The following is a 57312-nucleotide window of genomic DNA, read 5'->3' as shown; positions in this document are numbered from 1 at the left end:
CGCGGACGAAGAGGAGTAATCGTCGCGTGATACGCAAGGGCCGGCCTGTATCCAATGCAGGACATGATGCGGACGGCCCGCGTGACGGTGATTCATTCGGTCCGCGCGGTCCACGTGGTTCGTTTAACCCGGCTGACCCGGCTGACGCTTTCGACCCGTTCGAGTCTTTCGACGCGCACGATCAGGCTTCCGGCCGCGCGCCTTCAGCGCAGCGCGGCTCGGTGCCTTCTGCACGAGGCGACGCCAATACTTCGCCCGCAGAAACCACCTACACCCGCTCGCGCCGAGCACCCGGAGAAGCGCGTTCGGACCAGGACCGGGCCGCCGAGAAATCCAAAGGCCCTGTCCGCTCGCTAAAAGGCCGTGCACTCGGCTACCTCTCCCGCCGCGAATACAGCCGCGCCGAACTCTCGCGCAAGCTGATGCCCTTCGTCGAAGAGACGGACTCTCTAGAAGCTTTGCTCGATTCGCTCGAAAGCGAAGGCTGGCTCTCAGATTCGCGCTTCGCGGAGAGCCTGATTCACCGCCGGGCGTCGCGCCTTGGCGCGAACCGTATCGTCGGCGAACTGAAGCGTCATGCGGTTGGCCAGACGCTGATCGAAGAGGCGAGCGCGCAACTGCGCGAAACCGAACTGGCGCGCGCCCAGGCTATCTGGCGCAAAAAGTACGGCCAGCTTCCGGAAACACCGGCCGAGCGTGCGCGGCAAGCGCGCTTCCTTGCGGCACGGGGTTTTTCCGGCGCAACCATCGGCAAGATCCTCAAGGGCATCGACGACGAGTGGGCCGGCGACTGACGCGACAGGCGTCAGACTGACGCCGCTCAATACCCCGCAACACCGTGCAACCCCACGCGACACTGGGCCGCTTCCGCCCGCACTGGATTGGTGCTATGCACAATCGGCGCTGTCCCAAATATCCAGTATGCTAAAATTCAATGGTTTTCCAATTCGGCCTTTTCCTTCCGCATGCCGCTTCCCCCGCCAGTTTCCCGTCAGTTGCGCCATCGTCGCGCAATTCGTGCGGAAGCCTATGAGCGTGAGGACGGCCTGTGGGACATAGAGGCGTGCCTAACCGACCAAAAGCCACGTGATGTGGTGCTTGCGTCGGGCGTCCGGCCCAACGGTCAGCCGATCCATGAACTCTGGCTCCGCATTACGATCGATCGCAAGCTCAACGTTGTCGACGCGCAAGCGTCGTCCGACTGGGTGCCCTATCCCGGTCAGTGCGAAGCCACCAATCCCGCCTATCGTGCCCTCATCGGGCTCAATCTGTTCAACAATTTCCGTCGCGAAACCGCCCGTTTGCTCAGCGGCACGGCAGGTTGCACGCATCTCACCGAGTTGTGCGCTTTCCTTCCTACGGCCGCCATTCAGGCGTTCGCCGGCGAAGTGTGGAATACCAATGGCGGCAAACCGCCGTACGAAGCGGATTCAGGGAACGCTTCACCTCAAGCCTCAGACGAGCACTCAAACGACAAGCCGCCATTCCAGCTGGGTCGCTGCCACGCGCTGCGATTCGACGGCGAGGCGGTGCGACAGTTTTATCCGCGCTGGTATGGCCGCGAGCCGCGTTCAGCGGAGCGCGCGGAAGCAGCAAGCGAACAAACCCGCCAGGCCGCCGGCAACGGCGCTGGCATGTCCCGTTTGAACGACAGCAGCGGAAACGAAGTTCAATCCAACTCTCAGACTGAAGGGAATCACGCATGAAGATTCACGAGTACCAGGGTAAGGAAATCCTGCGGAAATTCGGCGTCGCGGTACCGCGCGGCAAGCCGGTCTTCTCGGTGGATGATGCGGTCAAGGCCGCTGAAGAGCTGGGCGGCCCGGTATGGGTCGTGAAGGCTCAGATCCACGCGGGTGGCCGTGGCAAGGGTGGCGGCGTGAAGGTCGCAAAGTCGCTGGAACAGGTTCGTGAATACTCGAACCAGATCCTCGGCATGCAGCTCGTCACGCACCAGACCGGTCCGGAAGGCCAGAAGGTGAACCGCCTGCTGATCGAAGAAGGCGCTGACATCAAGAAGGAACTGTATGTCGGCCTCGTGATCGATCGCGTCTCGCAGAAGGTCGTCGTGATGGCTTCGAGCGAAGGCGGCATGGACGTCGAAGAAGTCGCGGAAAAGACGCCTGAGCTGATCCACAAGATCGCCGTCGACCCGTCGACCGGTCTGAAGGACGCCGAAGCGGACGAACTCGCCACGAAGATCGGCGTGCCCGCTGCTTCGCTGCCGCAAGCTCGCGCGATCCTGCAAGGCCTGTACAAGGCATTCTGGGAAACGGACGCATCGCTGGCCGAAATCAACCCGCTGATCCTGACGGGCGACGGCAAGGTGATCGCACTGGACGCCAAGTTCAACTTCGATTCGAACGCGCTGTTCCGTCATCCGGAAATCGTCGCTTACCGCGATCTGGACGAAGAAGATCCGGCTGAAGTCGAGGCGTCGAAGTTCGACCTCGCGTACATCTCGCTCGACGGCAACATCGGCTGCCTCGTGAACGGCGCAGGCCTCGCCATGGCAACGATGGACACCATCAAGCTGTTCGGCGGCGAACCGGCGAACTTCCTCGACGTGGGCGGTGGCGCCACGACCGAGAAGGTCACGGAAGCGTTCAAGATCATGCTGAAGAACCCGAATCTGACGGCCATTCTGGTCAACATTTTCGGCGGCATCATGCGCTGCGACGTGATCGCGGAAGGCGTGATCGCTGCGTCGAAGGCTGTCTCGCTGAAGGTGCCGCTCGTGGTCCGCATGAAGGGCACGAACGAAGACCTGGGCAAGAAGATGCTGGCGGAATCCGGCCTGCCGATCATTGCGGCAGACAGCATGGAAGAAGCTGCTCAGAAGGTCGTCGCGGCCGCTGCGGGCAAGGCGTAAGCCAGGCCGGGCGTTTGCCAGAGTTAACCAGGATTACGAATGGCGGCGCGTGAGCGACGCGGGCGGCGAACATCCCGCCCGTCGGCGCAACAGCGTGACGCCAAACGAACAGAGGTCAATACATGTCGATTCTGATCAACAAAGACACGAAGGTCATCACGCAGGGCATCACCGGCAAGACCGGTCAGTTCCACACGCGCGCCTGCCGTGAATATGCAAACGGCCGCGAAGCGTATGTCGCGGGCGTGAACCCGAAGAAGGCCGGCGAAGATTTCGAAGGCATTCCTATCTACGCAAGCGTCGCGGAAGCGAAGGCTGAAACGGGCGCAACCGTTTCGGTCATCTACGTTCCGCCCGCAGGCGCAGCAGCAGCAATCTGGGAAGCCGTCGAGGCGGACCTGGATCTCGCGATCTGTATCACGGAAGGCATTCCTGTCCGTGACATGATCGAGCTGAAGGCTCGCATGCGTGCGAAGAACAGCAAGACGCTGCTGCTCGGACCGAACTGCCCGGGCACGATCACGCCGGACGAACTGAAGATCGGCATCATGCCGGGTCACATCCACCGCAAGGGCCGCATCGGCGTCGTGTCGCGTTCGGGCACGCTGACGTATGAAGCAGTTGGCCAGTTGACGGCGATCGGCCTCGGCCAGTCGTCGGCAGTCGGCATTGGCGGCGACCCGATCAACGGTCTGAAGCACATCGACGTGATGAAGATGTTCAACGACGATCCGGATACGGACGCCGTCATCATGATCGGCGAAATCGGTGGTCCGGACGAAGCCAACGCGGCTCACTGGATCAAGGACAACATGAAGAAGCCGGTGGTTGGCTTCATCGCGGGTGTCACGGCTCCGGCCGGCAAGCGCATGGGTCACGCTGGCGCGCTGATCTCGGGCGGTGCCGATACGGCTGAAGCGAAGCTGGAAATCATGGATGCATGCGGTATCAAGGTCACGAAGAACCCGTCGGAAATGGCGCGTCTTCTGAAGGCGATGCTGTAAATCGAAATAAGCCGGCTAGCCCGGCTTATTTTTGATACTCTTACGAAACCCTTTCGTAAGAACGCAGTCCTAAAGCGAGGGAGCGAGCCATTGCTCCCTCGCTTTTTTGTTGCCTGTGCGATCCCGCTTCCATCTATTCTTCTGTCCATGCTCGAGTTTTTCGCCACGCTCCACTGGGGCGCCGTTATCCAGATTATCGTGATCGACATCCTGCTGGGTGGCGATAACGCGGTGGTGATCGCGCTCGCCTGCCGCAACCTGCCGCCCGCGCAGCGGGTCAAAGGCGTGATGTGGGGTACGGCCGGGGCGATCCTGCTGCGTGTCGCGTTGATTGCGTTCGCGGTGGTGCTGCTCGACGTGCCGTTGCTGAAATTCACCGGCGGCCTGCTGTTGCTGTGGATCGGTGTGCGCCTGATGGCGCCCGCGCATGACGTGCACGAAAACATCAAACCCGCCGACAAACTGATGGCTGCAATCAAGACCATCATCGTCGCCGACGCGGTGATGAGTCTCGACAACGTGATCGCCATTGCCGGCGCGGCCGAAGCGGCTGATCCGGAGCATCGCCTCGCGCTGGTGATCTTCGGCCTGGTGGTGAGCATCCCGCTGATCGTGTGGGGCAGCCAACTGGTGCTGAAGCTGCTGGACCGTTTCCCCATCGTGATCACGCTTGGCGCGGCGCTGCTTGGCTGGATTGCAGGCGGCCTCATCATCAACGACCCGGCGGGCGATCGTTGGCCGATCCTGGACGCACCGGCGGCCGAGTACGGCATGAGCATCGCGGGCGCGTTGTTCGTGGTGATCCTCGGTTATGTGCTCAAGCGCCGTAATGCCGGGCGGGCCGCGGCCCAGTTGCCACCCGGCTCGCATTAAGGGTGTACGCCTCTGCAAAGGGGCGGCGGGTGCGACGTTAGCCATCCGGCTGACTGTTTAGGACCCGCGCGGCTGGCTACGATCAAAGCGCCTGTCCCGATTCGCGGAGCAGGCGTTTTTCGTTTCAGGAGCCTGCCGATGACCGTTACTTTTCCCACTTCTGCTTTCCGTTGCGTGCTGTTGCGGCGCGACGACCCCGCTGCCGGCGCGCCGGTTTGCCAACCCGGCGGCCAATGGTCCGCACGAATTGAACGAATCGCGCGGGCGAGCCGCAGGCTCGGCTTCACGCTGATCGAACTGATGATCGTGCTCGCCATCGTCGGGGTGATCGCCGCCTATGCGATTCCCGCTTACCAGGACTATCTGGCGCGCAGCCGGGTGGGTGAGGGGCTTTCGCTGGCGGCGTCGGCGCGTCTCGCGGTGGCGGAAAACGCCGCCAGCGGCAGCGCGTTCGGCGGCGGCTATGCCCCGCCTACTGCCACCCGGAACATCGAGTCGGTACACGTGGACGACGATACCGGGCAGATTACCGTCGCCTTCACCACGCGGGTGGCGCCGGCCGGCTCCAACACGCTGGTGCTGGTACCCTCGGTGCCCGATAACGCCGATACGCCAACTGCGCGCATCGCCCTCGTCAAGGGCTCTGCACAACCGGGGACGGTGACATGGGAGTGCTTCGCCGGCGGCAAGAGCGCTTCGTCTTTGCCCGCCCCAGGCGCAGGACCGTTGCCTGCGGATGCGCCTACTTTGCCGTCCAATCTTGCACCGCCTGAATGCCGGACCTGAGGCTGAGGCGGATGGAAGGATGCAGCTTTGAGGAAACTTCGGGACAACATCGGAGCAATTTAGGGGCAACTTCGCGCTAACTTCAGGATATTTAAAGCCGTCCGGCGCACAGGGGGAGGATTTTTTTGTATAGTGCGCCGGTTGCTGACGCCCCTGGTTCCTCATGCCCACCCCATTCGCGCGCTATTTATCTCTCGTATTGCTGGCTTGTGCGTTGATTCTGCCTTACGCAGTAACCGCCCATACCTATCCGATTCCGACCTTTTACGCGGAATTCACCACGCTGGTCCTTTACGTGGTGACCAGCGCGGCCGTAGTTCTGCTGGTCTGGTCCGAGCGGCAGCAAATTACGTTCGCTTCGCCCACGGTAGCGCTCGTGCCGCTTCTGTTCGGGCTGCTGCTGATCTTGCAGACGCTTGTGCTCCCGGTTGCGCAGCCGTCGATGAACTGGCTCGGCGCCGGCTATCTGCTGGCGGCGTTCATGGCCACCCACACCGGCTATGCATTCAGCCGCGCCAAGATGGACGAGACGGTGCTGCGCTGGGCTGCGACGGCGTTGATCGTCGGCGGCCTGTTTGCGGTCTTTTGCCAGGTGATTCAGGTGTTTCATCTGGAGACCAAGGTCAGGCCGTTCGTCGTGGCGTACAACATCACGGTGGATCGTCGGCCGTTCGGCAATATGGCGCAGGCCAATCACCTCGCGACCTATATTGCCTTCGCCATGGCTGGGGCTCTGTTTCTCGTGCAGACGCGGCGTCTGCCGGTGATCGTGTGGGCGCTGCTGTCAGTGGTTTTCTCGACCGGGCTGGCGCTGACCGTCTCGCGCGGCCCGTGGCTGCAGATGGGCGTGATCGTGGTGGCCGGTTTCTGGATGGCGTTTGCCGAAATGCGGCGCAACCCGGTTCTGCGCCGCAGTAACCGCGAATGGCTGATCCCGGTGGCGCTGGGCGTGTTGTTCTTTGTGGTCAACGCGCTGGTCCGCTGGGCCAACGTGCACTATCAGCTCGATCTCGCCGAGTCCGCCGCGGACCGCTTCAAGGACGCCGGCCAGATCGCACCGCGTCTGGCGCTCTGGAAGTACGGCTGGACCATGTTCAAGACTCACCCGTTGCTAGGCGTGGGCTGGGGTGAGTTTCCGCGCTACCAGTTCGACTTCGTGCGGATGCTGGGCGGGGTCGAAATCGCCAACAATTCGCACGATATCTTCCTTGATCTATTGGGCAAGACGGGTCTGATCGGTCTTGCGATCGTGCTGCTCGGTCTGGTGGCGTGGCTCGTTCGCGTGGTCCGTGCGCCCCATACCGCGGCGCGCGTGTTTGGTATTGCGCTGATCGGCGTGCTGGCGATGCACGCGCTGGTCGAGTATCCGCAGCAGTACATGTTCTTTCTGCTGCCCGCGATGTTCGTGTTCGGCCTGCTGGAAACGCGCTCGCTGCGGGTGGTGTCGAGCCGTGCGTCGTTTAACGTGTATGTGTTTGTCGTGTTCGGCGGCCTCGCGGCGCTCTATCCGGTCTATCGCGACTACAACCGCTCCGAGGTGCTGTACTACGGCTCGAGTCCTGCCGAGCAGTACGGCAACGATCCGTCGTTCCTGTTCCAGGCGTGGGGCGAATACGGCATGGCTACGCTGTTGCCGATGAACGCCATGGATCTGGATCACAAGCTCGCCATGCACAAGCAGGCGCTCGCGCTGCTGCCGGGTGAAACGGTGTTGCGGCGTTATGCGGTGCTGCAGGCGCTGAGCGGCGACACCAACGCCGCGTTCGATACCGTCGCACGACTGAAGATTTTTGCGGAAGAGCTGAAGGACTGGCCGTCGCAACAGGGCTATCTGTACGAGCTGTGCGACGAGCAGAAGAGCCTCGCGGGCTTTAAGGCGGAGCTGGTGAAGAAGTACGGCATGCCGCCGAAAGACATCAATCAGGATGATGACGATAGCGACGACTGATTGAGGTCGTCGCCAGCAGGCGGACTAAGCGGGGATCAAGCGCTGATCAAGCGGGGATTAGCGGAGCAGAGGGGCGGTAAAGCGCAGCAGCAGCGCTTACGCCGCCACCCAATCCCCCGACTTTCCGCCGTGCTTCTCCAGCACCTTCACATCGGTGATCGTCATGCCGCGATCCACCGCCTTGCACATGTCGTACACGGTCAGCAGTCCCACCTGTACGGCGGTCAGCGCCTCCATCTCCACGCCTGTGCGCCCCAGCGTCTCCACCTGAACCGTGCAATGCACGCCCGGCAGCGTCTCGTCGAGCTCGAAATCCACTTTGACGCGGGTGAGCGCAAGCGGATGGCACAGCGGAATCAGATCGGCGGTACGCTTGGCGCCCTGAATCGCGGCAATCCGCGCGATTCCGATCACATCGCCTTTCTTGGCGTTGCCGTCGCGGATCAGCGCAAACGTCTGCGGCAGCATGCGGATCGAGCCGCGTGCGATGGCGATGCGTTTGGTTTCCTGCTTGGCGCCGACGTCAACCATATGCGCCTGGCCGGCGGCGTCGAAGTGAGTGAGTTCAGGCATGGCGGTGCTCCTTCCGAGGGCGCTTATCATAGCAGCGCTAAGCCGCCGCGCCGCCTTTTGCGGCCAGCGCGGGACTGGCTACAAAGCCAAAGCGTGCCGCCACCTCGGCATGCGACACCGGCTGCAACGGCAGTGTTACCCCGGCGCGCCAGTGGAATTGCCCGCTGCGGCCGTCGTCAGCCACGTCGGCATGGGCTGAAAACAGATCGAGATCATGGTCGTGCAGCACGGCGATACGCGCAGGCGTCGACGTGTCCGCGAACAGCACACCGCCTTCGTCGTCGAGATAAGCCGTGGATGGCTCGAACCTATTGCCCGCCTGATCGGTCAGCGCAAGCTCGTCGCCGTCAGCCGCCAGCCGCACCACCCAGGGCGTATAGCCCAGCTCCACATACACCCGCTGCGGCCCATTCTGGAAAAACCACTGCCCGCCGGCGTCCGCCTCGTAGTTCCGGTTGATAAAAGCGAGCAGCGCTGCATGGCGGATTGGTTCGCCCGGTGCGCCGCGCGCCTGGGCCTCGTCGTCGCGCATGCGCCAGTTGCCGCGCCGGTCGAGCAGCAGCCAGCCGGTGCAATGCGGCACGTTGGGCCACTTGGCGAGCGCCTGGCGGACGATCTCATCCATGGTCGACGAATGGGTTGAGGTAGTTGAAAACGCGTTGCGACAGCCAGTCGATGCGGCCCGGAAACGGCCCCGTCATGAAGCCGACATGGCCGCCATGCTGCGGCTGGTCCAGCTCGATTGCCGCCGATACTTCATGCCGCCCCGGCAGCACCGTGCCAGGCAGGAACGGATCGTTGCGTGCGTTGAGCACCAGCGTGGGCACCGTGATCTCCGGCAGCAGCGGCCGGGTGGTCGCGCGGGTCCAGTAGTCGTCGGTATCGCGAAAGCCGTGCAGCGGTGCGGTGACGACATTGTCAAATTCATACATGTTGCGGCTCGCCAGCATCGCGTTGACGTCGAACAGGCCCGGATACTGTTCGAGCTTTTGCGTCGCCTTGATTTTCAGCGTCTTCAGGAAGTTGCGCGTGTACACCTTGCCGAAGCCCTGCGAGAGCGCCCGGCCGCCGGCATGGACGTCGAGCGGAGCGGAGATTGCGGCGGCCGCGGCGATAATCGAGGCGTCTTCGCGCCGCTCGCCCAGCCAGCGCAGCAGCACATTGCCGCCCAGCGACACGCCTGCCGCAACAATCGGCCCGCGATGCGCGGCGTGCAGGCGCCGCAGCACCCAGTCCACTTCGGCGCTATCGGCCAGATGATAAAAGCGCGGCAGCAGGTTCAGCGGTCCGCTGCAGCTGCGAAAGTGCGGCACGACGCCGTGCCAGCCGAGCTCGCGCGCGCTCGCCATCAGCGTGCGGGCATAGTGGGAGGCGGAACTGCCTTCGAGGCCGTGAAACAGCACGAAGAGCGGCGCGTCGGCAGAGGGCTGTTCGCCGCCCGCCTCGTGCACCAGCCAGTCGAGTTCGATGAAATCGCCATCGGGTGTGTCCCAGCGCTCGCGCCGGTAACTCACCGCCGGCAGGCGGGCAAACAGCGCGGGAATGATGGTCTGGGCATGGCTGTTCGGCAGCCACAGCGGCGCGCGATAGAACATTTCGACGCTCGCCTCACCGGCCGCCGGGCGGGCGGTTGGGGGACGAAAGCTCTTGTTGTGCGTCGTGCTCATACCGGCAACCAAAAAAACGGAAAACGTGCTGCGTCAGTGCAAAGGCCCCTGACCATGACGCATTTTGGCAGCAAACTGGGTTGCCGCTTCGTTCGGCATCGCACTTGCGTGAATATGTGCGATCTTCCATTCGCCGCGCTCGTGGACCATCACATAAGTGGTGAAGACCATGGTGGGTGCGGCTTTTGGGTCGGCAGGCCGGTGCGCTTCCGCAATCGCGTACACCACCGTGCCAAGACTGTCGTACACGCGGATGTCCACCGGTTCGATCGAAACCGGTGCAAGTTCAAGCTGGATGGCGAGGCCCGCGCGAATGCTGTCGAGACCGTGCAGGTGCGAGCCGTCGGCACAGATGCAACTGGCGAACTCCTCGTCGATCCACAGGCTCATCAGGCTGTCGATATTGACCTCCGCCACCGCCTGGTAATAGGCGTTGAGGGTATCGGCAGCGGCTTCGAAGATGTGGGCAAAACGTGGCATGGCTCGTCAGTCTCTTGTGCGCTGTATGCGCGCAGTTGCAGGGCAGCAGTTAACGGGACAACGCGGGACAACGCGGGAAAACCCAAGGACAACGCACGACAACCCGGAGCAACCGCGAGAATGCCCGCGCTGCAAGGCGCGGGCGTGACGCCGCGTGGCGGGTTTGCAACGCGGCGTGCGGTTGCCGGGCGCTTCAGCGTTGCACGAGCAGCATGCCGCGCAGGTCGCCGAACACCTGTTCGGCGCTCAGTTGCCGCAAGCAGTTCAGGTGACCGAGCGGACACTCCCGCTCAAAACAGGGACTGCATTCGAGATGCAACCATTGTACCTTCGCAAGCTCGGACAATGGCGGCGTGTGGCGCGGATCGGTCGAGCCGTACACGGCCACGAGCGGCCGGCGCAGCGCGGCCGCCACGTGCATCAGGCCGGAATCGTTGGTGACCACGGCATTGGCGCGCGAGATCAGGGCGCAGGCTTCGCCCAATGCGGTCTGGCCGCACAGGTTGCGCACGTTCGGCGCACGTTCGGCAATCGCCTGGGCGAGCGGCGCGTCTTTCGGCGAACCGAGCGCGACAATCTGCGTATACGGGAACGACTGGCCGACGATTTGCGCCAGCGCCGCGAAATGCTCGGGCGGCCAGCGCTTGGCCGGGCCGTACTCGGCGCCGGGGCAGAACACCAGCAGCGGCACCCGCGTGTCCAGGTTAAAACGCGCCGACACGCGCGACGCTTCGTTCAGGTCCGTGTCGAGCCGCGGCATCGGCAGGTCGTCGGGCACTTTCGCGCCGGGCTTGTAGGCGAGCGCCGCGTAATGGCCGAGCATGGGCGGCCGGGCATCCTTGCGCGGATTCGCATGGCGTACGTTTAGCAGGCCGTAGCGGCTTTCGCCGGTATAGCCGATGCGCAGCGGAATACCCGCCATCCACGGAATCAGCGCTGATTTCAGCGAATTCGGCAGCACATAGGCCGCGTCGTAGCCGACCTCGCGAAGGTCGCTCGAAAGCTGCCAGCGGCGCAGCATCTGCAGCTTGCCGTGCGCGAGATCCGTCGCATAGACGTCGCGGATTTCGGGCATGCGCTCCAGCACGGGCGCGACCCACGTGGGCGCAACCGCGTCGATCGCGATGCGCGGATGCAGTTTGACGAGGCGCGAGAACAAAGGCTGCGCCATCAATGCGTCACCGATCCAGTTCGGTGCGATAACCAACGCGCGACGCATCAGGGTGGGTTTCCGGTGTCGAAAGAACGCGCCGCACGCATCGGCGTGCGGCGTTCAGGTTTTAAAAGGGAAGCGGCCACATGCCCGCGCGCGGCGCCGGTACAGATGGCGCCGCGCCCAGCATGCGGCCGGATGGTGGTGGGCGTGCCCAGCCGGAGAGCGGCTTTCAGTGGCCTCTGACCACTTCGCCGTCACGCAGCTTGTAGCGCGTGCCGCAGTACGGGCAGCGCGCTTCGCCGTGCGTGACGTCGATAAACACGCGCGGATGGGCGCTCCAGCGTGCCATCGACGGGTTCGGACAGTAGGCGGGCAGGTCTTTTGCCGACAGTTCGACCAGCGGCATTTCCTTGATTTCGCTCATGGGGCTTTCTCTGTGGAGACAGGGCGCGGGCGCGCCACGTGGGCGGCCCGCTTTAATTTCAGATTCAGATCTTGGTCAGCCAGTGCGCGTACTTCTCGCTCTTGCCGTTGACGATGTCGAAGAAGCCGCTTTGCAGCTTTTCCGTGATCGGACCGCGCGCGCCCGAGCCGATCGTGCGGTTATCGAGTTCGCGGATCGGCGTAACTTCGGCGGCGGTGCCGGTGAAGAACGCTTCGTCGCAGGTGTAGACCTCGTCGCGCGTGATGCGCTTCTCGATCACTTCAATGCCGGCGTCCTTGGCGAGCGTGATAACCGTGTCGCGCGTGATGCCGTCGAGGCACGACGACAGGTCCGGCGTGTACAGCTTGCCGTTGTTCACGAGGAAGAAGTTCTCGCCCGAGCCTTCCGACACATAGCCGTCCACGTCGAGCAGCAGTGCTTCGTCGTAGCCGTCGGCGGTGGCTTCCTGGTTGGCGAGAATCGAGTTCACGTACCAGCCCGAGGCCTTGGCGCGCACCATGGACACGTTCACATGGTGGCGGGTGAACGACGAGGTCTTCACGCGGATGCCCTTTTTCAGGCCGTCTTCGCCAAGATAGGCGCCCCACGGCCATGCGGCGATGGCCACGTGGATCGTGTTGCCCTTGGCCGACACGCCGAGCTTTTCCGAGCCGACCCAGATGATCGGGCGCAGATAGCAGGATTCGAGCTTGTTTTCACGCACCACTTCGCGCTGCGCGGCGGCGAGCGTTTCATGGTCGAACGGCACGTCCATCTGGAAAATCTTGGCCGAGTTCAAGAGGCGCTTGGTGTGTTCCTGCAGACGAAAAATGGCGGTGCCGCCGTCAGCCGTCTGGTAGGCCCGCACGCCTTCGAAAACGCCCATGCCGTAGTGCAGCGTATGAGTGAGGACGTGGATCTTGGCGTCGCGCCAGTCGATGAGCTTGCCATCCATCCAGATCTTGCCGTCGCGGTCGGCCATTGACATACGATTCTCCAGCGGTGCGTTATGAAGGGTTGCGCAAGGCCGTACAAAGATACCCGGCAAGCGGCGAAGACCATTATTTTAACGTCTTTTGCACAAGGAACGGGCATTTGGCCGCACCCCCGGGCGGCATGTTGCATTGCAGCATGCGCGATACATCTCCCAAATACGGGACATTCGCCTCGGCGCGAGGCATGGCGGGGTGGGGATCGGTTAAAATGGACGGCTTCCGGATCACTGCGCGACGCTGCGACAGATGCCGTCGGGCCTGTTCGCGGGGCCACCCCAGCGGGGCTCCTGAGCGGAGGCTGTTCGCGCGCTGTCCGTCACCGCCTTCCAATCAACTCGCAAATCGCTCATGAACCAGGTATTGCGTCTCTCCGATCTGATCTCCGAAGGCAAGCTGTCCGGCAAACGCGTGTTTATCCGCGCCGACCTGAACGTTCCGCAGGACGATCAAGGCAACATCACCGAAGACACCCGTATCCGCGCCTCCGTGCCGGCCATCAAGGCTGCGCTCGACGCCGGCGCCGCCGTGATGGTCACGTCGCACCTGGGCCGTCCCACGGAAGGCGAATTCAAGCCGGAAGACTCGCTCGCGCCGGTCGCGAAGCGGCTGGCTGAACTGCTCGGCCGTGACGTGCCGCTGGTGGCGAACTGGGTCGAAAACGGCGTGAACGTCGCGCCCGGCCAGGTCGTGCTGCTCGAAAACTGCCGCGTCAACAAGGGCGAAAAGAAGGATTCCGACGAGCTCGCGCAAAAGATGGCGAAGCTCTGCGACGTCTACGTGAACGACGCATTCGGCACCGCCCACCGCGCCGAAGCCACCACCCACGGCATTGCGAAGTACGCGCCCGTCGCTTGCGCAGGCCCGCTGCTCGCGGCTGAGCTCGACGCGCTCGGCAGCGCGCTCGGCGCGCCGAAGCGCCCGCTGGTGGCGATCGTCGCCGGCTCGAAGGTGTCCACCAAGCTGACCATCCTCAAGTCGCTGGCCGAGAAGGTCGATCAACTGATCGTGGGCGGCGGCATCGCCAACACGTTCATGCTGGCGGCCGGTCTGAAGATCGGCAAGTCGCTCGCCGAAGCTGATCTGGTGAACGAAGCGAAGGCCATCATCGACCAGGCGAAGGCACGCGGCGCCTCGGTGCCCATCCCGACCGACGTGGTCACGGCCAAGGAGTTCTCGCCGACCGCCAAGGCCGAAGTCAAGGCCGTGGCCGACGTAGAGGACGACGACCTGATCCTCGACATCGGACCTGAAACCGCCAAGGCATTGGCGGCGCAACTGGAAAAGGCCGGCACGATTGTCTGGAACGGCCCGGTCGGCGTGTTCGAATTCGACCAGTTCGGCAACGGCACGAAGACGCTGGCGGACGCCATCGCCAAGTCGCCGGCGTTCTCGATTGCAGGCGGCGGCGATACGCTCGCGGCCATCGCCAAGTACGGCATCCACGACAAGGTGAGCTATATCTCGACGGGCGGCGGCGCCTTCCTCGAATTCCTCGAGGGCAAGAAGCTGCCGGCAGTTGAAGTCCTGGAATCGCGGGCTTAATGTGACAACGCGCTCCCCCTCGGCCAAGACTGCAAAGACGCGCGTGAAGTCGCCGGCCGGCAAGACCGCAGCTACCGCGGCATCTGCCGCCAGGGCGGGCAAGGCCGCCTCAGCGGCCAACGCGGACAAGGCCGCCTCGGCGGCCAAAGCGGCCACTGAGCTTGCGGCACGCACCGCGGCGCAGGCAGTCAAGACGGAGGAGCGCGTAGCAGGCTCCAGCGGGACACCGCAGCAAGCGGTTCCCAAGGTTTCACCCGCCGGTCATGCCGGCGGCGCACTATCCCACGCATACGAAGCACACGAAGCATCCGGATCACCCGTGGCGCTCGCGGAGTTGACCACTGAGTCGGTTGCAGGCTTGCCCGCCGGGCATGCCGCCGCACCGCACGCAGAACCCCGCAGCGGTACGACCGTAGCACCCGCAGCACCGCTGGCGTCGCGTACGCCGGTGTCGAACACCGCTTCACCCCATAAAGCGACGCTGGTTTCAACCGGCGCGCAGCCCCTGGCAGCATCCTTCGGTGCGCAGCCTCCGCACCCGACTCGCAGCGCTCTTTCCAGCGATCCCATCCAGACGAGGAGACTCATGCATCGCGCCACCAAGATTGTCGCCACCATCGGCCCGGCTTCCAGCACGCCCGAAATCCTGCTGCAAATGATTAAGGCGGGGCTCGATGTGGTGCGCCTCAATTTCTCGCACGGCACGGCCGACGATCACCGCCAGCGCGCCGAATATGTGCGCGAAGCGGCCCGCCAGGCGGGCCGTGAAGTTGCCATCATGGCTGATCTGCAAGGCCCGAAGATCCGGGTCGGCAGGTTTGAAAACGGCAAGACCACGCTCGTTCCCGGCAACGCGTTCATCCTCGATGCCGAATGCGAACTCGGCAACGACGATCGCGTCGGTCTCGACTATAAAGACCTGCCGCGCGACCTGAAACCGGGCGACGTGCTGCTGCTCAACGACGGTCTGATCGTGCTCGACGTCGTGCGCGTGCTGGGCAGCGAGATTCACACCACCGTGAAGATCGGCGGCGACCTGTCGAACAACAAGGGTATCAACCGCCAGGGCGGCGGCCTGACGGCGCCGGCGCTCACAGCGAAGGACATGGAAGACATCCGCACGGCGATGTCGCTGGGCGTGGACTATGTCGCGGTGTCGTTCCCGAAAAACGCCACCGACATGGAAATGGCCCGCCAGCTCGCCAACATTGCCGGCGCGCCCTATGGCATCAAGCCGAAGATGATCGCCAAGATCGAGCGCGCCGAGGCGATTCCGGCGCTGCAAGGTATCCTCGACGCGTCCGACGGCATCATGGTTGCGCGCGGCGATCTGGCCGTGGAAGTGGGGAATGCCGCAGTTCCGGCGCTGCAAAAGCGCATGATTCGTATGGCACGCGAATCGAACAAGTTTGTGATTACCGCCACACAGATGATGGAGTCGATGATCTACGCGCCGGTGCCGACCCGCGCGGAAGTCTCGGACGTCGCCAATGCGGTGCTGGACGGCACGGACGCGGTGATGCTGTCGGCCGAGTCCGCCGCCGGCAAGTACCCGGTGCAGACCATCGAAACCATGGCGGCGATCTGCGTCGAAGCGGAAAAGTCGGAGCAGTCGGAGCTGGACAAGGATTTCCTCGACCGCACGTTCACCCGCATCGACCAGTCGATTGCGATGGGCGCGCTGTTCACGGCATTCCACCTCGGCGCCAAGGCGATTGTGGCGTTGACGGAGTCGGGTTCGACCGCGCTGTGGATGTCGCGTCACTGGACCCATGTGCCGATCTTCGCGCTCACGCCGCGGGTGGGCAGCGAGCGCGCCATGGCGATCTACCGCAACGTCACGTCGCTGCATCTCGATACCAGCAGCGACCGCGACACCGCGCTGCAGCAGGCGCTGGAGACGGTGGTGAGCAAGGGCTACGCGTCGCGCGGCGACATGGTTGTGCTGACCGTCGGCGAGCCGATGGGTCAGGCCGGCGGAACGAACACGCTGAAGATCGTACGGGTCGGCGAACCGTATTGATCGGCAACAGAACTGCTTAGGATCGGCACGGCGAAGCAACCGCACCACCCCGCGAGAGGCGGTGCGCAGGTTTATCGGGCAGCCTTCGGGCGGGCTTCGAGCCTGCTGCCTACGGGTATGCGGTTTGCTTCGCGATAAAATTGCAAAAATAGATGCCGACGGCACAGGATTCGTTTCAATCTAAGGAGTAAAGCATGCCTCTCGTATCAATGCGTCAATTGCTGGACCATGCCGCCGAAAACGGTTATGGCTTGCCGGCATTCAACGTGAACAATCTGGAGCAGGTGCAGGCCATCATGGCGGCGGCGGATCAGGTCGGCGCCCCGGTGATCATGCAGGCTTCGGCTGGCGCGCGGAAGTACGCGGGCGAACCGTTCCTGCGCCATCTGATCGAAGCGGCCATTGAGTCGTATCCGCACATTCCGGTCGTGATGCACCAGGATCACGGGCAGTCGCCGGCCGTGTGCATGGCGGCAATCCGCAGCGGCTTCACCAGCGTGATGATGGACGGCTCGCTCGAGGCTGACGGCAAGACGGTCGCTTCGTACGAGTACAACGTCGACGTGTCGCGCAAGGTCGTCGAAGCGGCGCACTCGATCGGCGTGACGGTGGAAGCGGAGCTCGGCGTGCTGGGTTCGCTGGAAACCATGAAGGGCGACAAGGAAGACGGCCACGGCGCGGAAGGCACCATGACGCGCGAGCAGCTGCTGACCGATCCGGAGCAGGCCGCCGACTTCGTCAAGCTGACGCAGTGCGACGCGCTGGCCATCGCCATCGGCACGTCACACGGTGCGTACAAATTCAGCAAGAAGCCCACGGGCGACATTCTGTCGATCCAGCGCATCAAGGAAATTCACCAGCGCATTCCGAACACCCACCTGGTGATGCACGGTTCGTCCTCGGTGCCGCAGGAATTGCTCGCGGAAATCCGCGAATTCGGCGGCGACATGAAGGAAACCTACGGCGTGCCGGTCGAGGAAATCCAGGAAGGGATCAAGCACGGCGTGCGCAAGGTTAATATCGACACTGACCTGCGTCTGGCGATCACCGGTGCGATCCGCCGCTACATGGCGGAAAATCCGGGCAAGTTCGACCCGCGCGATTATCTGAAGCCGGCGCGCGAAGCGGCCAGGAAGATCTGCGTGGACCGTTTCGTCGCTTTTGGCGCGGAAGGCCAGGCCGGCAAGATCAAGCCCGTTTCGCTTGATAAAATTGCGGAGAAGTACAAGTCGGGCAGCCTCGCACAGGTCGTCCGCTAAACAGGCAGTACCCGCGCGGCAGCCGCGCGCGGACCTGGCCATCCGGCCAGGTTGCAGCCAGTCTCGCCGTTCCCGCATCATAGGGGGAACGGCGTTTCCCTTTTGTTCCGGTCTTATTTTTTGCCCCACTTTTAGCGAACTACGACGATGTCTACCCTCTACGAATCCACGCTCCGCTCGCTGCCGCTGCTCGGCCGCGGCAAGGTCCGCGACAACTATGCGGTGGGCAACGACCAGTTGCTGATTGTCACCACCGACCGTCTGTCGGCGTTCGACGTCATCATGGGCGAGCCGATTCCGAACAAGGGTCGCGTGCTGAACCAGATGGCCAATTTCTGGTTCGACAAGCTCAAGCACATCGTGCCGAATCACCTCACCGGCGTGACGCCGGAATCGGTGGTGGCGGCTGACGAAGCCGAGCAGGTGAAGGGCCGCGCCGTGGTGGTGAAGCGCCTCGAGCCGATCCTCGTCGAAGCCGTGGTGCGCGGCTACCTGGCCGGCAGCGGCTGGAAAGACTACCAGGCCACCGGCGCCGTGTGTGGCGTCGAGCTGCCGCCGGGCCTGCAAAATGCGCAAAAGCTGCCCGAGCCGATCTTCACGCCGGCAGCCAAGGCCGAAATGGGCCACCACGACGAGAACATCACCTACAACGAGATGGAACGCCGCATCGGCACCGAACTGTCGGCCACGATCCGCGACATCTCGATCAAGCTGTACAAGGAAGCGGCGGACTACGCGGCAACCCGCGGCATCATCATTGCCGACACCAAGTTCGAATTCGGTCTGGACAATCACGGCAAGCTGTACCTGATGGACGAAGCGCTGACGGCGGATTCGTCGCGCTTCTGGCCGGCCGACGAGTACCAGGTGGGCACCAACCCGCCGTCGTTCGACAAGCAGTTCGTGCGCGACTGGCTGGAAACCCAGTCGTGGAAGAAAGAGCCGCCGGCGCCTAAGCTGCCGGACGAGGTCGTCACGAAGACGGCCGCGAAGTATCAGGAAGCGCTCGAGCGCCTGACCGGGCAGAAGCTCGCTTAAGGCCGCAAAAGCCGATTAGGAAGATGAGGAAGTCCGAGAGATGAGCCAAGTCCAGACTGCCCAGGCAGCACAGACAGCCCATACGCACGCTGCGCCGCTGGTCGGCGTGCTGATGGGGTCCAGTTCCGACTGGGAAGTCATGAAGCACGCCGTTGCGATCCTGCAGGAATTCGGCGTACCGTATGAAGCGAAGGTCGTGTCCGCACACCGGATGCCCGATGAGATGTTCGCGTATGCCGAGGCGGCGCGCGAGCGCGGCCTGCGCGCGATCATCGCGGGCGCAGGCGGCGCCGCGCACCTGCCTGGCATGCTGGCCGCCAAGACCACCGTGCCGGTGCTCGGCGTGCCGGTGGCGAGCAAGTATCTGAAGGGCGTCGATTCGCTGCATTCGATCGTGCAGATGCCCAAGGGCGTGCCGGTCGCGACGTTTGCGATCGGCGAAGCGGGCGCGGCCAATGCGGCGCTGTTCGCGGTGTCGATTCTGAGCGTGACCTCGACCGAGTATGCGAACCTGCTCGCAGCGTTCCGCGTTCGCCAGAACGAAGCCGCGCACGCGATGGTTTTGCCCGCGCTGTAAGCGCGTCCATGAAGGCCCGATAACGGCCCGAATGAACGTGATTGAGCGTGATTGGGCCTGATTGGCGTGATTCGCGATTGGGACTGCTGTCCATTGCCTGACCCCCGGCGCGGCGCGCAGCGATGTGCGCCAGCCGTGACCGACCACTGAGATGAACCCAGACAACACACCGGTTTCACCGATTATGCCCGGCGCATGGCTTGGCATGGTGGGTGGCGGCCAGCTCGGCCGCATGTTCTGCTTCGCCGCCCAGGCGATGGGCTATCGCGTCGCCGTGCTCGATCCGGACGAAACCAGTCCGGCCGGCGCCGTGGCGGACCGCCACCTGCGCGCCGCGTACGACGACGAAGCCTCGCTCACCGAACTCGCGCGCCTGTGCGCGGCGGTTTCGACGGAATTCGAGAACGTGCCGGCCGCGAGCCTCGATTTTCTCGCCCGCACCACCTTCGTGAGCCCGGCCGGCCGTTGTGTGGCCGTGGCGCAGGACCGCATCGCCGAAAAGCGCTTTATTGTCGAATCAGGCGTTCCGGTGGCGCCGCACGTGGTGATCGAATCGTCGGATGCGCTCGCCGCCATTGACGACGCCACCCTCGGTGCCGTGCTGCCCGGCATTCTGAAGACCGCACGCCTGGGCTATGACGGCAAGGGCCAGGTGAGCGTGCGTAACGCCGAGGAAGTGCGCGAGGCGCATGCCTCGCTCGGCGGCGTGCCGTGCGTGCTGGAAAAACGCCTGCCGCTGAAGTTCGAGGTGTCGGCGCTGGTTGCACGTGGCACGAACGGAACTTCGGTGGTCTATCCGCTTGCCCAGAATACTCACCGCGACGGCGTGCTTTCGCACACCATCGTGCCCGCGCCGGACGCGAGCCCGACCCTGGTCGGCCAGGCTCAGCAGGCCGCGCTGCGGATTGCCGACAAGCTCGGTTATATCGGCGTGTTGTGCGTCGAGTTCTTCATTCTGGAAGACGGCACGATGGTCGCCAACGAAATGGCGCCGCGGCCGCACAATTCCGGCCACTACACGGTCGATGCCTGCGCCACCAGCCAGTTTGAGCAGCAGGTCCGGGCGATGACCGGCATGCCGCTCGGCGATACGCGCCAGCACTCGCCGGCGGTGATGCTGAACATCCTCGGCGATATCTGGTTCCCGGACGGGGGCAAGCATGCGGCGGTTACGCCGCCATGGCATGAGGTAGCGGCGATGCCGGCCGCACGGCTGCATCTTTACGGCAAGGAAGAAGCACGGCCCGGCCGCAAGATGGGTCACGTGAACTTCACCGCCGCGACCCTCGATGAAGCCCGCACCGCCGCGCGCGACTGCGCTCGCCTCCTGCATATCCTGAAGGGCTGACGCGCCAGTCATCATGCCGGATCAAACCAAACCTGCTGACAGTGGCGCGCTGGATTCGCCGCGCTTGCCGGATGACGCGCCGGTGAACGCCGCGCAGATCGAGCACGCCGCCGCGCTGCTCGACGCAGGCGAACTGGTCGCGTTCCCGACTGAAACCGTCTACGGCCTGGGCGGCGACGCCCAGAGCCCGGATGCGGTGGCGCGCATTTACGCGGCCAAAGGGCGGCCGACGAATCATCCGGTGATCGTGCACCTCGCGCCGCACGGCGATCCGGGTTATTGGGCCGAACAGTTGCCGCCGGAAGCGCTGCGGCTGATCGATGCTTTCTGGCCCGGTCCGCTCACGCTGATTCTCAAGCGCGCCGCGCACATTCCCGCCGCGGTGAGCGGCGGACAGGACTCGGTGGGGTTGCGCTGCCCGTCGCACCCTGTGGCGCAGGCGCTGCTCGATGCATTCAGCGCCTTGCGTGGCGGACACGGCGGGGTGGCCGCGCCGTCGGCCAACCGTTTCGGCCATGTCAGCCCGACCACGGCGCAACATGTGCGCGACGAATTCGGCGGCACGATCCATGTGCTCGACGGCGGCTCGTCGGATGTCGGCATCGAATCGACCATTCTCGATCTGTCGCGCGGTTTTCCGGCGCTGCTGCGTCCGGGGCGCGTGACGCCGCAGGATATTGCCGAAGTGCTCGGCGAGGCGCCGCGTCTGCCGGACGGCTCGGATGCCACGGCGCCGCGGGCATCGGGCACGCTCAAGGCACACTACGCGCCGCGCACGCCGCTTGCGCTGCTGCCGTTCGAAGCGCTGGAGCCTTTGCTGGCGGCGCGCGAGCCGAACGAGCGCGTCGCACTGGTGGCCCGCGTGTCGCGCGCCGGCCGCTGGGCCGATGCCGATGGCGTGCACTTCGTGGCGGCGCCCGAAGATCCCCATGCATACGCGCGCGAACTCTACAGTTTGCTGCGTGCACTCGACCGGGCGAACGTGACACGCATCCTGATCGAGAAGCTGCCGGATACGATTGAATGGATCGCGGTAAACGACCGGCTCGGCCGGGCGGCCGCGGCGTTCGAAGCGCAGCGGTAGGATCGGGTTCGAACGCCCGCGCACCATCAATAAAAAGGCCCGGCTAACCCCAGCCGGGCCTTTCATCACCGCACAGGTAAAACGGCGGACCCTTCGATCCGCTGCGTCACCGTTAGTTACTTGCCCAGACCCGTCGCCGCGATTTGCTGCTCGACGTACTGCGCGAACAAGGCGTGCGTGTGCGTGCTCGGGTGGACCGAGTCCGCGAACATATAGGTCTGGTCGGCGCCGGCCACCGTGTAGGTCTGCGGCGAGCAGAACAGCGACGAGCCGAACTGGGCGCCATACTCCGCTGCCGTCAGGCCGTTCGTTGCACTCGGGTTGGCAGTCGCATAGGCGGTTGCGTTGGCCACCATCGCGCTCAGGTTACACGCCGTGCCGGTGTTCGACACGGTGAAGCCGAGCGACTGGTAGTTCGGCAATTGCTGATCCAGCCACGTGAACGCATCGGCCACGATCACCTTGCCGGATGCCAGCAGGCCGAGGCTTGTCAGTTGCTGGACCAGGATGCCGTTGTACGCTGCGGTCACTCCCGAGAGCAGGGCAGCCGAGCCAGCCGTGGACGCGTTGGCCGCGACGCCAAGCGGCGTATTGCCGATGTCCGGCACCGTCGACACGACCACGTGGGTTGCGCCCGAGCTGACGATGGTCTGGACTTGCGCGGCGAGCGCGGCGGCGGCCTGCGCGACCTGCGGGTTGGACAACTGCTGCAGGTAGCCGGCGATGAACTCGACCTGGCCTGCCTGCGTGTTCGGCAGCGTGCCGGCCAGCACTTCTTTCGGGTATACCGTCTGCAGCGCGGTGGCGAGCGCCGTCAGATTGGCGGTCGTCGCAAACTGGAAGATATCGTTCGCGCCGCCGTTCACCAGTACGAGCTGATTCGCGTTGAAGCTCGTATGCGCGCCCAGATAGTTCGCCACCTGGGTCACGACCGGCACCGTCGTGGCAGCCGCGTTGTTAGGCGCCCAGCCTTCACCTTGCGCGTTGACGACGTCCGAGCCGCCCTGTGCATAGCCGAGGCCGCCTGCTGCGGCGAGCGGCTGGCCGAAGCCGCCGAGGTACGCCGGCGTCAGCGTGCCGCCGTAGTATTCCGCGACCTTTTGCGTCCATATTTCACCCGGGTTGGTCGTGAAGCGGCCGCCACCGAAGTCCGCCGCGATGACCGGCGAATACGTGCCCACATCCGAGAGGCTGTCGCCGAACGAGACGACCTGCAGGTTCACACCGCCCGCCGGCGTGCTGCTGCTCGAGCTGCTGCTATTGCTGCTGCCGCCGCCGCAGGCTGCAAGCATGGCGAAGGCTGCGCTGGCGATCGCAACTTGCGTGAGGCGCACCACAGCGCGTTGTTTCATTCCCTGTTGTTTCATGTTGATTTCATCTCCTCGTATGTGTGGCCTTTTTTGCCATGTGATGCAGGCGGCGCCCGCCGCTTCGGCGGCGTGACGACAGCTTACAGAATCTTCCCCGATCTGCGCGGTGTTTCAAACGCCGCCGAGTGGTTTGCCGATGCACCTGCGGGTTCGTCTGGGCGCTCATCCGCGCATTTATGCAGGCTGAGGCCGCTAGCCTGCTCGGCGCACGCGGCATGATAGGCGGCGTGATACGCGGCGGCCCACGCCGGCGGCGCGAACAGCGCGCGCAGCTTGTTGCGCCATCCCGGCACGCGCAGGAAATCGGCGCCCATCGACGCCCATTCGTGAAACGTCGCCTTCACCGGGTTGTAGGTATGGAGCGGCTCGACGATGCCGTAGACCGGGGCATCGTGTGCATCCTCTTCCACGTAGCTGCCGAACAGGCGGTCCCAGATCACCAGCACGCCGGCGTAATTGCGGTCGATATAGCGGTCGTTACGGGCGTGATGAACGCGATGGATCGACGGCGTGTTCAAGACGTATTCGAGCCAGCCGAGCTTGCCGATGGCCTGGGTATGGACGAAAAACTGAAAGCCGAGATTGATCAGCACGATGGCGACGATCTGCTTCGGCGGAAAGCCGAGCACGGCGAGCGGAATCCAGAACACCCACATGCCGGCAATCGGGTACATCAGGCTCTGGCGAAACGCTGTCGAAAAATTCATCCGTTCCGACGAGTGGTGCACCACATGCGCCGCCCACAACCAGCGCACCCGGTGGCTGCAGCGGTGAAATACGTAGTAGAGCAGATCCTGCGCGACGAATAGCACGACGAACGACACCCATCCGGCGTGCCACGTGTAGACCCGGAAGTGGTCGAAGCAATATGCATAAACGGGGATGATGGCGAGCCACGCGAGCTTGTCGGCGGCCTGCTGCATCAGTGCGAGCGCGGCGTTGCAAAGCGTGTCGGGCCAGCTATACAGGCCTGCTTGCGGGCGCGTGCGACGCAGGTGCCACGCCTCCCAGCCAATACATGCGAGGAAGACGGGCGCCATGGCGAGCAGCAGCAATTCGGCATCGAATTGCATGGGCGTCTTCCTCCGTGGTCCCTGAGCGCTGCGAATGCCGCAGCGAGCGTTGTCTTTATTGTTTGAATGCGCAACGCCGTCGCCGGGGGGCGCGCGGCTTAGGCACGCCTCAGCGGATTTGACATGCGCTTCAAACACTGCCCGCAAGCGTACACGCTCTGCGGCTTGTCGCGCATGGCTTCGCTAGAAGGAATCCTCAATGCTCGCTGCGTTTGTGCGGGTTTTTCCTGGGCTTGGCGCGCGGTTGTTCGGCGACTTCCTGCATCGGTTGGGACGGACCCTGGTAGACCCATTCGAGCAGCGCATCATGCGCGGCGCGCGCCGCCTCCGAGTGCGGATCGTTGATGATGCTGACGACGATGTAACTGACGCCGTCGGCGGAGGCCACGTAGCCGGCGATCGCGCGCACGTCGCGCAGTGTGCCGGTCTTGATGTGCGCATTACCGCCGACCGGCTGCGAGGTGAGCCGGTTGCGCATGGTGCCGTCGACGCCCGCCACCGGCAGCGAATCGACAAACACCTGGGCGACCGGGCTCGCGTTGGCCGCCTGCAACAGATCGGCCAGCGAGAGCGCCGTGATGTGCTCGTCGCGCGACAGGCCCGAGCCGTTGTCGAGCGACAGGTACTCCATGTTCAGGCCGCTTCTCTGCAGAAACGCTTCGATTGCGCTGGCGGATTTCTCCGGCGTCGCCGGCGGCTTGCTGGTGACTGCGCCGATCGTCAGGAACAGGTTGCGCGCCATCGTGTTGTTGCTGAACTTGTTGATGTCGTGAACGATGTCCGACAACGGCGGCCCCTGGTGCGTGGCGATCAGGCGCGCTTCGACCGGCACCGGCCCTTCGCGGGTGGCGCCCGTAAAGGTGCCGCCGTTCTGCTGCCACAGCGCGAGGAAGCCGCCCGCGAAGAACGCCGAGTGATCGAGCACCGCGACGTTGAGTGTGCGCGGCCCGCAGCGTTCGGGGTCGTCGCCGGTAAACGAGGCGATCACCGTGCCGTTCGGCTGCGGCGTCACTGCCGGCGTGGGCAGCTCGCCACGGCAGGGGCCGCCGGTTGCGTGCAACTGGTTGTCGATCTGCAGTTGCGCGAGCGCAGGCAGCACATCCACGGCGACGCGGCCGTCAGTCGAGGGCGTCAACGTGAACGACAGCGACTTGAAAGCGTACAGCAGCGGATCGGGGCCGACGTTGTAGGGGGCGGTGGCATCGTCGTCGAACGGCGGCAGGTCGCGCGTGGACGGATCGAAATAGCGCTTGTCGAGCACCAGTGCGCCGTCAATGCCGTTGATGCCGGCCTTGCGGATTTTCTCCACGAGGTCGATCAGCTCTTCCGGCACCAGCTTCGGGTCGCCGGTGCCCTGAATGTACAGATTGCCGTGCAGGATGCCGTTGGCGTCGAGATTGCCGTCCGCGTAGGCGCTGGTGCGCCAGCGATAGTCGGGGCCGAGGATCGACAGCCCCGAGTAGGTGGTGACGAGCTTCATCGTCGAGGCCGGCATCATCGGCTTGCCGGCGTTGAGCGCGACGATCGGCGTGCGATCGCCGACTTTCTCCACCACCACGCTGATGTTGGACAGCGGCACATGGGCGCGCGCCAGTCCCGCCATGACCGCAGCCGGCAGCACCGTGCTGACGTTGACCGAAGGGTGCTTGGCCTTGATGCGGGCTTGTGCCGGCGCGGCGCAGGCGAGGGCGGCGCCGGCCAGCAGCACGGCCGCGGCGCCTAGCGGAGCGCGCTTCGCGGCGGTGCCCGGCGCGGTACGGCGCGGCATCGGGTCAGATGGTTTGGCGGGTACCGAAGATACAGATGGGGCAGCGGATGCAGCGACGGCAAATGGAGCGGACGAAGCAGCGCGCGGCGCGAGGCGGCGAATGAGTGAAGACAGAAAGACGGGCGTCATGAACGGGCCAGAAAACCAAAGAGTCACGTGCTGAAGCAAGGCGCGCGGCGCGCCATGCTCATGTAGGGCATCAAGCGGTGTAACGGCCGCGCGCAGCGAACCTTGATCGTCCTGCGCGAGTGCGCCGCCACCTCTTGTGCGAGTCGCGTCGCGGCGCCCCGGATCGGGGCCACATGAGCGCGCTACGCAAAAGCGCTCATTGTAGAGACATGCCGCGGCGATGCGGTGAAATTGCAGCGCACCTGCAGCAATTGGCGGGCACCCGGACGCACGCGCCCTGGACGGGCGCTAGAATGCGGCATCATGAATGTTTCGGAATCGTAGAGTCATGCGCATATTGCTAGTCGAAGACGACCGGATGATCGCCGAGGGCGTGCGCAAGGCGCTCCGTGGCGAAGGCTTCGCGGTGGACTGGGTGGAAGACGGCGAAGCGGCGCTCAGCGCGGCCGGCGGCGAGCCTTACGATCTGGTCCTGCTCGACCTGGGCCTGCCCAAGCGCGACGGCCTCGATGTGCTGCGCACGCTGCGCGCGCGTGGCCATACGCTGCCGGTGCTGATCGTCACGGCTCGTGATGCGGTCGCGGACCGCGTGAAGGGGCTCGACGCCGGGGCTGACGACTATCTTGTCAAACCTTTCGATCTCGACGAACTCGGCGCCCGCATGCGCGCGCTGATCCGCCGCCAGTCCGGCCGCAGCGATTCGACGATCCGCCACGGCGCGCTCACGCTCGACCCCGCCTCGCACCAGGTCACGCTTGCCGGCGCGCCGGTCGCGCTGTCCGCCCGCGAATTCGCCCTGCTCGAGGCGCTGATCGCGCGGCCGGGCGCCGTGTTGTCGAAGAGCCAGCTCGAAGAAAAAATGTATGGCTGGGGCGAGGAAATCGGCAGCAATACCGTCGAGGTCTATATTCACGCGCTGCGCAAGAAGCTCGGCGCCGACCTGATCCGCAACGTGCGAGGCCTCGGCTACATGATCGCGAAGGACGCCTGAGCCGATGCGTTCCATTCGCCGTCAATTGCTGTTCTGGCTGCTCGCCATCGTGTTGCTGGGTGTCGGCATCGCCGGCTGGCTGATTTACCGCCAGGCGCTCGCCGAAGCCAACGAACTGTTCGATTACCAGTTGCAGGAGATCGCCGAGGCGCTGCCGTCCGAGCCGTTCTCGCAGGTGCTCGGCTCGCGCGACACCGGCGACGAAGGCATCGTGCTGCAGATCTGGAACCGCAACGGCGTGCTGATGTACTACTCGCACCCGCGCGCACCGCTCGCGCCGCGCGCCGAGCTGGGTTTTTCGACCGAGAAGACCGACCGTGGCGACTGGCGCGTGTACGGCGCGATTGTCGGCGACAACGTCGTGCAGCTCGCGCAGCCGGTCTCCGTGCGCAACCGGCTTGCCGCCAACGTGGCGTTGCGCACCCTGTGGCCGTTGATCGTGCTGCTGCCGCTGCTCGGTCTGGCGGTCTGGATGGTGGTCGGACGCGGGCTCAGGCCGCTGCGCCGGGTCACCGGCGCGCTCGAAACACGCCATCCGGAAGCGCTCGACCCATTGCCCGACAGCCGTTTACCGCTCGAAGTGCAGCCGCTGGTGCGGGCGCTCAACGGCCTGCTGCAGCGTCTTGCCGCTGCGCTCGATACGCAGAAGGCCTTCGTCGCCGACGCCGCGCACGAACTGCGCACGCCGCTGGCTGCCGTGCAGATCCAGACGCAACTGGTCGCCCGCGCGGCAGACGACACGACACGCCGCGAAGCGCTGACCGATCTGCAGGCCGGCGTCACCCGCGCCACGCGTCTTGCCGAGCAGTTGCTGGCGCTGGCGCGCTCCGAACCGGACGGCCACACGCAGACCCAGGCGATCGATCTGCACGCGCTTCTGGAAGACTGCGTGATGACGTACGCGCCACTCGCGCAGCAGCGCGGTGTCGATCTGGGCGTGGAGAAGAGCGAGGCCGCCACCGTGATCGGCGACGCCGATGCACTACGCGTGATGTTCAACAATCTGGTGGACAACGCAACCAAATACACGCCGCCCGGCGGCCGCGTGGACGTGAGCCTGCTGGTCGAAGCAGGGCATCCGGTGGTGCGCATCGCCGACAGCGGGCCGGGCATTCCGCCAGCCGAGCGCGAGCGCGTGTTCGACCGCTTCTACCGCGTTGGCGCGGGCGCCGACCGTGCCCGCACGGACGTCTCCGGCAGCGGGCTGGGACTGGCCATCGTGCGCCGCATCGCACTTCAGCACGGCGCGAGTGTGATGCTGGGCGAGGCGCCGGCAGGCGGTCTGGAAGTCAGTGTGCGGTTTTGAGCATCCCCAGGCCTCGCGTTGCGCGCGAGCCCCGTGAGACGGGGAAAAGCAGGCAGTTTTGCCGGAGTTCCCTTGTTTAAGACTCTTTTAAGAGACAGGCCTTACGCTTCATCCCATCCCCAAAGCCTTTCTCCCCTGTCAGGAGTACACGATGAATGCGAAAACCCTGTCCCGCAGCGCCGTTGCCATCGCGGTTGCCGTCGCCTTGTCCGCTGGCTATGTGGCGGGTCATCGCGACGTGCCGGCGCCCCAGGTAATCTCGCCGGCGCAAGCCGCGATGATGCCTGCTGAGGCTGCCGCCAAAACCGGTATCCCCGATTTCTCCGGCCTCGTCGAAACCTATGGCCCGGCCGTGGTCAACATCAGCGCCAAGCATGTGGTCAAGCAAACGGCACTGCGCGGCGGCGGCGAGAACGGCGGCAACGCGCAGCAACTGCCGATCGATCCGAGCGATCCGTTCTATCAGTTCTACCGCCACTTCTTCGGCAACATGCCGGGCATGCAGGGCGGTGGCGGCGACGGCGGCGATCAAGGCGACCAGCCGAGCGCCAGCCTCGGTTCGGGCTTCATTGTCAGCAGCGACGGCTACATTCTGACCAACGCGCACGTCGTCGACGGCGCCAACGTGGTCACCGTCAAGCTTACCGACAAGCGCGAATTCCGCGCCAAGGTGGTCGGCGCGGACAAGCAGTCGGACGTGGCGGTGCTGAAGATCGACGCGACCAACCTGCCGACCGTCAAGATCGGCGATCCGAACCAGAGCAAGGTCGGTCAGTGGGTGGTCGCCATCGGTTCGCCGTACGGTTTCGACAACACCGTGACCTCGGGCATCATCAGCGCGAAGTCGCGCTCGCTGCCTAACGAGAACTACACGCCGTTCATCCAGACCGACGTGCCGGTCAACCCCGGCAACTCGGGCGGCCCGCTGTTCAACCTGCAGGGCGAAGTGATCGGCATCAACTCGATGATCTACTCGCAGACCGGCGGCTTCCAGGGCCTGTCGTTCGCGATTCCGATCAACGAAGCGATCAAGGTCAAGGACGATCTGGTCAAGACCGGCCACGTGAGCCGCGGGCGTCTCGGCGTCGCGGTGCAGGGCATGAACCAGACGCTCGCCAATTCGTTTGGCATGTCGACGCCTAACGGTGCGCTGGTGAGCTCGGTCGATCCGGGCGGCCCGGCTGCCAAGGCCGGTCTGCAACCGGGCGACGTGATCACTGCGGTGAATGGCTCGCCGGTCGCGGATTCGACCGATCTGCCGGCGCAGATCGCCAGCATCGCGCCCGGCAGCACGGCTACCGTAACGGTGTGGCGCGACAAGTCGAGCAAGGACATCAAGGTGACTATCGGCTCGATGTCGGATAGCAAGGTGGCGTCGAACGACAATGCGCCGGCTCAGGTCCAGGGGCGTCTGGGCGTCGCGGTGCGGCCGCTCACGCCGGAGGAAAAGAGCAACGCTTCCGTCTCGCACGGCTTGCTGGTGCAACAGTCGGGCGGCGCGGCCGAGAACGCCGGTATTCAGCCGGGTGACGTGATTCTGGCGGTCAACGGCCGCCCGGTGTCGAGCGTCGACCAGTTGAAGCAGATGATCTCGCAGGCGGGTAACAGCATCGCCCTGCTGATCCAGCGCGATAACGCACAGATTTTCGTGCCGGTCGATCTGGGTTGATCGGGGTTGACGTAAAACTTGCTGGTCCGTTGCATAAACTGCCGACGGACCGGCATCTTGCATTCGCATCGTGCCCGCTTTCTGGCAGCATTCCGGTTTCCGAAGCGGCCTCGCCCGTTGGGTAGCGCAGCAGTGGGCGGCAGCGGCGGCCGGAGACTTTCTGTGGAGCTCAGACCCAGCCAGTGGGCACGACAGTTGCAGGTGTTAGCCGGTACACCATCAGGACTCTAACAAGGAGCGATGCAATGAAAATCCAAGGCAATCAGCGCCGGCTCGTCGCTGCGGCGGTCGTCACCGCGTTGACGCTAGGCCTCGCGGGCGGCGCCTGGGCGCAGCAGCCGGGCGTGACCGGCGGCAGCACCAATGAGGACAGCAGCGCCGGCAACACCAACGGCGGCGGCATGCCGCAGATCCAGCATCAGGGTGAAGTGGCGTTTGTGTCGGGCGGCGTGGGCAGCGACGAGTCGCACGCACTGCAGGCCGCGCAAAATCACTGGCCGCTGGCGCTGCGCTTTACCGGTCCCGGTTCGGATTTCCTCGCTGACGTGCACGTGCAGATCGTCGACGCGCACGGCGCCGATGTCCTGCAGGCCACCTCGCGCGGCCCATACATGCTGGTGAGGCTGCGTCCCGGCCGCTACACGGTGCATGCGCGCTACAAGAGCGACGAGCAGCAGAAAGCGGTAACCGTGCCGGCCACGGGCAGCGCAAAGTCGGCGTTCTACTGGAATACGCAGTAATCAGCGTTATTTGCCGGTTGCGCGAAGGTCACGCGCTTGGCTGAAGATTGGCCGATAATGAAGCCACGGGTCTCCCGTGGCTTTTTTCTTGCCTGAGCCGTTTTCTGAACTGCTGCATCAACCGCCTGCTTTTATCGCACACGGAGCCGTGACATGAGCGCCGCCGCAACGCCCGACGAAAGTCCCGCCGCGTCCCCCGCCGCAGGCGCCGCCTCGCATGGCGGCACGGCGTCCGGCGGTCATCGCATCGGCGTCGCCCTCAACCGTCACCGTGTCAGGGTGATTCATCAGGGCGTCACGATGGCCGATACGCAGGCCGCGCTCACACTCACCGAGACCGGCCTTCCCGAGGTGTTTTATTTTCCGCGCAGCGATGTCAATATGGCGCGGCTCGAACGCTCCAACCATACGTCGCATTGCCCGTTCAAGGGCGATGCGTCGTACTTTCATCTGCGCACTGAAGATGGCATGGTCGAGAACGCCGTCTGGTGCTATGAAAACCCCCTCGACGGGGTCCGGCAGATCAAGGGGTATCTGGCGTTTTATGCGTCGCGCGTGGACCGTATCGATCAGACATCCTGATCTCGCGGGCTCGTGCGCTCATCGGGGAGGCAGCCATGGAACTGAACGACGCGTTACGGATTGCACTTGCACCGTCCGATGTCTGGGACGCGCTGCAGGACATCGCGTTGCTGCGCGCGAGTCTCGACAATTGCGAATCGTTTAACCGCCTTGCGCGTGGCGAGTACGCGCTGACGCTGACTGTGCCGCTCGGACCGTTGCGCGCCCGCTACGAAGTGCGCGCCCATGTCGCCACCAAAAATGCCGAGCAGCAGGACGCGACAACACACCGCGCGCTCAATTTCAAGGCGCGCGCCGATGGCGTGGGCTCACTGCGCGGGCAGATCGATGTGACGCTGCGCCCGGATGAGACGGGCCCGAATCAGGGCCCGAGCACACGGATCGATTATTCGGTGTGGGCCACCTTGACGGGACCGTTGGCCGAACTGCCGACGCGCCAGTTGGAGAACGCACTGCACGAACTGGCCGATGACTTCTTCACCGAATTCTGCGCCGTTGTGCAGGCCAAGCACGGCCAGGGGCCGAACCAGGTGCGCAGTGCGAACAGCCGCCGCCAGCATGTGTTCCTGCGGCCGATCAACCTGGGTGGGATGGCGCGCCGGGTTCGCCCCCACGACCACGGCTCCGCGCTGACCGGGCGTGCGACCAGCACGCTGTTCGGGGCACGCTCCCATAGCGTGTCGCATCGGGAACCGACGCCGCATGTCATGCCGAACTGGGTGTGGGCTGCGATGATCTTCCTGGTTGCGCTGGTGCTGTACGCGGCGCATTGGTTTACCCAGAGCTGAGCGCGGGCTGCGAGCCCGCGGCACACCGCGTCATGCTTCGCTGCCCTGCGCACCGCCGATCCGCAACGCAGGACTGAGCCGCAGCGCGTCGAAAATGCCCTGCACAATCTTGTGCGCGTGCACGCTGTAGTCGATGGACTCGGGCAGGAACAGCATGTCGCGCAGCGCCCCGCCGACGAACGCGTGCAGCATGGTGGCCGCCAGCTTGGTGTCGAGATCGGCGGGCATCTGGCCTTTGGAAATCGCGTTGCGCAAACCGGTTCCGATCTTCTCGAGCGCCTCGCGCATGTTGCTCTGATAGCGGAGCATCACCGGGCCCATCTCTTCGACGAACTCACACTTTAGAAAGATGATGTCGAACACGCGGCGCCGCCGCGGATCGAGCGCGGTGTCGCGCAGGCAAAGCGTACAGATATCGATCAGCCGCCCAAGCGGGTCGGCCTCTTCCGGGTTGACGGAGGCGGCTTTCAGTTCGTCGAGCGGCAGCAGCACGCGGTCGAACATCTCGGTGAAGAGATCGCCCTTGTTGGCGAAATGCCAGTAGATCGCGCCGCGCGTGACGCCTGCGGCCTGGGCGATATCGGCCAGCGAAGTGCGCGACACGCCCTTCTCGAAAAAGACCCTTTCTGCGGCATCCAGGATGCTGGCGCGCGTCTCCAGCGCCTCTTCTTTGGTCCTTCTGACCATATTCGTCTGACCTGCCTGATTGGGGGATTACCCGGACACTTTTAAACGTGGCCCATCACAATTGCTCTGATTGTTGCGCGTTTCGCAAACAATTATTGCTGCGTGAGGGCTGTAAGCGTAGTGAAACACACTTATACATCCATACGCGAATGTATATATAATAGCACCCCATCGATCGGATAGCCCAAGCCGTGACGACCGGTTAATATCCGTCACTGTTGTCTTTCAAAAAGCTTGGCGTTGCCTTAAAAAAAGCGGCGCCGTGCGGCATTGCCCGGGTTGGCGCATTGCTGTCGGAATGCTCTGCCCGTTCGCTTCATTGGGCACAGGGCTACCGGTCACGCGTCGCAAGACGCATGTGTGCGCTGTCGTCCCCGGGGTAGGGATGCGCGCACTTTTTCATTCTCTCAGCCTTGACAGAGGTCGCTCCATGCGCGTCGAACGGGTTCCATTTCGCTTAATCAGTGCCGCGACGGCCGCCGTATTCCTGGCCGCGTGCGGCCCAAAACAATCGGCCCCGCCGCAACAAACCCCCGAAGTCGGCATCGTCACTGTGCAGCCGACCTCCGTGCCCGTCGTCACCGAACTGCCGGGCCGCACCAATGCCTTCCTCGTGGCGCAAGTGCGCGCGCGGGTGGACGGCATCGTGCTGCGCCGCGAATTCACCGAAGGCAGCCAGGTGAAGGCCGGCCAGCGCCTGTACAAGATCGATCCGGCGCCGTATATCGCCCAGTTGAACAGCGCCAAGGCAACGCTCGCCAAGGCTCAGGCCAACCTCGTGTCGGTCACGGCCCAGGCCAACCGCTACAAGGTGCTGGTCGCGGCCAACGCCGTCAGCAAGCAGGACTACGACAACGCGGTGGCTTCGGAAGGGCAGGCCGCGGCGGATGTCGCCTCGGGCAAGGCTGCTGTGGATACCGCGCAGATCAACCTCGGCTATACGGACGTCGTTTCGCCGGTGAGCGGCCAGGTCGGCATCTCGCAGGTGACGCCGGGCGCCTATGTGCAGGCTAGCGCGGCCACGCTGATGTCGACGGTGCAGCAGTTGGACCCGATGTACGTCGACCTGACGCAGTCGAGCCTCGACGGCCTCAAGCTGCGCCGTGAAGTCCAGGAAGGGCGTTTGAAGACGTCGGGCCCGGACGCCGCCAAGGTCACGCTGATCCTCGAAGACGGCCGCACCTATTCGGAGAAGGGCAAGCTGCAGTTCAGCGACGTCACGGTCGACCAGAGCACCGGTTCAGTCACCGTGCGCGCGCTGTTCCAGAACAAGGACGGCGTGCTGCTGCCGGGTATGTTCGTGCGCGCGCGCATTGAAGAAGGCGTGAACGACAAGGCGATCGTCGTGCCGCAGATCGGCATTACGCATGACCAGAAGGGCACGCCGACCGCGCTCGTCGTGGGTGCGGACAACAAGGTTGCAGTGCGCCAGCTCGTGACTTCGAGCACGTACGGTACGAACTGGGTGGTCGACAGCGGCCTGAACCCGGGTGACCGCGTGATCGTGCAGGGTACCGATAAGGTACGTCCGGGCATGGAGGTCAAGACCGTCGAAGCCCAACTGCCTGCTACTCCCGCCTCCAGTGCCGCCGCTCAAGGCGCACCGGCTGCCAGCGGTGCTCAGACGGCACAAGCCTCTGCTGCATCGGGCGCGCAATAACAGGGAGCCCGTTTCATGGCAAAGTTTTTTATTGATCGCCCGATCTTTGCATGGGTGATCGCCATCATCCTGATGCTTGCGGGTGTCGCGTCGATCTTCACGCTGCCGATCGCGCAATACCCGACCATCGCTCCGCCGGCCGTGCAGATCAGCGCAACGTACCCGGGCGCATCGGCGAAGACGGTGGAAAACACCGTCACGCAGGTGATCGAGCAGCAGATGAGTGGTCTTGACCACTTGCTGTACATCTCGTCCACCTCGGACGATTCGGGTACGGCCACCATCACGCTGACGTTCGCAGCCGGCACCAATCCTGACATTGCGCAGGTGCAGGTGCAGAACAAGCTGCAGCTCGCTACGCCGCTGCTGCCGCAAGCCGTGCAGCAGCTCGGGACGAAGGTTACCAAATCGAGCAGCAGCTTCCTGCTCGTGCTGGCCTTCAACTCCGAAGACGGCAGCATGAACAAGTACGACCTGGCGAACTACGTCGCCTCGAACATCGAAGACCCGGTGAGCCGGATCGACGGTGTGGGTACGGTCACGCTGTTCGGCTCGCAGTACGCCATGCGGATCTGGCTCGACGCGAACAAGCTCACCAACTTCGGCCTCACGCCGGTTGATGTGCAGACGGCGCTTGAAGCGCAGAACGTGCAGGTGGCGGGCGGTTCGCTCGGCGGCACACCGGCCGTGCCTGGCCAGGCGCTGCAGGCCACCATCAGCGAAGCGACGCTGCTGCAGACGCCGCAGCAGTTCGGCAACATCCTGCTGAAGGTGAACCAGGACGGCTCGCGCGTGCTGCTGAAGGACGTGGCGCGCATCGAGCTGGGCGGCGAAAACTACAACTTCGACACCAAGTACAACGGCCAGCCGACTGCCGGTTTCGGTATTCAGCTCGCTACCGGTGCGAACGCGCTGTCGACGGCGAAGGCAGTGCGCGAGAAGGTGCAGGAACTGTCGAAGTACTTCCCGCACGGCCTCGTCGTGAAGTACCCGTATGACACGACGCCGTTCGTGCGCCTGTCGATCGAGGAAGTGGTCAAGACGCTGCTCGAAGGTATCGTGCTGGTGTTCCTGGTCATGTACCTGTTCCTGCAGAACCTGCGCGCAACGTTGATTCCGACGATCGCAGTGCCGGTGGTGCTGCTGGGCACGTTCGCGATCATGAGCGCGGTGGGCTTCTCGATCAACGTGCTGTCGATGTTCGGGCTGGTGCTCGCCATTGGTCTCCTGGTGGACGATGCGATCGTGGTGGTGGAGAACGTCGAGCGGGTGATGGCCGAAGAAGGGCTCTCGCCGCGCGACGCGACCCGCAAGGCCATGGATCAGATCACCGGCGCGCTGGTTGGCGTGGCGCTCGTGCTGTCGGCGGTGTTCGTGCCGGTGGCGTTCTCGGGCGGCTCGGTGGGTGCGATTTACCGGCAGTTCTCGCTGACCATCGTGTCGGCGATGGTGCTGTCCGTGCTGGTCGCGCTGGTTCTCACACCGGCACTGTGCGCGACGATTCTCAAGCCGATTCCGAAGGGCCATCACGAAGTGAAGAAGGGCTTCTTCGGCTGGTTCAACCGGACCTTCGAGAAGAGCCGCGACAAGTACCATAGCGGCGTGCACCACGTGATCAAGCGCTCGGGCCGCTGGCTCATCATCTATCTGGTGGTGATCGTGGCGGTGGGCATGCTGTTCATGCGCTTGCCGAAGTCGTTCCTGCCGGATGAAGACCAGGGCACGATGTTCGTGCTGGTGCAGACGCCGTCGGGTTCGACCCAGGAAACCACCGCGCGTGCGCTCAAGGATGTGTCCGACTACCTGCTCAACGACGAGAAGAGCATTGTCGAGTCCGCCTTTACCGTGAACGGCTTCAGCTTCGCCGGCCGCGGCCAGAATGCAGGTCTCGTGTTCGTGCGGATGAAGGACTACTCGGTGCGTCAGCACTCGGACCAGAAGGTCCAGGCGCTGGTGGGCCGGTTGTTCATGCGCTTTGCGGGCTACAAGAACGCGCTGGTGTATCCGGTGAACCCGCCGTCGATTCCTGAACTGGGTACTGCAGCCGGCTTCGACTTCGAACTCGAAGACCGCGCCGGTGTCGGTCACGCGGCGTTGATGGCCGCGCGTAACCAGTTGCTCGGCATGGCTGCGAAAGACCCGGTGCTCGCTCAGGTGCGTCCGAACGGCCTGAACGACACGCCGCAGTTCAACGTGTCGATCGACCACGAGAAGGCTTCGGCGCTGGGTGTATCGTTGGCCACCATCGACCAGACGTTCTCGATCGCATGGGCATCGGCCTATGTGAACAACTTCCTCGATACGGATAGCCGGATCAAGAAGGTGTATCTGCAGGCTGACGCACCGTTCCGGATGAACCCGGAAGACCTGAACCTCTGGTACGTGCGTAACGGCTCGGGCACGATGGTGCCGTTCTCGGCCTTCGCGAGCGGTTCGTGGGCTTACGGTTCGCCGAAGCTGGAACGCTACAACGGTATTTCGGCAGTCGAAATCCAGGGTGCGGCGGCGCCGGGCAAGAGTACGGGCCAGGCCATGCAGGCAATCGAGGCGATTGCAGCCAAGCTGCCGCCGGGGATCGGGTACGAATGGACGGGTCTGTCGTTCCAGGAAATCCAGTCGGGTTCGCAAGCGCCTATCCTGTACGGTATCTCGATCCTCGTCGTGTTCCTGTGTCTCGCGGCGCTGTATGAAAGCTGGTCGATCCCGTTCTCGGTGATCATGGTGGTGCCGCTCGGCGTGCTGGGCGCACTGCTGGCCGCCACGCTGCGTGGCCTCGAGAACGACGTGTTCTTCCAGGTGGGTCTGTTGACCACGGTGGGGCTGTCGGCGAAGAACGCGATTCTGATCGTGGAATTCGCCCGCGAGTTGCAGCAGGGTGAGGGCATGGGACCGATCGAGGCGGCGCTGGAAGCGGCACGTCTGCGCTTGCGGCCGATCCTGATGACTTCGCTCGCGTTCATTCTCGGCGTGATGCCGCTGGCTATCAGTAACGGCGCAGGCTCCGCGAGCCAGCATGCGATTGGTACCGGCGTGATCGGCGGGATGATCACGGCAACCTTCCTCGCCATTTTCATGATCCCGATGTTCTTCGTCGTGGTTCGTGCGAAGTTCGGCGGTGAGAAGGAAGACCCGGATGCGGCGCTCGAGCACTATAACCAGCACCATCCTCACGACCCGCAGGGCGGCAATGACTCGGGCAAGGAAGGACATTGAGATGCAAAAACACTCTTTGATAGCAGTGGCGGTCGCGCTTCTCGCTACGGCTTGCACGATGGAGCCGCACTACGACCGGCCGGCCGCTCCCGTCTCGGGCAGCTTCCCGACGGACGGCGTCTACTCGACGCAGCCGGGCGCGGCGAACGGCGGCGCGCGCAGCGCCAACGGCCAGGCCGCGGCGGATATCGGCTGGCGCAATTTCTTCGTCGATCCGCGCCTGCAGCGGCTGATCGAGATTGCGCTGAAGAACAACCGCGATCTGCGCGTGTCGGTGCTGAATATCCAGCAGGCGCAGGCGCAGTACCGGGTGGCGCGCTCGAGCCTGTTCCCGACCATCAATGCGGCGGGTTCGGAAGCCAAGACGCGTACTCCGGCTGACCTCTCGCTGCCAGGGCAAGAGCTCTCGACCCAGTATTCGGTCGGGCTCAACGCCTCGTGGGAACTGGACTTCTTCGGCCGGATTCGCAGCCTGAAGGACCAGGCGCTCGACCAGTATCTGGCCACGGCGCAAGCCCGCAAGGCGGCTGAGATCTCGCTGGTGTCGCAGGTGGCGGATCAGTATCTGACCGTGCTGTCGTACGACGATCTGTTGAAGGTGACTGAGGACACGCTGAAAACGGCTCAGGAATCCTATCGGATCAACAAGCTGCAGTTCGACAACGGCACGGGTTCGGAACTCGACCTGCGCCAGGCACAAACGGTGGTCGAGCAGGCCAACGCAAACTATCAGGCCGAGGCGCGCTTGCGTGCCCAGGCGGTCAACGCGCTGGTGCTGCTGGTGGGCGAGCCGTTGCCTGACGATTTGCCGCCGGGGCTGCCGCTCGGCGACCAGGATCTCCTCACGGATATTCCGGCTGGTCTGCCTTCGGATCTGCTGACGCGGCGTCCGGACATCATGGAAGCCGAAGAGAACCTGCTGGCGGCTAACGCGAATATCGGGGCGGCGCGCGCAGCGTTCTTCCCGAAGATCTCGCTGACCGGCAACTTCGGCACGCTGAGCCCGACGCTGGGCGGTTTGTTCAAGCCGGGTTCGGCGGCATGGGGCTTCACGCCGACGATCACCTTGCCGATCTTCGCGGGCGGCGAGAACAAGGCCAACCTCGATCTCGCGCATGTGCAGAAGAACATCCAGGTCGCGACGTACGAAAAGGCGATTCAGACGGCCTTCCGCGAAGTGGCGGACGGACTCGCGGCACGCGGTACGTACGACGAACAGATTGCGGCGCTCCAGCGCGATACGTTCGCGGAACAGCGCCGGCTCGATCTGTCGGATCTGCGCTATCGCAATGGTGTGGACAGCTACCTGTCGGTGCTGACTGCGCAGACCGATCTCTATTCGGCGCAGCAAGCGCTGATTTCGGCACGGGTGGCGCGGCTCACGAACCTGGTGGATCTGTATCAGGCGCTGGGTGGCGGGTGGATCGAGCACAACGGCGATCAACCGCGGCCGGCCGACGCGCCGGTGGATTACAGCGCGGCGAGTACGCCGGCAGCGGCTTCAGGGGCTTCGGCAAACTGAGAGAGAGTTGCTAGCGCTTAGCGATGGGTCTCAAGGCCTCGACGACTGTCGAGGCCTTTTTCATTCGTCTACGGCATTACTACATGTGCACAGCGTCGATGGCGGGGCATTTCTGTTATCGGTCCGGGCGGCTGGCGTTCGAAGTAAGCTGCCGCGCAAATGCTGGCTTATAGTGAAGCAATTTAGATGGATTTGATGCCCTATAGGTCGACAACCGCACATTCCCCATCGATGAGACTGCTGCGCGATTTCACCGCGAGCTGGTGTGGATCCATCCTTTTCCGAATGGCAATGGCCGACACTCCCGAATGATGGCTGATGCGCTCTTGCGCAGCGTGAAACAGGAACCGTTTTCGTGGGGCGGAGGCGGGACGTTGGTTAAAGCAGATAACGCCCGGTCGGATTACTTAGCCGCGTTGCGTGCGGCGGATAAGGGCGACTACAGCTTGCTCCTCGCCTTCGTGCGAAGTACTGCTTAGCCGTCGCACGGACAACGAGCACGCCAAGCCGTCTGTTGTGACACAGGCCAAAGAGCTTTGGGCCGCCGCTTCGTGCGCAGCGGCCCACATCCAGCTCAATGCCAATCCGCTGCCCGCAGCATTTCATCACCTGGGGACGCTTCCTCATTACCACTGCGTCCGTCGAAATCATGCCCGGCGCGGCGGATTTCGCACGTCGCTGCGCGCTCGCCCTTGATGCCGTTAAACACCAGGTTCAACACGACAGAAGACACCGAAGCCAGCAAGATCCCGCTGTGCAGCAGCGGCGAGAGCGCAGGCGGCAGCTTGGCGAAAAAGTGCGGCGACACCACCGGCACGAGACCCAGGCCGATACTGACCGCGACGATGAACAGGTTGTTGTGGTTCTTCACGAAGTCAACCTTGGAAAGCACCTTGATGCCGTTGGCCGCGACCATGCCGAACATCACGATACCGGCGCCGCCGAGCACGAACGCCGGCACCGACGCCACCACCTGAGCCATCTTCGGAAACAGTCCGAGCAGCACCAGGATCACTCCGCCCATCGCGCAGACGAAACGGCTCTTCACACCGGTCACGCCGATCAGCCCGACATTCTGCGAGAACGACGTATGCGGGAACGAGTTGAAGATGCCGCCGATCAGCGTGCCCAGACCGTCGACGCGCAGACCGCGCACCAGAGTCTTCTGATCCACCGGACGATCCACCATGTCGCCGACCGCGAGGAACATGCCGGTCGATTCGATAAACGTGACGAACATCACCGTGACCATCGTCGCGATGGCGAGCGGATCGAAGTGCGGCAGGCCGAAGTGGAACGGCATCACGATGCCGACCCACGGCGCGGCGGTCACACCGTCCATGTTGACGCGGCCGAGCAGCACGGCGATCACGAAGCCCGCGACTATGCCGAGCAGCACCGAGATATTGGCGATAAAGCCCTTGCCGAACTTGTTGATCAACAGGATCAGCGTGAGCACGACGAGCGAGAGGCCCAGATAGACCGGATTGCCGTAGTCGGGATTGCCGACTCCACCGGCCGCCCAGTTGATGCCGACTTCCATCAGCGACAAACCGATCACCGAGATCACCACGCCGATTACCACCGGCGGGAAAAACCGCAGCAGCTTGCCCACCGCCGGCGCGAGAAGAATGCCGATTACCCCCGCCGCGATAGTGGAGCCGAAGATGTCGAGAATGCCGAGATTCGGATTGGTGCCGATTGCCACCATCGGGCCGACTGCGGCGAATGTGCAGCCCATGATGACGGGCAGGCGGATGCCGAAGATCCACAGGCCGAGTGTCTGGATCAGCGTGGCGATGCCGCACGAGAAGAGGTCGGCGCTGATCAGGAATGCAATCTGATCTTTAGGCAGCTTGAGCGCGCTGCCGATAATGAGCGGCACGGCAACTGCGCCGGCATACATGACGAGAACGTGCTGAATGCCGAGCGTAAGCAACTGGCCCGCGGGCAGTCGCTCGTCGCACGGGTGAACCGTGTTCGATTGCATTTTGTCTCTCTCCACCATCTCGTTTTGGGATAGCTCCAAGGTATGCGGAGAGAAATAGCGCAACAAGACCGCTGGGGCCTATTCCGGGCTTCGCGACGATCATATGCGCGCGGGCGAGTTGAAAGCTGTTCGAAATACGCCTGCCGGGCGAACCGGCTGTGAGCCCCATGCTGCGGTGCGAGGCTTCATCAACGCGGGCGGGCTTTGCCAAACCGATATGTGTGAGAATCGATGAGGTGTATTCGACGCGACGCATAGTGCCGTTTTGATGCCGCTTCCAGCGTGGCGGGGTTAACCCGCGCTTGGCCTGCTTTGGGCCTGCTTCTGGTCAGTTTCGGGGCCGCGGCGGCGTGACGCGAAACTGGCGCTGCATGTGCTCCGTTTGGCGCTTACTTTGCCCCCACGCAAGGCGGTCGCACGCCTTCTTCGACTCGATATTTTTTCGCTCATGAACTTTCTCGGCATCGACCTCGGCACCGGTTCACTCAAAGTCGCAATCGTCGACGACAGCGGCCGCGAACTGGCCGCGGCCAGCGTCGCTTACGCGATCGAGACACCGCATCCAGGCTGGGCGGAGACCTCGGTTCAGACGTGGTGGAACGCGCTCTGCGAAGCCACTGCGCGGCTGCCTGCCGAGGCGCGGGCGGGTGTCGAGGGCATCGGCCTTTCGGGGCAAATGCATGGCGTGGTGTTGACGGATGCCGAGGGCCGCGCCGTGCGTCCGGCAATGCTATGGCCCGACACGCGCGCGCTGTCGCTGCTCGGACAATGGCCCCTGCCGCAGCCGAATCCGGTTGCGCCGGGGATGGCCGGACCGTTGCTGCGCTGGATCGTGCTGCATGAGCCGCAAACCGCGCAGGCCACGCGCTGGGCGCTGCAACCGAAGGACTGGCTGCGGGTGGCCTTGGGCGGCGCGGTGATGACCGATCCGTCAGACGCCTGCGCGACCGCGCTGGCCGATCCGGCCGGCGTGTGGGATCGTGCGCTGCTCGATCGGCTCGGCTTGCCGCAGGAGTGGTTTGCGCCGCTCGCGCCGTCATACGCGGCGGGCGGCGCGTTGTCGGCGCAGGCTGCAGCCGCGCTCGGTTTGCGCGCGGGCATCGTGCTCGCCATCGGTGCCGGTGATACCCCGTGCGCCGCGCTGGGCAGCGGCCTCGCGCAGGCGGGCGACGCGCTGCTCACCACCGGCACGGGTGGCCAGATCGTGGTGCTGGCGAGCGAGGCGCCGCAGCCTGCGCAAGGGCTGCATCGCTATCGCGCGGCGAGCGATCACTGGTACCGGATGGCAGCCATGCAGAACGTCGGCGTCGCGCTGGAAACCGTGCGTGGCTGGCTTTCGTACGAATGGGCCGATGCGTATCGCGAGGCGTTCGAAGCCGATTCCGCCGCGCTCGCTCAAGGTCTCACGTTCCTGCCTTACCTGACCGGCGAGCGCACCCCGTGGCTCAATCCGGCCGCGCGCGGCGGCTGGCTTGGACTCGCGCTCGGCCATACGCGCGGCACGATGATGCGGGCCGCCTTCGACGGCGTCGCTTTTTCGCTGCGTGCGGGGCTCGATGCGATCCGCGCGAGCGGCGCCACGGTCGCAGCGTTGCGGCTTGCCGGCGGCGGCTCGGTGGACGCGCGCTGGCGCCAGTTGCTCGCCGATGCGTTGAACGTCGAACTGTTCGCGCTCGATTGTCCAAATGCCGCGGGGCGCGGCGCGGCGATCCTCGGTGGACTGGCGCGCGGCCACTGGCACGCCGCCGACCTCGCAGCGCTGGCGCCCGCGACGACGCGTGTCGCGGGTCCGCGAAACGATACGGCATTGGCCGCGCGCTATGAGCGTTTCATCGATCTATATGGACGCGTCGAGGACTGGTTCGATGTACCGCCACCGACCCGCGACGCATGAGCCGATGTCGCTCAAGGGCAATGTGTTGACGAGTGTTCGCACACACGCCGCGCGAATTTCGGCGATCATAGGCGCCGGTCGCGGCGTAAGGCTGTCGAAGGCAGGCGCGCGATGCCGCGCCTCGCATCACCGGATTGATTCAAGGAACTACAGGAGCATTCACCATGAAGACGAAAGCAGCCATCGCATGGAAGGCGGGCGCACCGCTGACGATTGAGGAAGTCGATCTGGAAGGCCCGCGCGCCGGCGAAGTGCTGATCGAAGTGAAGGCCACAGGCATCTGCCACACCGACTACTACACCTTGTCGGGCGCAGACCCGGAAGGACTCTTCCCGGCGATTCTCGGCCACGAAGGCGCCGGCGTGATCGTCGACGTGGGTCCGGGCGTCGGCACGCTGAAGAAGGGCGATCACGTGATTCCGCTCTACACGCCGGAATGCCGCCAGTGCAAGTTCTGCCTGTCGCGCAAGACCAACCTGTGTCAGGCGATCCGCTCGACGCAAGGCAAAGGCCTGATGCCCGATGCCACGTCGCGTTTCTCTCTGGATGGCAAGCCGCTGTTCCACTACATGGGCACGTCGACATTCTCGAACTACATCGTCGTTCCCGAGATTGCGGTGGCGAAGGTGCGTGAAGATGCGCCCTTCGACAAGATCTGCTACATCGGCTGCGGTGTGACGACCGGCGTGGGCGCGGTGGTGTACTCGGCGAAGGTCGAGGCCGGTGCGAACGTGGTGGTGTTCGGGCTCGGCGGCATCGGGCTGAACGTGATCCAGGGCGCGAAGATGGTGGGCGCGGACAAGATCATCGGTGTCGATATCAACCCGGGCCGCATCGAACTGGCGAAGAAGTTCGGCATGACGCACTTCATCAACCCGAATGAAGTGGAGAACGTCGTCGACCATATCGTGCAACTGACCGATGGCGGCGCGGACTACTCGTTCGAATGCATCGGCAATACCAAGGTGATGCGTCAGGCGCTGGAGTGCACGCATAAGGGCTGGGGACAGTCGTTCATCATCGGCGTGGCGGCGGCGGGCGAGGAAATCAGCACGCGCCCGTTCCAGCTCGTGACGGGGCGCGAATGGAAGGGCTCGGCCTTCGGCGGCGCACGCGGCCGTACCGACGTGCCGAAGATCGTCGACTGGTATATGGAAGGCAAGATCAACATCGACGATCTGATCACCCACCGTCTGCCGCTCGAACGCATCAACGAAGGTTTCGACCTGATGAAGAAGGGCGAGTCGATCCGCTCGGTGGTCCTCTACTAATGCTGGATTCGCCTTGCAACCCGGGGAGCGTGCGATGCTCGAACTGCTAGCCTCTCACGCCTGCTACGGCGGCGTGCAACGTATCTACAGGCATGACTCGAAGGTGACCGGCCTGCCGATGCGCTTTGCGGTGTATTTGCCGCCGCAGGCCGGGCAGGCTGTTCACGGTGCGCAGGCCGGTGCGGCGAAGGTGCCGGCGCTGTTCTATCTGGCCGGGCTCACCTGCACCGAGGAGACCTTCCCGATCAAGGCGGGCGCGCAGCGCTTTGCCGCGCAGCACGGTCTTGCGCTGATCGCGCCGGACACCAGCCCGCGCGGTGCCGGCATTCCCGGTGAAAGCGCGGCGTGGGACTTCGGCGTGGGGGCGGGTTTCTATGTCGACGCAACCGAGGAGCCGTGGTCGAAGCACTTCCGCATGTACTCATATGTGCGCGACGAACTGCGTGAGACGGTGCTGGCCAACCTGCCGGTGGATGGTGAGCGCCTTGGCATCTTCGGCCACTCGATGGGCGGCCACGGCGCGCTGATGCTGGCGCTGCGCAATCCGCAGATCTACCGCTCGGTGTCGGCGTTCGCGCCGATCGCGGCGCCCTCACGCTGTCCGTGGGGCGAGAAGGCGTTCAGCGGCTATCTGGGTGCGGATCGTGCGGCCTGGAAAGCGTATGACTCCAGCGAACTGGTGGCGAGCGCGTCGCACACATTCGCCGAGGGGATTCTGATCGATCAGGGACTGTCGGATCAGTTTCTTGCCGAGCAGTTGCACCCGGAAGTGTTCGAAGCGGCTTGCCATGTGGCAGGGCAGCCGCTGATCCTGCGTCGCCATGAGGGCTACGATCATGGCTACTTCTTCATCTCGACCTTCATCGAGGATCACATCGCGCATCATGCCAAGGTGTTGCTGGCCTGATGCGTTGGCTTCCTGGGCGGCACGCGTGCAGGTCGGCGCGTGCCGCTTGCAGCGCAACGTGAGCGGAGCAGCGAGCGAGGAGGCTTACCGCGCCACTCAGGCCATTCTTACCGCCGCCCCAGCAGACTCCCGCCATACACCAGAGCCGCGAGCGCGGTGATCCAGAAGCTCGTCGGCCAATCCGTATAGAACGCGAGCGTGAGCCCGAGCCACGCTTGCGCCAGCGCGAGCAGCGCCGCAAGCACGAGCCCGGTGGAGAGTCGCGTGGTGAGGTTCTGGGCTGCTGCCGCCGGTCCCACCATCAACGTGAACACCAGCAGCACGCCGACGATCTGCGTGCACGCCGCCACCGCCAGCGCGGCGATGGCGAGGAACAGCATCGACACGAGCCGCAGCGACACGCCCTTGGCCTCGGCCAGCTCCGGCTGCAGCGAGGCGAACAGCAAGGGCCGCATGATGGCCGCCAGCGCCAGCAGGCTCAGCAGGCCGAGTCCGGCCAGCACACCGAGCGTGGACGCATTCACGCCGAGCACATTGCCGAACAGCAGCGCCGTCACCTGGGTCGCATAAGCGGTAAAGAAGTGCAGAAACAACAGCCCGAAGCCGAGCGCGAGCGAGAGAATCACGCCGATCGCCACATCGCGGCCGGCAAGCTTTTCGCCGAGCGCGCCCATACCGACACCGGCCGCGAGCGTAAAGCCGATCATCCCCCAGATCGGCGAGATGCCGATCAGCACAGCGCCGGTTGCCCCGGTAAAGCCCACGTGCGAGAGCGCGTGGCCCGCAAAGGTCTGCCCGCGCATCACCAGAAAGTAGCCGACAATCCCCGCCAGCACCGCGACGATCCCCGACGCCGCGAACGCGTTGACCATGAAATCGTATTCAAACATCGTTGGTGTGTCCGTCGCGTGAGGCGTGATGATGGCCAGGGGTGTGACCATGCGCATGGCCATGCGCGTGACCGTGCGTATGCCCGTGGCCCGACGCGCCGCCATGATCGTGGGCGTCGTCTTCGTGTTCGTGATCGTGCTTTTCGACTTCTACATCGCCCGACATCACGAAGATGCGGCCGTTCACCCGCATGACGTCGATAGCCGAACCGTAGAGCCGCGACAGCACCGGCTTCGTGATCACCTCGTCGACCGTGCCGAGTGCCGCCACGCCGCTGCCCAGATACAGCACGCGGTCGAGCGCATGCAGCAGCGGATTGAGTTCATGCGCGGAAAACAGCACCGCGATGTCAAGCTCCTGCTGCACGTTGCGCACCAGTTCGACCACGCCTTTCTGATGATGCGGATCGAGGCTGATCAGCGGTTCGTCGAGCAGCAGCAGTTTGGGATTGCCGAGCAGGCACTGCGCGAGCAGGAGGCGCTGGCGCTCGCCGCCGGAGAGTTCCGACAAGGGCCGCGCCGCGAGAGCCCGGCCGCCCACCAGATCCAGCACGCGTTCCACGTCGGCACGGGTTTTCGCATCGGCGTGCGGCAGGCCCCAGCGGTGGCCGTCGGCCGCCATCGCCACAAAATCGCGGCCGCGCACCCGGCGGCCGGCCAGCGCCGCACGCGTCTGCGGCATGTAGCCGATCGACGCGTTGCCGCGCATCACCGGCTGTCCGTGCACGCGGATCGTGCCTTGCGCGGCCGGCACGAGGCCGAGCACGGCACGCATCAGCGTGGTTTTGCCCGCGCCGTTCGGCCCGAGCACGCCGATAAATTCCCCTTGATTCACCTGCAGACTGGTGTCGCGCAGGATGGCACGACCGCCCAGTTCCAGCGTCACGTTCTCGAGTTCGAGAACGGGCGTGGCCTGGGAGGGCGTGCGGCCAGTCAGATTCATTACGTGGTTCCGTTAGTTGCTGCTCAGTTGCCGCTCAGTTGCCGCCTGATTGCCGCTTTACTTGCCGCTTTACTTGCCCGCCGCCGCACCCGTGTCGCCAGCAGCCAGCGCCGCGCTCAGCGCGTCCAGTTGCGAGAGCATCCACACCTGGTAGTTCTTGCCGGCCGGTTCCGTCTCGGTGACGCTCATGGTCGGCACGTGCGATTGCTGGGCGAGTTTCAACATGCGTTTGGTCAGGGCCTCGGTTGCCTGGCTGTTATAGATCAGAACGCGCACGCGCTTTTCGCGCAGATCGCGCTCGAACGCTGCGATATCCGACGGGCTCGCTTCCGTGTCGTTCATCGTCGCCATCTGGAAGCGCATATTGCGCATCGACAGGCCGATCGCGTCCGACATATAACCGAACACCGGTTCCGTGGCCGTCACCGGCAGGCCCGCATAGCGGCCGTGCAGTTCGGCGACCTTGGCGTCGATCGGCTTGAGCGAATCGAGAAACGTCGCGAGGTTCGCATCGTACGCCGACTTGTTCGCCGGGTCAGCCGCTTCGAGCGCGGCGGTCACGGCGCGCGCTACCGCGGGCATGGTGGCCGGGTTGTACCAGAGGTGCGGATTATCGCCGCTTTTCTTGCCGATCAGGTCGGCCGCGACAATGATCGTGCGCTTGGAGTTGTTCTTCGATGCGTTGAGCAGCTTCGCCATCCACGGATCGTAATCGGCGCCGTTGTAGACCACAAGGCTCGCATGCTGCAACGCGCGGGCGGTTTTCGGGCTGGCTTCGAACAGGTGCGGATCTTCATCCGGGTTGCTCAGGATGCTGGTGACGTCCACGTGCTCGCCGCCCAACTGATGCACTACGTCGCCATAGAAGTTTTCGGCGGCGACCACCTGGATCTTCGCGCTCTGCGCGAAAGCGGCCTGGCCGATGACCAGCATGGCGGCGCTGGCCACCAGATACTTCGACAGGCCGAGCGCACGGCGCGCTGCGTGCCACTTCAAGCTGAGTTTTTTCATTGGTATCCCTGCTACGTAAGCTAAGAGTTGGGTGCGAGGGGCTTTCCGGCCGAGCCGGGGAGCGTCGCGGTGTGGCGGGAATGCAATGATATAACGTATCTGCGAAATTTGTCAGTGGCTCAGGACAAGCGCGAACCTGCCGCGGAGCGCCGCCGCCGTGCGTCGCGGCCTTGCCGGGGACGCTACCGCGGGTACTGGGCAGGGCCGTGGCATGAGCACGCATGTCCTGCCGCGCTGCACCATCGAAATCTCGTTAACCGTCTTGACATGGCTGGATGCGTATCCGATCATTCGATCACTAACAGAGCAATTGATCGCGTGATGAGCGTTCGCTCACCGCGCGGTGGAACTCGAAACGAACCGGAGACACGCAGTGGCGGCGCGATTGCAAGGGAAAGTGGCGATCCTCACGGGTGCGGCAAGCGGTATTGGCGAAGCGGTGGCCCGGCGGTATCTCGACGAAGGCGCGCGCTGCGTGCTGGTCGACCTGAAGTCGGCCGACAGTTTTGCACAGTCGTTGCGCGAAACCGCGGGCGACCGGGTCCTGACGCTGAGCGCCGACGTCACGCGCCGCGAGGACATTCAACGCATCGTCGCGAGCACCCTGGAACGCTTCGGCCAGATCGACATCCTCTTCAACAATGCGGCGCTATTCGACATGCGGCCGCTTCTCGATGAATCCTGGGACGTGTTCGACCGGCTCTTCTCGGTCAATGTGAAGGGCATGTTCTTCCTGATGCAGGCGGTTGCACAGCGCATGGTCGAGCAGGGGCACGGCGGCAAGATCATCAATATGTCGTCGCAGGCCGGCCGGCGCGGCGAGGCGCTGGTTTCGCACTACTGCGCAACCAAGGCGGCCGTACTAAGCTATACGCAGTCGGCGGCGCTCGCACTGGCGCCGCATAAGATCAACGTCAACGGGATTGCCCCCGGGGTCGTGGATACGCCGATGTGGGACCAGGTGGACGCGCTGTTCGCGCGCTACGAGAACCGCCAGCCGGGCGAGAAGAAGCGTCTGGTCGGCGAGGCGGTGCCGCTTGGCCGCATGGGCCTGCCCGAAGACCTGACCGGCGCGGCGCTGTTCCTCGCCTCCGCCGATGCCGATTACATCACCGCGCAAACCCTGAACGTCGACGGCGGCAACTGGATGAGCTAACGGAAGCTGTCACCGCCCCGTTCGCCTGACAACGCAGTAAAACATAACGTACTAGAAAGGAGACATGTGATGAAAGCAGCCATGAAACCCGCGCTCAAGGCGATCAGCGCCGCTGCCGTTGCGTGCGCAGCGCTGAATGCGTCGGCCGCGACGGTGACGATTGCGACCTTGAACAACCCGGACATGATCGAGCTGAAGAAGCTGTCGCCGGCGTTCGAGCAGGCCAATCCTGACATCAAGCTCAACTGGGTGATTCTGGAAGAAAACGTGCTGCGCCAGCGCGCCACCACCGACATCACGACCGGCAGCGGCCAGTTCGACGTGATGACGATCGGCGCTTACGAGACGCCGCAATGGGGCAAGCGCGGCTGGCTCACGCCGCTCACGAACCTGCCCCCCAGCTACGACCTGAACGACGTCGTGAAGACGGCGCGCGACGGGCTCTCGTACAACGGCTCGCTGTACGCGCTGCCGTTCTACGTCGAAAGCTCGATGACCTACTACCGCAAGGACCTGTTTGCGGCGAAGGGTCTGACGATGCCGGACCAGCCGACCTATGACCAGATCCAGCAGTTCGCCGACAAGCTCACCGACAAGGCCAACGGCGTCTACGGCATCTGCCTGCGCGGCAAGGCGGGCTGGGGCGAAAACATGGCCTACGCGACCACGGTCGTGAACACCTTCGGCGGCCGCTGGTTCAACGAGAAGTGGGAACCGCAGCTCACCTCGCCGGAGTGGAAGAAGGCCATCACCTTCTACGTCAACCTGCTGCAGAAAGACGGCCCTCCGGGAGCGAGTTCGAACGGCTTCAACGAAAACCTGACGCTGATGTCGTCGGGCAAGTGCGCGATGTGGATCGACGCCACGGTGGCGGCCGGCATGCTGTACAACAAGCAGCAGTCGCAGATCGCCGACAAGGTCGGCTTCGCGGCGGCGCCGACCGAAGTCACGCCGCGCGGCGCGCACTGGCTGTGGGCCTGGGCGCTGGCGATTCCGAAGTCGTCGAAGCAGGCGGACGCGGCGAAGAAGTTCATCGCCTGGGCCACTTCGAAGGAATACATCGAGATGGTCGCGAAGGACGAAGGCTGGGCCTCGGCGCCTCCGGGAACCCGCCAGTCGACCTACGCGCGTCCTGAGTACAAGGCGGCTGCACCTTTTGCCGACTTTGTGCTGAAGGCGATTGAAACGGCTGACCCGAATCATCCGACCGCGCAGCCGGTGCCGTACACCGGTGTGCAGTTTGTCGGCATTCCTGAGTTCCAGTCGTTCGGCACGGTAGTGGGTCAGAGCATCTCGGGTGCGCTGGCCGGTCAGATGACGGTCGATCAGGCGCTGACAGCCGGGCAGGCCACCGCCGAACGCGCCGTGCGTCAGGCGGGTTATCTGAAGTGACGTGAAACACGCCGGCTGGCGCCAGCCAGCCGGCCCTTGCAGCAAAGCGGGCCATCACGGCTGAACCGTTACGCCTGGGTCACGCTCCGGCCGCACCTGCATCGCCGCGGCCGGCGGCGCCCCGGGTTGGGCCCCAGCCGCGCGTGTCCCGCGCATTACCGAACAGGTGGTCACATCATGCGTCCTCTGCGCCTTCCTCTCATGCATGCCCATCCCCAGACCGAAAAAGAGCGCGAATCGCGCAAGGCCGCGTCCGCACGCTGGCTGGTGACACCGTCTACCGCCGTACTGGTGTTGTGGATGGCCATCCCTCTGGCGATGACGATCTGGTATTCGTTCACGCATTACAACCTGCTCAACCCGGACGAAAAGGGTTTTGCCGGCATCGACAACTATAAGTACCTCGCCACCGACCCGTCGTTCGGGCCGTCGATCTTCCATACGCTGGAGCTGATCGTCGCCACTCTGGTGATCACGGTAGTGGGCGGCGTGCTGATGTCGGTGCTGTTCGACCGCAAGTTCTACGGCCAGGGCATTGCCCGGCTGCTGGCGATTGCGCCGTTCTTCGTGATGCCGACCGTCAGCGCGCTGATCTGGAAGAACATGATCCTGCATCCGGTCTACGGCCTGATTGCACAGGGCATGCGCGCCATTGGCCTGACCCCGATCGACTGGTTCGCCGACTATCCGCTCACCGCGATCATCATGATTGTCTCGTGGCAGTGGCTGCCGTTCGCCTTCCTGATCCTGTTCACCGCAATCCAGTCGCTCGACCAGGAACAGAAAGAAGCGGCCAAGATCGACGGCGCGGGCGCGTTCTCGATGTTCTTCTACATCACGCTGCCGCACCTGAGACGGGCGATTGCGGTGGTGGTGATGATGGAAACCATTTTCCTGCTGTCGATCTTCGCGGAAATCTACACGACGACCGGCGGTGGCCCCGGCACGGCGACCACCACGCTGTCTTACCTGATCTACGCGCTCGGCCTGCAACAGTTTGACGTCGGGCTGGCCTCGGCCGGCGGGATTCTCGCCGTGGTGCTGGCCAACATTGTGTCGTTCTTCCTCGTGCGGATGCTCGCGAAGAACCTCAAAGGGGAGTACGAAAAATGAGCCACGTTGCCGCTTCACCCGTCGCCTCGACGGCGACCTCTGCGAAGAACGCGCCGTGGGCCGTCTTCAAGCGCGCCATTCCCGGCGTGCTCGCCTGGCTGATCGCGCTGCTGCTGTTCTTCCCGATCTTCTGGATGACGATCACCGCGTTCAAGACCGAGCAGCAGGCTTATGCGTCGTCGCTGTTTTTCATTCCGACGCTCGACAGTTTTCGTGAGGTCTTCGCGCGCAGCAACTACTTCTCGTTCGCCGGCAATTCGATCCTGATTTCGGCCGGCGTGACGGTGGTGTGCCTGTTGCTCGCGGTGCCGTGCGCCTATGCGATGGCGTTCTTTCCGACGCGCCGCACGCAGAGTCTGCTGCTGTGGATGCTGTCGACCAAGATGATGCCGTCGGTCGGCGTGCTGGTGCCGATCTATCTGCTGTGGAAGAACACCGGGATGCTCGATACCGTCTCGGGGCTGATCATCATCTATACGCTGATCAACCTGCCGATTGCGGTGTGGATGACTTTCACGTACTTCGCCGAAATTCCGCGCGACATTCTCGAAGCCGGACGTATCGACGGCGCCGTGACCTGGCAGGAAATCGTCTATCTGCTGATGCCGATGTCGCTGCCGGGCCTCGCCTCGACGGCGCTGCTGCTGGTGATCCTGTCGTGGAACGAGGCGTTCTGGAGCATCAACCTGTCGAGCTCGAACGCGGCGCCGCTGACGGTGTTTATCGCGTCGTATTCGAGTCCTGAAGGATTGTTCTGGGCCAAGCTTTCGGCCGCTTCGCTGCTGGCGGTGGCGCCGATCCTGATTGTCGGCTGGCTGTCGCAGAAGCAACTGGTGCGCGGGCTTACGTTCGGGGCGGTTAAATGACGGTCAAACCCGTGACATTGAAACCCGTGGCAACCAATCCGGCGCATGAAGTCCGGCTGGCGCTGATCTGCGATTGCGACGGCGTACTGATCGACAGCGAGGCCGTGGCGGCACGCATGCTGGTGCACGAGTTGCAGGCGCGCTGGCCGGATACCGACGTCGAACCGGTGGTGCTGCCGCTGCTTGGGCTGCGCATCGAGCGGGTGCTCGAAAACGCCGCCGCGCAGCTCGGCCGGAGTCTGAGCGCGGCCGATGTGGACGCGATCCGTCATGCGGTCGAAGCCGCGGCGATGCAGGCGCCCGCCGTGCCCGGCATCGCCGAGGCGCTCGCGCAGATTCCGCTCATCAAGGCCTGTGCGAGCAACAGCTTCAAGGCTTATGTGCAAACGGTGCTGACGCGCACGGGTCTGGAGCCGTTCTTTGGCGGCCGGCTCTATTGCGCGGACTCGGTGGCGCTGCCGAAGCCGGCCCCGGACGTGTATCTGGCGGCGGCGCAGGGTTTCGGCATCGCGGCGGCGGCTTGCCTCGTGGTGGAGGACAGCGTCACCGGCGTGACGGCGGCAAGCGCGGCGGGCATGACCGTGCTCGCCTTTATCGGCGGCGGCCACGCGAGCGAAGCGCAGATCGGCGCGTTGCGCGCGGCGGGCGCAAGCCACGTGTTCGACGACATGAAGCAACTGCCCGCGCTGGCAGCGCAATGGACGCTGCGGGTAGCGGCGGAATCGCATTGAGGGAGGCGCTGCGATAGACGGAGCCAAGCGGCGCCGTCAGCAGACGCAGTCGGCTGGTTCAACGTAGTACGGCAATACACGAGCAACACACGGAGACACATCATGGCAAGCTTAACGCTGCGTAACATCAGAAAGGCCTACGACGACAACGAAGTGATGCGCGACGTCAATCTCGACATCGCGGACGGCGAGTTCGTGGTGTTCGTCGGCCCGAGCGGCTGCGGCAAATCTACGCTGATGCGCATGATCGCGGGCCTCGAAGACATCACCAGCGGCGACCTGAACATCGACGGCACGCGCGTGAACGATGTACCGCCGGCCAAGCGCGGCATCGCGATGGTGTTCCAGTCGTACGCGCTGTACCCGCACATGACGCTGTACGACAACATGGCGTTTGGCCTGAAGCTCGCCGGCACCAAGAAGCCGGAGATCGACGCGGCGGTGCGCAACGCCGCGAAGATCCTGCATATCGACCACCTGCTCGATCGCAAGCCCAAGCAGTTGTCGGGCGGCCAGCGGCAACGGGTGGCGATCGGCCGCGCGATTACGCGCAAGCCGAAGGTGTTCCTGTTCGACGAACCGCTGTCGAACCTCGACGCCGCGCTGCGGGTGAAGATGCGGCTGGAATTCGCCCGTCTGCACGACGAACTGAAGACCACCATGATCTACGTGACGCACGATCAGGTCGAAGCCATGACGCTGGCCGACAAGATCGTGGTGCTGTCGGCGGGCAACGTGGAGCAGGTCGGCAGTCCGACCATGCTGTATCACGCGCCGGCCAACCGCTTTGTGGCGGGCTTTATCGGCTCGCCGAAGATGAATTTCATGGAAGGCGTGGTGCAGTCGGTCACGCACGACGGCGTCACGGTGCGCTACGAAACCGGCGAGACCCAGCGCGTGGCCGTGGAGCCGGGCGCGGTGAAACAGGGCGACAAGGTGACGGTCGGGATTCGGCCGGAGCATCTGCACGTGGGCGTGTCGGAAGACGGCGTGTCGGCACGTACGATGGCGGTCGAGTCGCTCGGCGATGCGGCGTATCTGTATGCGGAGTCGAGCGTGTCGCCGGAAGGGCTGATTGCGCGGATTCCGCCGCTCGAACGGCATACGAAGGGTGAGACGCAGAAGCTCGGCGCGACGCCTGAGCATTGCCATCTGTTCGACGCCGATGGCAAGGCGTTCCAGCGCAAGATCGTCGAGGTGCTGGCGGCGTGATGTGATTGAAGCAAGATGGCGCGCACGCCTGCCTGAAGTGCGCGCGCCTTGCGAATGCCGGTTTCAGGCTTCCAGCGCCGCCCGTGCGCACAACTCGTCGGTCACGAGACCCGACAGCCAGCCGCCTTTGAGCACCGCGATCACCGCATCGTGTTTGCGCTCGCCGCCGGCGAAGCCGATCGTGGGCCGCCGCGGCGGCGAATCCAGCGCCACGCTGGTGACACGCTGCCCGGTCGGCGAGTCGACGTGGGCACCCGAGGCGTCGATCGGCAGGCCGAGCATCTCGGCCACCGCCTTGCGTTGCACCAGTTCCTTCACTTCGGCTGCCGTAATAAAGCCGTCCTCATGCAGCGGACAATGCGGTCCGACGTTGCCGATCCCGACGAACGCCACATCCGCCTCGCTCGTCAGCGATTCGACGATCCGGTACAGGCGGTGATTGCACCACTGCGCGCGCTCGGCTTCGCTATCGGCGAGCAGCGGCGCGGGCAGCAGAAAATGCTTGCCGCCCGTCTTCTCCGAAATGTGCAGCGCGACGTCATAGCGGTTCGAGGAGCCGTCCTGGGCGATCGCCCCGACCATGGATACCAACCGGTGCTGCGGACGCTCCAGCTGGGCGATCTGATCGACCGCCGCCTTGAGCGTGCGGCCGCTGCCCACCGCGATCACCATCGGCTTTTCTTCGTTCAGGTAACGCTCCATCACCTGCGCACCGGCGACGGCCAGCTTGCGGTCGATCTCTTCCGGCGTGTCGCTGTCGACCGGCACGACTTCGCACATCGACAAGCCATAGCGCTTCGACAACTGCCCGGCAAGCGAGAGGCAATCCGCGAGTTGATGATCGACGCGCACGCGGATCAGGTTCTTCTCGACCGCGAACGCGACCAGCCGCTGTGCGACCGGGCGCGAGACCTGCAGCTTCTCCGCGATCTCGTTCTGCGTATTGCCGGCCACGTAGTAGAGCCACGCGGCGCGCGTGGCGAGATCGAGCTTTTCGTTGGACTTGGGCACGATGGGCTTCTTGAGGTTGGCGTCGACGATAGCAGCGGTTCAGCCTGCTGATGCCGGCATGAACAATATCCCTAAGCCAGCCGCTCGCGCGACGGGTCGAACAGCGGCCGCACATGCCGGTATAGCGCGCGGAAACCATCGAGGCGCGAGCGCAATGCGGCGTGCCGCACCGGGTCCGGCGTGAACTCCAGTTCCACCGGCGGCTTGCTGAGCACCTGGGCCGGATCGCCGCCCGCCGCCAGCCAGCCGAGGCGGGCCGCGCCGAGCGCGGCGCCGGTCTCGCCGCCGCCGTGCTTGCGGGTGGTGGTGTTCAGCGCATCGGCCAGCAGTTGCGCCCAGTAGTTGCTGCGCGCGCCGCCGCCGAGCAGCGAGAGCGCGCTCGCCTCGGTGCCGGCCGCGCGCAGGGCGTCGAGCCCGTCGGTGAGCGCGAAGGTGACGCCTTCGAGCACCGCATAGCCGAGCAGCGCGCGATCGGTCGCGTGATTCATGCCGAAGAACACGCCCTGCGCATACGGGTCGTTATGCGGCGTGCGCTCGCCGGACAGATAAGGCAGGAAGAACGGCGCGCTGACCAATGCCTCGGGCGCGAGCGCTTCGACTTCGGCGAGCAGCGTGGGCTCGTCGGTGGAGGTGAGCTTGCAGACCCAGCGCAGGCAACTGGCCGCCGACAACACGACGCTCATCTGATGCCAGCGGTCCGGGATCGCGTGGCAGAAGGCGTGCACGGCGGAGGCCGGATTGGGCCGGAAACTGTCGCCGACCACGCACAGCACGCCCGAGGTGCCGAGCGAGACGAAACCGTCGCCTGGCTGGGTCGCGCCGATGCCGATAGCGCTCGTCGCATTGTCGCCGCCACCGGCTGCAACGACCACGCCCTCGCTCAGGCCAAATTCACGAGCCACGTCGGCGCGCAGGATGCCGGACGATTCACTGCCTTCGCATAGCCGCGGCATCTGCGCGCGGCGCATGTCGCAGGCGGCGAGCAGCGTGTCGGACCAGTCGCGCTTCGCCACATCGAGCCATAGCGTGCCGGCGGCATCCGATGGATCGGACACTTTGTCGCCGGTCAGCTGCAGCCGCAGATAGTCTTTCGGCAGCAGCACGCTTGCCGTCTGCCGGAAAATCTCCGGCTCGTGACGCGCGACCCACAGCAGCTTGGGCGCAGTGAAGCCGGGCATGGCGAGGTTGCCGGCAATCCGATGCAGCTCGGGTGCGCGCCCGGTCAGCTCCGCGCATTCCTCCACGCTGCGCATGTCGTTCCACAGGATCGCCGGACGCAGCACGCGGTCTTGCGCATCGAGCAGCACTGCGCCGTGCATCTGCCCGGACAGGCCGATGCCGCGCACCTGGGCGAACTCGTCGGGGTGCTTGGCGCGCAGCGCGAACAGGGCGGCCCGCGTGCCGTCCCACCAGTCGGAGGGATTCTGTTCGGCCCAGCGCTGATGCGGGCGCGAAACGGTGAACGGTGAACCTGCCGTGCCGATTACGCGGCCGTTGGACGCGAGCAGCAGGACTTTCACTTCGGACGTGCCGAGGTCGATGCCGAGATACATGGGCGCGGAACCTTCGTCGTTGAGGATGCGCTACTTTAGCCGCACATGGCGGGGGATGCCATGGGCGTTAGACCTGGCTATGGCGGCAGGTGCGTGACAACCGCGGGGCAACAGCAGGGTAACGGCCGGGCAACAGCAGGGCAACAGCAGGGCAACAGCAGGGCAACAGCAGGGCAACAGCAGGGCAACAGCAGGGCAACAGCAGGGCAACAGCAGGGCAACAGC

51 protein-coding genes (1 of these 51 only partly in view) are annotated in these 57312 nt (G+C 64.3%); 34 read left to right on the top strand and 17 right to left on the bottom strand.

Annotated features, from left to right (window positions below; translation table 11 throughout):
• The 8 genes from recA to FFS45_RS23410 all read left to right on the top strand — a co-directional run.
• A protein-coding gene (recA, locus tag FFS45_RS23445) for a recombinase RecA (protein WP_137957016.1) crosses the window boundary here: on the top strand, positions 1-19 show its final stretch. Its footprint begins 1052 nt before the window's first position; 19 of the gene's 1071 nt are visible here — the last part of the coding sequence; its start codon lies beyond the left edge, outside the window; the stop codon is at positions 17-19.
• Between the two features lie 7 nt (positions 20-26).
• Positions 27-794, top strand: coding sequence for a recombination regulator RecX (recX, locus tag FFS45_RS23440; protein WP_249362900.1), 768 nt, complete (start codon positions 27-29; stop codon positions 792-794).
• Positions 795-965: 171 nt separating this feature from the next.
• The gene (locus FFS45_RS23435) at positions 966-1706 is read left to right on the top strand and encodes a DUF2889 domain-containing protein (RefSeq protein ID WP_137957060.1); all 741 of its coding nucleotides are present in this window, start codon (positions 966-968) and stop codon (positions 1704-1706) included.
• The gene (gene sucC, locus FFS45_RS23430) at positions 1703-2872 is read left to right on the top strand and encodes an ADP-forming succinate--CoA ligase subunit beta (RefSeq protein WP_074263440.1); all 1170 of its coding nucleotides are present in this window, start codon (positions 1703-1705) and stop codon (positions 2870-2872) included. Before FFS45_RS23435 ends, sucC begins: the two co-directional genes overlap by 4 nt.
• 122 nt (positions 2873-2994) lie before the next feature.
• Positions 2995-3876, top strand: coding sequence for a succinate--CoA ligase subunit alpha (sucD, locus tag FFS45_RS23425; RefSeq protein WP_137957014.1), 882 nt, complete (start codon positions 2995-2997; stop codon positions 3874-3876).
• A gap of 147 nt (positions 3877-4023) precedes the next feature.
• The gene (locus FFS45_RS23420) at positions 4024-4749 is read left to right on the top strand and encodes a TerC family protein (protein WP_137957013.1); all 726 of its coding nucleotides are present in this window, start codon (positions 4024-4026) and stop codon (positions 4747-4749) included.
• Between the two features lie 138 nt (positions 4750-4887).
• Positions 4888-5535 carry a pilin gene (locus FFS45_RS23415; protein WP_137957012.1) on the top strand — a complete coding sequence of 216 codons (648 nt, stop codon included), beginning with the start codon at positions 4888-4890 and terminating at the stop codon, positions 5533-5535.
• A gap of 163 nt (positions 5536-5698) precedes the next feature.
• On the top strand, positions 5699-7483 hold the full coding sequence (locus FFS45_RS23410; protein ID WP_137957011.1) for a Wzy polymerase domain-containing protein: 1785 nt from the start codon (positions 5699-5701) through the stop codon (positions 7481-7483).
• Between the two features lie 96 nt (positions 7484-7579).
• On the opposite strand, the gene moaC is transcribed toward FFS45_RS23410, so the two are convergent.
• From moaC to FFS45_RS23375, 7 genes are all read right to left on the bottom strand, one after another.
• Positions 7580-8056 (bottom strand): cyclic pyranopterin monophosphate synthase MoaC, encoded by a 477-nt coding sequence (gene moaC / locus FFS45_RS23405; protein WP_137957010.1) that lies wholly within the window; start codon positions 8054-8056, stop codon positions 7580-7582.
• 37 nt (positions 8057-8093) lie between these two features.
• On the bottom strand, positions 8094-8681 hold the full coding sequence (locus FFS45_RS23400; RefSeq protein ID WP_137957009.1) for a DUF2946 family protein: 588 nt from the start codon (positions 8679-8681) through the stop codon (positions 8094-8096).
• The gene (locus FFS45_RS23395; protein ID WP_137957008.1) at positions 8674-9723 is read right to left on the bottom strand and encodes a hydrolase; all 1050 of its coding nucleotides are present in this window, start codon (positions 9721-9723) and stop codon (positions 8674-8676) included. Before FFS45_RS23395 ends, FFS45_RS23400 begins: the two co-directional genes overlap by 8 nt.
• A gap of 33 nt (positions 9724-9756) precedes the next feature.
• Positions 9757-10203: a nuclear transport factor 2 family protein gene (locus FFS45_RS23390; protein WP_137957007.1), complete on the bottom strand. Its 447-nt coding sequence runs from the start codon at positions 10201-10203 to the stop codon at positions 9757-9759.
• Positions 10204-10396: 193 nt separating this feature from the next.
• A complete protein-coding gene (gene waaF / locus FFS45_RS23385; RefSeq protein ID WP_137957006.1) occupies positions 10397-11422 on the bottom strand; it encodes a lipopolysaccharide heptosyltransferase II in 1026 nt (341 codons plus the stop codon).
• Between the two features lie 166 nt (positions 11423-11588).
• Positions 11589-11783 (bottom strand): zinc-finger domain-containing protein, encoded by a 195-nt coding sequence (locus tag FFS45_RS23380; protein ID WP_090685111.1) that lies wholly within the window; start codon positions 11781-11783, stop codon positions 11589-11591.
• Positions 11784-11847: 64 nt separating this feature from the next.
• A complete protein-coding gene (locus tag FFS45_RS23375; RefSeq protein ID WP_137957005.1) occupies positions 11848-12771 on the bottom strand; it encodes a branched-chain amino acid transaminase in 924 nt (307 codons plus the stop codon).
• Between the two features lie 355 nt (positions 12772-13126).
• Between FFS45_RS23375 and FFS45_RS23370 the strand changes: the two genes are divergently transcribed.
• From FFS45_RS23370 to FFS45_RS23340, 7 genes are all read left to right on the top strand, one after another.
• Complete coding sequence (locus FFS45_RS23370; protein WP_137957004.1) at positions 13127-14320, top strand: phosphoglycerate kinase; 1194 nt, start codon at positions 13127-13129, stop codon at positions 14318-14320.
• A gap of 586 nt (positions 14321-14906) precedes the next feature.
• On the top strand, positions 14907-16343 hold the full coding sequence (pyk, locus tag FFS45_RS23365; RefSeq protein WP_137957059.1) for a pyruvate kinase: 1437 nt from the start codon (positions 14907-14909) through the stop codon (positions 16341-16343).
• Positions 16344-16537: 194 nt separating this feature from the next.
• Positions 16538-17602: a class II fructose-bisphosphate aldolase gene (gene fba, locus FFS45_RS23360; RefSeq protein WP_137957003.1), complete on the top strand. Its 1065-nt coding sequence runs from the start codon at positions 16538-16540 to the stop codon at positions 17600-17602.
• 147 nt (positions 17603-17749) lie between these two features.
• On the top strand, positions 17750-18640 hold the full coding sequence (locus FFS45_RS23355; protein ID WP_137957002.1) for a phosphoribosylaminoimidazolesuccinocarboxamide synthase: 891 nt from the start codon (positions 17750-17752) through the stop codon (positions 18638-18640).
• A gap of 40 nt (positions 18641-18680) precedes the next feature.
• On the top strand, positions 18681-19217 hold the full coding sequence (gene purE, locus FFS45_RS23350; RefSeq protein ID WP_137957001.1) for a 5-(carboxyamino)imidazole ribonucleotide mutase: 537 nt from the start codon (positions 18681-18683) through the stop codon (positions 19215-19217).
• A 151-nt stretch (positions 19218-19368) separates the two neighbouring features.
• The gene (locus FFS45_RS23345; protein ID WP_137957000.1) at positions 19369-20565 is read left to right on the top strand and encodes a 5-(carboxyamino)imidazole ribonucleotide synthase; all 1197 of its coding nucleotides are present in this window, start codon (positions 19369-19371) and stop codon (positions 20563-20565) included.
• Between the two features lie 13 nt (positions 20566-20578).
• Positions 20579-21649 (top strand): L-threonylcarbamoyladenylate synthase, encoded by a 1071-nt coding sequence (locus tag FFS45_RS23340; protein WP_137956999.1) that lies wholly within the window; start codon positions 20579-20581, stop codon positions 21647-21649.
• A 116-nt stretch (positions 21650-21765) separates the two neighbouring features.
• Here the strand turns inward: FFS45_RS23340 and FFS45_RS23335 are convergent, their stop codons facing one another.
• The 3 genes from FFS45_RS23335 to dacB form a co-directional block, all read right to left on the bottom strand.
• A complete protein-coding gene (locus FFS45_RS23335) occupies positions 21766-23016 on the bottom strand; it encodes an SGNH/GDSL hydrolase family protein (protein WP_137956998.1) in 1251 nt (416 codons plus the stop codon).
• Between the two features lie 83 nt (positions 23017-23099).
• Complete coding sequence (locus FFS45_RS23330; protein WP_137956997.1) at positions 23100-24092, bottom strand: sterol desaturase family protein; 993 nt, start codon at positions 24090-24092, stop codon at positions 23100-23102.
• Between the two features lie 196 nt (positions 24093-24288).
• On the bottom strand, positions 24289-25989 hold the full coding sequence (gene dacB / locus FFS45_RS23325; RefSeq protein WP_137956996.1) for a D-alanyl-D-alanine carboxypeptidase/D-alanyl-D-alanine-endopeptidase: 1701 nt from the start codon (positions 25987-25989) through the stop codon (positions 24289-24291).
• 328 nt (positions 25990-26317) lie between these two features.
• On the opposite strand from dacB, the gene FFS45_RS23320 reads away from it, so the two are divergent.
• The 6 genes from FFS45_RS23320 to FFS45_RS23295 all read left to right on the top strand — a co-directional run bounded on the left by FFS45_RS23320 (position 26318) and on the right by FFS45_RS23295 (position 32065).
• Positions 26318-26980, top strand: a complete 663-nt coding sequence (locus tag FFS45_RS23320; protein ID WP_137956995.1) for a response regulator — start codon at positions 26318-26320, stop codon at positions 26978-26980.
• A gap of 4 nt (positions 26981-26984) precedes the next feature.
• Positions 26985-28286, top strand: coding sequence for an ATP-binding protein (locus FFS45_RS23315; RefSeq protein WP_137956994.1), 1302 nt, complete (start codon positions 26985-26987; stop codon positions 28284-28286).
• Between the two features lie 151 nt (positions 28287-28437).
• Positions 28438-29955, top strand: a complete 1518-nt coding sequence (locus FFS45_RS23310) for a DegQ family serine endoprotease (protein WP_137956993.1) — start codon at positions 28438-28440, stop codon at positions 29953-29955.
• Between the two features lie 245 nt (positions 29956-30200).
• Positions 30201-30695 (top strand): carboxypeptidase regulatory-like domain-containing protein, encoded by a 495-nt coding sequence (locus FFS45_RS23305; RefSeq protein WP_137956992.1) that lies wholly within the window; start codon positions 30201-30203, stop codon positions 30693-30695.
• Between the two features lie 153 nt (positions 30696-30848).
• Positions 30849-31277: a DUF427 domain-containing protein gene (locus FFS45_RS23300; protein WP_137956991.1), complete on the top strand. Its 429-nt coding sequence runs from the start codon at positions 30849-30851 to the stop codon at positions 31275-31277.
• A gap of 35 nt (positions 31278-31312) precedes the next feature.
• On the top strand, positions 31313-32065 hold the full coding sequence (locus tag FFS45_RS23295; protein WP_137956990.1) for an SRPBCC domain-containing protein: 753 nt from the start codon (positions 31313-31315) through the stop codon (positions 32063-32065).
• 30 nt (positions 32066-32095) lie between these two features.
• Here FFS45_RS23295 and FFS45_RS23290 read toward each other — a convergent pair whose 3' ends face one another.
• Positions 32096-32752 (bottom strand): TetR family transcriptional regulator, encoded by a 657-nt coding sequence (locus tag FFS45_RS23290; RefSeq protein WP_137956989.1) that lies wholly within the window; start codon positions 32750-32752, stop codon positions 32096-32098.
• A gap of 430 nt (positions 32753-33182) precedes the next feature.
• On the opposite strand from FFS45_RS23290, the gene FFS45_RS23285 reads away from it, so the two are divergent.
• The 4 genes from FFS45_RS23285 to FFS45_RS42780 all read left to right on the top strand — a co-directional run bounded on the left by FFS45_RS23285 (position 33183) and on the right by FFS45_RS42780 (position 39626).
• The gene (locus FFS45_RS23285; RefSeq protein ID WP_137956988.1) at positions 33183-34412 is read left to right on the top strand and encodes an efflux RND transporter periplasmic adaptor subunit; all 1230 of its coding nucleotides are present in this window, start codon (positions 33183-33185) and stop codon (positions 34410-34412) included.
• 15 nt (positions 34413-34427) lie between these two features.
• Positions 34428-37625, top strand: coding sequence for an efflux RND transporter permease subunit (locus tag FFS45_RS23280; protein ID WP_137956987.1), 3198 nt, complete (start codon positions 34428-34430; stop codon positions 37623-37625).
• A gap of 1 nt (position 37626) precedes the next feature.
• Positions 37627-39147 (top strand): efflux transporter outer membrane subunit, encoded by a 1521-nt coding sequence (locus FFS45_RS23275; RefSeq protein ID WP_137956986.1) that lies wholly within the window; start codon positions 37627-37629, stop codon positions 39145-39147.
• A 227-nt stretch (positions 39148-39374) separates the two neighbouring features.
• Complete coding sequence (locus tag FFS45_RS42780; RefSeq protein WP_137957058.1) at positions 39375-39626, top strand: Fic family protein; 252 nt, start codon at positions 39375-39377, stop codon at positions 39624-39626.
• A 95-nt stretch (positions 39627-39721) separates the two neighbouring features.
• Here the strand turns inward: FFS45_RS42780 and FFS45_RS23265 are convergent, their stop codons facing one another.
• Positions 39722-41137 (bottom strand): nucleobase:cation symporter-2 family protein, encoded by a 1416-nt coding sequence (locus tag FFS45_RS23265; RefSeq protein ID WP_137956985.1) that lies wholly within the window; start codon positions 41135-41137, stop codon positions 39722-39724.
• Between the two features lie 448 nt (positions 41138-41585).
• Here FFS45_RS23265 and FFS45_RS23260 point away from each other — a divergent pair, with 448 nt between their 5' ends.
• The 3 genes from FFS45_RS23260 to fghA all read left to right on the top strand — a co-directional run bounded on the left by FFS45_RS23260 (position 41586) and on the right by fghA (position 45209).
• On the top strand, positions 41586-43031 hold the full coding sequence (locus FFS45_RS23260; RefSeq protein ID WP_137956984.1) for an FGGY family carbohydrate kinase: 1446 nt from the start codon (positions 41586-41588) through the stop codon (positions 43029-43031).
• 164 nt (positions 43032-43195) lie between these two features.
• Entirely contained in the window at positions 43196-44302 is a 1107-nt protein-coding gene (locus FFS45_RS23255) for an S-(hydroxymethyl)glutathione dehydrogenase/class III alcohol dehydrogenase (RefSeq protein ID WP_137956983.1), read from the top strand.
• A gap of 34 nt (positions 44303-44336) precedes the next feature.
• Complete coding sequence (gene fghA, locus FFS45_RS23250; RefSeq protein WP_137956982.1) at positions 44337-45209, top strand: S-formylglutathione hydrolase; 873 nt, start codon at positions 44337-44339, stop codon at positions 45207-45209.
• Between the two features lie 107 nt (positions 45210-45316).
• On the opposite strand, the gene FFS45_RS23245 is transcribed toward fghA, so the two are convergent.
• The 3 genes from FFS45_RS23245 to FFS45_RS23235 all read right to left on the bottom strand — a co-directional run bounded on the left by FFS45_RS23245 (position 45317) and on the right by FFS45_RS23235 (position 48053).
• Entirely contained in the window at positions 45317-46099 is a 783-nt protein-coding gene (locus FFS45_RS23245) for a metal ABC transporter permease (RefSeq protein ID WP_137956981.1), read from the bottom strand.
• Positions 46092-47042 (bottom strand): ABC transporter ATP-binding protein, encoded by a 951-nt coding sequence (locus tag FFS45_RS23240; RefSeq protein WP_137956980.1) that lies wholly within the window; start codon positions 47040-47042, stop codon positions 46092-46094. The genes FFS45_RS23245 and FFS45_RS23240 overlap by 8 nt, the downstream gene beginning before the upstream one ends.
• A 69-nt stretch (positions 47043-47111) precedes the next feature.
• Positions 47112-48053 (bottom strand): metal ABC transporter solute-binding protein, encoded by a 942-nt coding sequence (locus FFS45_RS23235; RefSeq protein ID WP_137956979.1) that lies wholly within the window; start codon positions 48051-48053, stop codon positions 47112-47114.
• Positions 48054-48426: 373 nt separating this feature from the next.
• On the opposite strand from FFS45_RS23235, the gene FFS45_RS23230 reads away from it, so the two are divergent.
• The 6 genes from FFS45_RS23230 (at position 48427) to ugpC (ending at position 54523) form a co-directional block, all read left to right on the top strand.
• Positions 48427-49209, top strand: a complete 783-nt coding sequence (locus tag FFS45_RS23230; RefSeq protein ID WP_137956978.1) for an L-iditol 2-dehydrogenase — start codon at positions 48427-48429, stop codon at positions 49207-49209.
• 69 nt (positions 49210-49278) lie between these two features.
• Positions 49279-50601: a sugar ABC transporter substrate-binding protein gene (locus FFS45_RS23225; protein WP_137956977.1), complete on the top strand. Its 1323-nt coding sequence runs from the start codon at positions 49279-49281 to the stop codon at positions 50599-50601.
• Between the two features lie 177 nt (positions 50602-50778).
• Positions 50779-51714: a sugar ABC transporter permease gene (locus FFS45_RS23220; protein ID WP_137956976.1), complete on the top strand. Its 936-nt coding sequence runs from the start codon at positions 50779-50781 to the stop codon at positions 51712-51714.
• On the top strand, positions 51711-52580 hold the full coding sequence (locus tag FFS45_RS23215; protein WP_137956975.1) for a carbohydrate ABC transporter permease: 870 nt from the start codon (positions 51711-51713) through the stop codon (positions 52578-52580). The genes FFS45_RS23220 and FFS45_RS23215 overlap by 4 nt, the downstream gene beginning before the upstream one ends.
• Positions 52577-53311: an HAD family phosphatase gene (locus FFS45_RS23210; RefSeq protein WP_137956974.1), complete on the top strand. Its 735-nt coding sequence runs from the start codon at positions 52577-52579 to the stop codon at positions 53309-53311. Before FFS45_RS23215 ends, FFS45_RS23210 begins: the two co-directional genes overlap by 4 nt.
• Positions 53312-53413: 102 nt before the next feature.
• Complete coding sequence (gene ugpC, locus FFS45_RS23205) at positions 53414-54523, top strand: sn-glycerol-3-phosphate ABC transporter ATP-binding protein UgpC (RefSeq protein WP_137956973.1); 1110 nt, start codon at positions 53414-53416, stop codon at positions 54521-54523.
• A 63-nt stretch (positions 54524-54586) separates the two neighbouring features.
• Here the strand turns inward: ugpC and FFS45_RS23200 are convergent, their stop codons facing one another.
• Complete coding sequence (locus FFS45_RS23200; protein ID WP_137956972.1) at positions 54587-55534, bottom strand: sugar-binding transcriptional regulator; 948 nt, start codon at positions 55532-55534, stop codon at positions 54587-54589.
• Positions 55535-55605: 71 nt separating this feature from the next.
• On the bottom strand, positions 55606-57087 hold the full coding sequence (gene xylB / locus FFS45_RS23195; protein ID WP_137956971.1) for a xylulokinase: 1482 nt from the start codon (positions 57085-57087) through the stop codon (positions 55606-55608).
• Between the last annotated feature and the right edge of the window lie 225 nt (positions 57088-57312).

Origin of the sequence: Burkholderia sp. 4M9327F10 (genome assembly GCF_005503145.1) — a bacterium.
GTDB lineage: Bacteria > Pseudomonadota > Gammaproteobacteria > Burkholderiales > Burkholderiaceae > Paraburkholderia.
Note: the sequence above shows the minus strand (reverse complement) of the source record. Positions and strands in the feature narration are given on the sequence as shown.

Bases quoted from the DNA above. Each gene is read 5' to 3' on its own strand.
- FFS45_RS23435 (WP_137957060.1), top strand. From the start codon at position 966: ATGCCGCTTCCCCCGCCAGTTTCCCGTCAGTTGCGCCATCGTCGCGCA.
- sucC (WP_074263440.1), top strand. From the start codon at position 1,703: ATGAAGATTCACGAGTACCAGGGTAAGGAAATCCTGCGGAAATTCGGC.
- sucD (WP_137957014.1), top strand. From the start codon at position 2,995: ATGTCGATTCTGATCAACAAAGACACGAAGGTCATCACGCAGGGCATC.
- FFS45_RS23420 (WP_137957013.1), top strand. From the start codon at position 4,024: ATGCTCGAGTTTTTCGCCACGCTCCACTGGGGCGCCGTTATCCAGATT.
- FFS45_RS23415 (WP_137957012.1), top strand. From the start codon at position 4,888: ATGACCGTTACTTTTCCCACTTCTGCTTTCCGTTGCGTGCTGTTGCGG.
- FFS45_RS23410 (WP_137957011.1), top strand. From the start codon at position 5,699: ATGCCCACCCCATTCGCGCGCTATTTATCTCTCGTATTGCTGGCTTGT.
- moaC (WP_137957010.1), bottom strand. From the start codon at position 8,056: ATGCCTGAACTCACTCACTTCGACGCCGCCGGCCAGGCGCATATGGTT.
- FFS45_RS23400 (WP_137957009.1), bottom strand. From the start codon at position 8,681: ATGGATGAGATCGTCCGCCAGGCGCTCGCCAAGTGGCCCAACGTGCCG.
- FFS45_RS23395 (WP_137957008.1), bottom strand. From the start codon at position 9,723: ATGAGCACGACGCACAACAAGAGCTTTCGTCCCCCAACCGCCCGCCCG.
- FFS45_RS23390 (WP_137957007.1), bottom strand. From the start codon at position 10,203: ATGCCACGTTTTGCCCACATCTTCGAAGCCGCTGCCGATACCCTCAAC.
- waaF (WP_137957006.1), bottom strand. From the start codon at position 11,422: ATGCGTCGCGCGTTGGTTATCGCACCGAACTGGATCGGTGACGCATTG.
- FFS45_RS23380 (WP_090685111.1), bottom strand. From the start codon at position 11,783: ATGAGCGAAATCAAGGAAATGCCGCTGGTCGAACTGTCGGCAAAAGAC.
- FFS45_RS23375 (WP_137957005.1), bottom strand. From the start codon at position 12,771: ATGTCAATGGCCGACCGCGACGGCAAGATCTGGATGGATGGCAAGCTC.
- FFS45_RS23370 (WP_137957004.1), top strand. From the start codon at position 13,127: ATGAACCAGGTATTGCGTCTCTCCGATCTGATCTCCGAAGGCAAGCTG.
- pyk (WP_137957059.1), top strand. From the start codon at position 14,907: ATGCATCGCGCCACCAAGATTGTCGCCACCATCGGCCCGGCTTCCAGC.
- fba (WP_137957003.1), top strand. From the start codon at position 16,538: ATGCCTCTCGTATCAATGCGTCAATTGCTGGACCATGCCGCCGAAAAC.
- FFS45_RS23355 (WP_137957002.1), top strand. From the start codon at position 17,750: ATGTCTACCCTCTACGAATCCACGCTCCGCTCGCTGCCGCTGCTCGGC.
- purE (WP_137957001.1), top strand. From the start codon at position 18,681: ATGAGCCAAGTCCAGACTGCCCAGGCAGCACAGACAGCCCATACGCAC.
- FFS45_RS23345 (WP_137957000.1), top strand. From the start codon at position 19,369: ATGAACCCAGACAACACACCGGTTTCACCGATTATGCCCGGCGCATGG.
- FFS45_RS23340 (WP_137956999.1), top strand. From the start codon at position 20,579: ATGCCGGATCAAACCAAACCTGCTGACAGTGGCGCGCTGGATTCGCCG.
- FFS45_RS23335 (WP_137956998.1), bottom strand. From the start codon at position 23,016: ATGAAACAACAGGGAATGAAACAACGCGCTGTGGTGCGCCTCACGCAA.
- FFS45_RS23330 (WP_137956997.1), bottom strand. From the start codon at position 24,092: ATGCAATTCGATGCCGAATTGCTGCTGCTCGCCATGGCGCCCGTCTTC.
- dacB (WP_137956996.1), bottom strand. From the start codon at position 25,989: ATGACGCCCGTCTTTCTGTCTTCACTCATTCGCCGCCTCGCGCCGCGC.
- FFS45_RS23320 (WP_137956995.1), top strand. From the start codon at position 26,318: ATGCGCATATTGCTAGTCGAAGACGACCGGATGATCGCCGAGGGCGTG.
- FFS45_RS23315 (WP_137956994.1), top strand. From the start codon at position 26,985: ATGCGTTCCATTCGCCGTCAATTGCTGTTCTGGCTGCTCGCCATCGTG.
- FFS45_RS23310 (WP_137956993.1), top strand. From the start codon at position 28,438: ATGAATGCGAAAACCCTGTCCCGCAGCGCCGTTGCCATCGCGGTTGCC.
- FFS45_RS23305 (WP_137956992.1), top strand. From the start codon at position 30,201: ATGAAAATCCAAGGCAATCAGCGCCGGCTCGTCGCTGCGGCGGTCGTC.
- FFS45_RS23300 (WP_137956991.1), top strand. From the start codon at position 30,849: ATGAGCGCCGCCGCAACGCCCGACGAAAGTCCCGCCGCGTCCCCCGCC.
- FFS45_RS23295 (WP_137956990.1), top strand. From the start codon at position 31,313: ATGGAACTGAACGACGCGTTACGGATTGCACTTGCACCGTCCGATGTC.
- FFS45_RS23290 (WP_137956989.1), bottom strand. From the start codon at position 32,752: ATGGTCAGAAGGACCAAAGAAGAGGCGCTGGAGACGCGCGCCAGCATC.
- FFS45_RS23285 (WP_137956988.1), top strand. From the start codon at position 33,183: ATGCGCGTCGAACGGGTTCCATTTCGCTTAATCAGTGCCGCGACGGCC.
- FFS45_RS23280 (WP_137956987.1), top strand. From the start codon at position 34,428: ATGGCAAAGTTTTTTATTGATCGCCCGATCTTTGCATGGGTGATCGCC.
- FFS45_RS23275 (WP_137956986.1), top strand. From the start codon at position 37,627: ATGCAAAAACACTCTTTGATAGCAGTGGCGGTCGCGCTTCTCGCTACG.
- FFS45_RS23265 (WP_137956985.1), bottom strand. From the start codon at position 41,137: ATGCAATCGAACACGGTTCACCCGTGCGACGAGCGACTGCCCGCGGGC.
- FFS45_RS23260 (WP_137956984.1), top strand. From the start codon at position 41,586: ATGAACTTTCTCGGCATCGACCTCGGCACCGGTTCACTCAAAGTCGCA.
- FFS45_RS23255 (WP_137956983.1), top strand. From the start codon at position 43,196: ATGAAGACGAAAGCAGCCATCGCATGGAAGGCGGGCGCACCGCTGACG.
- fghA (WP_137956982.1), top strand. From the start codon at position 44,337: ATGCTCGAACTGCTAGCCTCTCACGCCTGCTACGGCGGCGTGCAACGT.
- FFS45_RS23245 (WP_137956981.1), bottom strand. From the start codon at position 46,099: ATGTTTGAATACGATTTCATGGTCAACGCGTTCGCGGCGTCGGGGATC.
- FFS45_RS23240 (WP_137956980.1), bottom strand. From the start codon at position 47,042: ATGAATCTGACTGGCCGCACGCCCTCCCAGGCCACGCCCGTTCTCGAA.
- FFS45_RS23235 (WP_137956979.1), bottom strand. From the start codon at position 48,053: ATGAAAAAACTCAGCTTGAAGTGGCACGCAGCGCGCCGTGCGCTCGGC.
- FFS45_RS23225 (WP_137956977.1), top strand. From the start codon at position 49,279: ATGAAAGCAGCCATGAAACCCGCGCTCAAGGCGATCAGCGCCGCTGCC.
- FFS45_RS23220 (WP_137956976.1), top strand. From the start codon at position 50,779: ATGCGTCCTCTGCGCCTTCCTCTCATGCATGCCCATCCCCAGACCGAA.
- FFS45_RS23215 (WP_137956975.1), top strand. From the start codon at position 51,711: ATGAGCCACGTTGCCGCTTCACCCGTCGCCTCGACGGCGACCTCTGCG.
- FFS45_RS23210 (WP_137956974.1), top strand. From the start codon at position 52,577: ATGACGGTCAAACCCGTGACATTGAAACCCGTGGCAACCAATCCGGCG.
- ugpC (WP_137956973.1), top strand. From the start codon at position 53,414: ATGGCAAGCTTAACGCTGCGTAACATCAGAAAGGCCTACGACGACAAC.
- xylB (WP_137956971.1), bottom strand. From the start codon at position 57,087: ATGTATCTCGGCATCGACCTCGGCACGTCCGAAGTGAAAGTCCTGCTG.